The sequence below is a fragment of the Veillonella sp. ICM51a genome (assembly GCF_000524355.1).
Classification (GTDB): Bacteria; Bacillota; Negativicutes; order Veillonellales; family Veillonellaceae; genus Veillonella; species Veillonella atypica.
The window spans coordinates 57,672-110,381 of sequence record NZ_JAPX01000036.1 but is presented as its reverse complement, the minus strand read 5'-3'; the positions used below and the strand labels follow the sequence as shown (position 1 = coordinate 110,381).

The window sequence follows — 52,710 nt, the reverse complement described above, 5'->3', positions numbered from 1 at the left end:
TTTGCAAAAAAATAATGTTGGAAGTGACACCGTAGTGGTGTCACCCCAACATTTATTATAGAGCCTACAAGAAAGGGAGCCTCTCGGGGCTCCCTTTTGATGTATATATTTTTAGTATAATGGAAATATATAATAAGCGAATGTGATAAAGAGTGGCATGGTCACTGCCGATAATATGGTTGTACCCATTACGATTTGCGTAGCGTATTCTGGGTTGTTTTTCATTTCGATAGCGATGAGGGCCATGTTGATAGCCGTTGGTACGCTATAGGTAATGACGATTGTTTGTGCCGCAATTGGATGCATAGGACCATAGAAGGTAATAAATAGTATGGTCATAACAGCGGCTAATAGGGGACTTATGATAAGTCGTAATGCACTGGCTAACATGACGTCAGCTTTAAAGAAATTCAATGGGGTCCGGTTAATTTGTACCCCTAAGGCTATCATGGCTACACCAACGAAGGCGTTAGCAAAGATGTTGAGGGGAGCAAAGAAGAAGAGCCCGTGAAGATCGAATGGCAATAATTGGCATAGTAAGGCTAGTGGAATGGCGTATACCATCGGCATGTGGAATACGACATTTAGTGCATCTTTCGTACTCAATCGACCTGCACCTGCTTGATAGAATCCATAAGTATTGCTCGTAATGGTTTGAATAATCATGATAGATACTACACTCACGAGTCCTAAGTTGGCATAGGGTGTGGCCCCATCGATGACATATGGTACATTAGCAAATACAAAGATGGCAAGGGCAACCCCCATATTACCTACATTATTGAACATGACACAGTTTTTTAATGTTGCGATTTTAGCTACATCGTACCCCCGTATGCGCCCAATAATTTCAGAAATAATAGAGTTTAGTATAAGTACACACAGTGCACAGAAAACAATTTCCAATGTACTTGAAGTGAATTTAGCCTCATACATCGCCCTAAATACGAAGGTGGGCAATAATATATAGAAATTAAGTTTGCTCAGTGTATATAAGTCAAGTTTAAATTTTTTATCTAATACAAATCCAACGCCTATAAGCATAAATATAGGAATCATGGAATTCATGAAGATATGGCCTATTAATGTTAATAAATTCATGGTCTCACCTAGAGTTCTATAATATGTATAATTGTGATTACAATCATGGCATACTTCGGTTATAATCAATATACTATGTTATATATATCATACATTTCATATATAGCTTATACCTGATTTCTTTATAATAGTATCATACCATAGGATGTAGTGTTTAGGTTTATATTTTTAAGCATTTATATGTATTAATTCCGTAGGGAGCAGGAGGTTGTATGAGAAAAATTCTATTAGTTTTAATGAGTATTTGTGTGCTTGCCTTTGTAGTAGGCTGTGGTAATGATGCAAGTAAAACTACGGATAGCGCAAAGCCAAGTACGTCTGAAAAGATTACAATTCAAGCGGCTGCTAGCCTTAAGGGGGCTCTTACTGAATTAGCAGATGCGTATAAGAAAGAGCATAACTTAGCAGATGATCAAATCACAATTAACTTTGCTGGCTCTGGCACATTGCGTCAACAGATTGAACAAGGTGCACCTGCAAGCTTATTCATTTCTGCAGACGAAAAAAATATGAAGATGTTACAAGATAAAGATTTAGTAATAAATGTAAAACCATTTGTAACAAATGAACTCGTTCTTGTAGTTCCTAAAGGACAACCTAAAATTGAGTTAGATCAAATCGCATCTGTAAAACGTATTGTTTTAGGTAATCCAGATACCGTACCCGCTGGTAACTATGGTAAGCAAGTACTAACAAAATTAGGTGTATGGGACCAAGTAGAACCTAATGTGGTATATGCTAAAGATGTTAAAGCTGTAACGGCTTCCATTAGCCAAGCGGCTGGTGATGCGGGCTTTATCTATAAGACGGATGCTATTGCAGCCGGTGATGCAGTTGAAATTGCTGCAGTAACACCTGCAGATTCTCATGATCCTGTTATATACCCTATCGGTATTATTAAGAAATATGATAATGCTTTGGCTCAAGATTTCTATACATACGTAATGAGCCCAGAGGGCCAAAAAGTATTGGAAAAATATGGATTCTCTACGTCTAAATAAGAATTTAACGCTAGCTTTTAGGGCTAGCGTTTTCTTATGATACAATAGAGTTATAATTTATTATCCGGCAGAGATTCGGTAAAGAAAGGAGGCCCGATATGAGTCCATTTTGGTTGTCATTGTGGGTGGCGAGTTTAGCGCTAGTTATTGTTATATTGACTGGCTTAGCTGCTTGTTACTGGATGAATCGATGTAAGTGGAGTGGTATCGCTGTTCTAGATGCCCTAATAACATTGCCGCTCGTGTTGCCTCCAGTAGTAGTTGGCTTTGCTTTGCTTATGGTATTTACACCGGGCTATACATTCGGCGCTTGGTTAGAATCACATGGTTTAGGCGTCGTATTTACTGCAGCAGGTGCCGTTGTGGCATCTTCTGTTATTGCCTTTCCTTTGTTTTATCAAACGGTGCGGTCCGCATTGCAGTCTGTAGACCATAATATGGAGGACGTAGCACGTACATTAGGCGCTTCAGAGCTGCGTATATTTTTTACAATCTCTGTACCATTGGCATGGAAGGGGATTTTAACGGGCAGCATATTGGCATTTTGTCGTGCTATGGGTGAGTTCGGTGCTACCATATTAATCGCAGGTAATATTCCTAAAATTACGCGTACCATGCCACTTGCTATCTATTCCTATGTAGAGGCAGGACAGTACATGGATGCCTTTGAACTCGTTATTTACATTTGTGTGCTTACATTAACGCTATTGAGCGGTATTCACATCCTTACAAAAGGATCCTTGTTCCGTAATTTAGGGCGTAATTAGGAGGGACTATGATTACATTTTCTTTTACCATAGCAAGACCTTCTATGATTGTGAAAGCCGATGGTACTTTAGCTTCAGGAATTACGGTGTTAACCGGTTCATCTGGAAGTGGTAAAAGTACGTTTATTAAATGTATTGCAGGGTTAGTGAAACCTACAACTGGTATCATTCGATGCGATGAACGAACATGGGTTGACCGAGATCAAAATATATGGGTGCCAGCTCAAGAGCGTCAGGTAGGATATATGCCACAAGGCAATATCGTATTTCCTCATTTATCCGTGGAACACAATATTACATATAGTAAACGAGGCACACCTGATATGTGTGATTCTCTATTAAAACGTTTAGGATTAGAAAAATACCGTAACACTAAGGCGGGGCGCTTATCTGGTGGTGAACAACAACGTGTGGCTTTAGGTCGTGCACTCTATTCAAAACCAACTATATTGCTTCTTGATGAACCTTTATCTGCATTAGATTGGAACCTTCGGAAACAAGTGCGTGTGGATCTGGTTTCCATCATTCGTGAATGGGACGTGCCATGTGTATGGGTGACCCATGATGAAAGCGAAGCTGATGCAGTTGGTGATAGACACTGGAACTGTGAAGACGGACAAATTATTATACCTGAATAGTAAAACACCTTCATAAGCATGATTGCTTATGAAGGTGTTTTTGTTTTAGTGTTGTTTTATTTCGACAGATGAGTTTTCTGTATGACTTATGAAGCCAACGATAGCTGTAACGACAAATGCCATTGTAAAGGCTGGTAATGTAGCACCTATTGTGCTTTCACTATGTAACATATAGTGGTATAAACCAACGGATACGGCCCAAATAAGACCTCGTACGAGATAAGCGGATAATGTTTGTACTTGTTGGCGATTGATAAAGTAGTCCGCCAAAAGAATGGCAATCATCGGCGCAAATACAGAGCCGATGAGGTATAGGAAGTCTGTAATATCATCCATTGGATATAGAATGGCAGCGATGGTGCCGACAATAGTTACGATGACGGCGATGCCTTTACTAGATGCACTCTTGTAGATAGTCGTACTAGATACGCCTGCAGAGTAAGCGTCCATAAAGGTTGTAGTTACGGTAGAGAAAATAATAACGATGAGGCCCGCAAGGCCAAGTCCTGCATTCATCATGATAGTAATGATGGAGTCGCCGCCGCCAAAGATAGCGGCACTAAGACCTAAGGTGTACATAACGATACTTGTTACAGTGTAGACTGTAGCACTTGTAAGTGATGCGGAGAAAGGTTTTTTACTTTCACGGGTATAATCACTGATGAGAGGTAGCCAAGATAGTGGCATGGCGATAGATAATTCAAGGGCAGCGATGAAACTCATGTTACCGCTAGTTAGAATGACACCTTCACTAGGCCACTGCGATATCATGTGAGCACCCATGTAAAGGGTGAGGCCTAACAATAGAACGGATACGATAGCTTGAATATAGCCCGTATTGTGGAGGCCAATGAAAAGCCACAAGATGACAAGCGCGCCAATAGCTATCGTCCAAATTATAGGAGATAGAGGTGCTAGTTCTTGTAAGGCTAGCATAGCATCGTAGATCATGATGCTAGTCCAGCCGATAAGTTGAAGCATATTTAAAAAGGCAAAGCCTTTAGCCCCTAGTGGGCCAAAGCTGAAGGCGGTAGTATTCATACTGCCTTGCCGCAAACGTCCACCGATGAGGCCAGCCCCAAAGAGCAGTATGCCGCCGATGATATGTCCTAAGATGATGGCATATAGACCTTGGGTGAGTCCTAAGGGGGCCAGATAGGTTCCTGTCATAATTTCCGCTATAGATAGAGCGGCACCAAACCATATCATGGCGAACTGTGGTTGTGTAATGTGTGTGTCTTTCATACGTCCTCCTTGCCAAGGAGTCATAGAAAAAGCCGAGTTCATAGGAACTCGGCTATTAATCCTCTATGTTCCCTACGTTGGCATTATCCAAATCAGGTTATGGGTTAAAGCATTAGCTTACTCTCAGCCCACTCATGTGAGCACCCCGTTATGGCTTCATTATAGGCTGTTAAGAGAACCCCGTCAATTATTTTCTTGCATAGATTGTATAATGATGTTATAACTAGAGTATAAAAATATATTGCCACTAGGGGTGCTTTTGCTGAGATTGACCATTCAAAACCCTAGACCTGATCCAGATAATACTGGCGTAGGAAAGTGGAGTGCAACATAATACTAAACTATTACGAGACCATTCCATTTGGAGTGGTCTCGTTTTTATATGTTTGGAGGTATTATGAAATTACATACTGCATTGACAATTGCTGGTACTGACCCAAGCGGTGGCGCTGGCATTATGGCTGATTTAAAATCTTTTCAAAGCCGTAACGTATACGGCATGGCCGTGGTTACGTCCGTGGTAGCTCAAAATACAACGGGTGTTCATCACGTAGAACATCTATCCTTAGAGAGTATAGAAAAACAGTTACACGATGTGTACTCAGATATTATGCCCCAAGCTGTTAAGACGGGCATGATTGCCTTGCCGGAGATGATGGATCTCATCTATCCTTATGTGAGTAAGGGAATTCCGTATGTAATGGATCCCGTTATGATTGCCACTAGCGGTGATCGACTCGTATCAGATGAGGCGGTACATTTCTTAAAATCTAAACTGATTCCTACCGCAACGGTTATCACTCCAAATCGCAGTGAGGCAGAGGTCTTAGCCGATATGTCTATCACTTGTGAAAGCGATATCACAACGGCGGCCAATCGTATCTTACAAGACTTAGGTCCTCAAGTGGTCATCATTAAAGGCGGGCACATCGGTGAAGATGCAACGGATTATGCTTTCACTAAAGATGGTAATATTCGTACGTGGACGAGCCCCAAATATGATACGGTGCATACTCATGGTACGGGCTGTACCTTCTCAGCGGTTATTACAGCGGAGCTTGCTAAAGGCCGTGATGTAATGGATGCCATCGGTATTGCCAAGGACTATATTGCTCTTGCTATTAAGTACAATCCAGCGTTAGGCAATGGGTGTGGCCCAGTTAACCACATGGCCTATGGTTTATTGGCGAATGGAACTGAAACAATGGATGAGCTTTTGAAAAACGATGAGAGGAGACTGTAATATGACTCATGAAAATCCATATATGACTGGCCAAACAGGGACAGAACTTAATATATTAGAAACATTGCGTCATCGAAATCCTCTCGTGATTTGTATTACCAATGATGTGGTACGAACCTTTACTGCTAATGGACTACTAGCCATTGGAGCATCGCCCATCATGAGCGAATGTAGTGAAGATTTAAAGGATCTTATTGTGTATGCATCAGCACTGCTCATCAATATTGGGACACTTACACCTGAGAAGGTTGGTTACTATAAAGAGGCTATTAAACTAGCGAAGGAATATGATGTACCAATTATTCTTGATCCTGTGGGCTGTCATGCAGGAGCTTACCGATTGTCGGTGGTCTTAGATTTGATTAAGACTGGTTCTATTTCGTTATTACGAGGCAATCAAAGCGAAGTTAAGGCTGTTTATGATGTACTGAGTTCTGATAATAAGGATGAAAACTCTCCGTTAGGTAAGGGCGTTGATGGGGCACAGGTAGCGGATAGTGCCATTATCGCATATCGTTTAGCGCGTCTTATTAACTGTCCTGTAGTAGCAACGGGCGAAGAGGATTATGTATCTGATGGAACTCGAGTCTTTGCAGTGCCTCATGGTCATTCGATTATGACTGCTGTAACGGGAACAGGCTGTCTCTTAGGGGCCGTATTAGCAGCCTTTTTTGGAATTTATGATTCCTTTAAGGATAGCCTATCTACAGGTGAATTTCTTGCCTATGCATTGGCGTATTATGGTTTAGCTGGTGAAAGTGCTGTTAAGGTAAGTGGAATAAAACCAGGTAGCTTTAGCGTAGCCTTTATAGATGCTTTGTATACGCTAGATGATGAGGTGCTTGTATCTGAAAATCGTGTGCAGTCTGTAGTTGTACCAGATCAATTACAAGTGTATTTCGTGTGTGGTACACAAGATACAGAGCTTAACAAAAAACGGTTGCTCGAAATCGTAGAAGATGCTTGTCGTGGTGGTATAACCTGCTTTCAGTTTAGAGAAAAGGGCGATGGTACATTAGAAGGTCAACAGAAGTTAGAACTAGCACAACAGTTACAACATATCTGTGCCAAGTATCATGTGCTCTATATTATCAATGATGATGTAGAGCTAGCGGTCGCTGTTAATGCGGATGGTGTTCACGTAGGGCAAGACGATATGTGCTTAGAAGATGTGCGTACTATCGTAGGTCATAAGGTAGTGGGGATATCCATCCATTCCATAGAGGAACTCCATAAGACAGATGTACTGTATGCTGATTGTGTAGGCGTAGGTCCTATGTATACAACTAGTAGCAAGCCTGATGCGCAAGAACCATGCGGCCCGGAACGTACAGCTGAACTACAGGCAGAAGGATTAACCTTACCATGCGTTGGAATTGGTGGTATTACCAAAGACAATGCAATGGCAGTACTCCGTGCTGGCGCTTGTGGTGTTGCCGTTATATCTGCCATTGCCCATGCAGAAAAGCCTTATGAAGCGGTTCGACAATTTAAAGAATTAGCATCTAGCCTTTAATAGTAAATAGTATGACTTACGACTCTTAATACATATATAACTAATAGAACACAAAAAAGACGATGACCGAAGTCATCGTCTTTTATATTGAGGTTGTCTGTACATACAGTTAGGAAGAACTGCACTTGCAGTATTACATATCTGTATTTAAAATATTATTTTATCTAAACTTATAGATTAGATGGATTCAACGTGGCGTTGGAAGAAAGCTTGTGGGTGAGCACATACTGGGCAAACTTTAGGAGCTTCTTCACCAACGTGAATGTAACCGCAGTTAGCGCAAATCCATGCAACTGGTTGATCGTTGTGGAACACTTTGTTGCCAGAAACACGAGCTGCTAATGCAAGGTAACGAGCTTCATGGCGAGCTTCGATTTTACCAACTTCGCGCATTTTGAAAGCGATAGCAGTGAAGCCTTCTTTTTCTGCTTCGTCAGCGAAATCTTTGTACATTGTAGTGTGTTCATAGTTTTCACCAGCTGCTGCATCGCGAAGGTTAGCTTCGATATCAGCGGAAATGTCGCCACCATGAAGAGCTTTGAACCAAACTTTAGCATGTGCAGATTCGTTGTGAGCTGTTTCTTCGAAATAATCAGCGATTTCGTTCATGCCAGCTTTACGAGCTGCTGCTGCATAATATGTATATTTTTGGAATGCTTGGGATTCACCAGCAAATGCTGTTTGAAGATTTTTTTCAGTGTTAGAACCTTTTAATTCTGCCATTTTAATACTCCTTTGTACTTACATCAAATTTCAAAATTTTTACCTTAGTTATATATTCATAACCACTTGGTTGTGAATGCAATGGTGGGTAACTCACTTGAGTTTAAGTTAAATAAAAACTTATTTATATACTGATTAGATAGACACTTGTCTATATTTGAAAAAAGCACTTACTTATCTTTTAAATGAGTACTTACCTATAGTTGTAAAGAGGCACTTGCCTATAATTTACACCACAATGTTTTTGATTCGTATACTTAACGAATAATCATTGTTGACTATATTGTAACATACTAAATGAGAAATGCAAGTGTTTTTGTAAAAATTTATTTCGAAAATTTTCTAAATGATAAATGTTATCAATGTAGTAAATAAGCGGTTTTTGAAAGTCTGTTAAGTAATGGATTTATTAAAAATAGAATTACTGATAATGAGAATGAGAGTTACATGGAAAATCATTATTGTTTATAGAACTGTTTGTTTTTGGTAACAATTCTGATTAAGCCGATAGATCTTATTAGTCAAAGTGTACTTTTACCTATATTGGAGAACATATTTTAAGTATAATAATATATATATAATAGAAATAGTATAAGGAGGCGCTATGGCGTTTATTAGATATTATGTGGGCGATATAGTACAAATGAAAAAATCGCATCCCTGTGGCAGTGATGAGTGGGAGGTCAAGCGCATAGGTACAGATTTTCTTATCGTTTGTAAAGGTTGTGGTCATCAGTTGTTGATGCCTCGCCCTAAATTTGAAAAGGCAGCGAAGAAAATAGTATCGCGCTTGCCTGAAAATGAATGAGGTAGGACTATGGTGCGACTCACTGATTATGTTACGAGTGGAGGATGCGCGTGTAAGATTGGTCCTCATATATTAGAACGTGTTTTAAAGGCCGTTACACCTGTTACAAATGAACATGTTCTAGCTGATATGACTGGTGCTGATGATGCAGGGGTATATCAAATTTCTGATCAACTTGCCCTTGTACAAACATTGGATTTTTTCACGCCTGTTGTCAATGACCCTACGTTATTCGGTAAAATTGCAGCGGCTAATGCATTGAGCGATGTATATGCGATGGGGGGGATACCCCTAACGGCGATGAACATCGTTGGATTTCCTGTTCCCTTAGTAGAACAAGGCGTATTGACGGATGTACTCAATGGGGCTGCGTCCATTGTTTCTGAATCTGGTGCAGCTATTGTAGGTGGTCACAGCATCGAAAATAAGGAACCTATTTTTGGCATGTCGATCACAGGTCAAGTTAATCCTAATGAGATTTGGAAGAATAAAGGCGCTCGAGTAGGGGATGTATTGGTGTTAACAAAACGTATCGGCACAGGTATTATGAATAATGCGTTGAAAGCTGATTTATTTCCTACTGGTACTGCACAGGCGGTTGCTAGCATGAGTACGTTGAATCGTGTGGCTGCTGAGGTGGCCCATAATTTTACAATTCATGCGTGTACTGATGTGACGGGCTTTAGTCTTATGGGACATTCTGTAGAAATGGCGAGTGCCTCTAATGTAACAATTCATATCAAGACTTATGACATTCCGCTCTTTGATGATGTCATTGACGCGGCTCGAATGGGCCTTGTACCAGCGGCGTCCTATGGCAATCGTAAGGCTATTACAGATGTACAAGTAGATAAAATATTAGATTCTGTGTGGACAGATATTTTATTTGACCCACAAACATCAGGCGGTCTTTTATTCTCTGTGCCTGCTGCAGAAGGACCGGATTTGGTGAAAGCTTTACATGATGTGGGCGTTGAAGGTGCCACTATAGTTGGTGCCGTTGAAAGCTTTAGTGGCTTAGCGGTACGCGTCACTAAATAAGATATATTACAATTTTGATTTTAATAGTATATAGAGTAGTTGTGCGTTGATGCTTTCACAAAATATATAATAATATTGAGGTAAATAATGAGTAATACAAATGAATTAACTGTAGATGTGCGTGGCAGTTTGTGTCCAAAACCTGTGATTGAAACGAAGAAGGTAAGCGATGCAAATCCAGACGCGATTATTACGACCATTGTAGATAATGAGGTGAGTCGCGATAATGTAGAGAAATTTGGGAAGTCTCGTGGCTATGATGTGGCAATTGGACAAGATGGTATAGATTTTTTCATTAAACTTACGCCGAATGTAGAACCTGCACCGGAAATTGGTTGCAAACCTATGAATTATAGTGACCGCATCATTTTGATGACGAAAGATTATCTTGGTGAAGGTAGTGAAGAACTTGGCCGTAATTTGATGAAAACCTTCTGGGTGTGCATGGTTGAAGCCGACATGAAGCCATCTACAATTTATTTCATCAATAGTAGCGTTAAAATGGTAACCAACGATTCTGTTCATTTAGACAATATTAAAAAGTTAGCTGATCTTGGTGTTGAAATTGCTGCATGTGGCATTTGTCTCGACTATTATGGTCTAAAAGATCAAGTGGGGGTAGGCTCTATTACAAACATGTATGCGATTACAGATGCTATCGTTGGGGAAAATCTTGTTAAACTATAATACTCGTATCTATGTTGTAAATGATTAAGCAATATTAGTGGGGGTGAGGCGTTGAACAATAAAAAGTTGCTTGTCGTTTTTACATCCTATTATTTTGGGGATAAAGCAGATAAGATATTAACAGAACTTTCGGTGCCTCACCAACTGATGGCTACACCGCCAGAATTGAATGATATGTGTGGTTTGTCCATTCAAATAGACTTGAATACTGTAGAACAAGTTCAGACTATCCTAAAAGAACATAAGATTAGTAAATCAGGCTTATTTTGGTATGAAAAAGGGAAACCAGTTTTAGCTTATAAAGATTAAATCGATTTTTTAATATCGAAATTTATCTATATATGATAACATTAATATATAAAAATCTTATTGTATAAGGAGATATACATGGTTGATTTTACCTTGCCTCGCGAATATATAGACGATATGGTCGTCCGTATGGCCCATCATAGTACAGCAATCGAGGGGAATACGTTAACACAAGGGGAAACAAAGAGTATCCTATTAGATAATATGATACCCCGTAAAATGGATTTGCGTGAGTTCTATGAAGTATCTAATTATCGCGACTATTTAGTATTCTTGCTGGAATCATATCAAGAAGTAATTACGATAGATATCATAAAAGACACACAACGATTGTTACTAGCACATATCCGTGATGATAATGGGCAATTTAAGATTGTTCAAAACATGGTTATTGGTGCTGATTTTGAGCCAACAAAACCATATCAAGTACAAGAAGCTTTAAAAAACTGGTGTGATACCTTGCAATATCGATTAGAAATATCCCAAAATGATGAAGAGCGGGTGCGTGCCATTATGGAACAACATTTGCAATTTGAACGTATTCATCCTTTTGCTGATGGTAATGGCCGTACAGGAAGAGCTCTTATTGTACACGCTTGTTTACAACAGAAATTAGCGCCTATTATCATTAACAAAGATGATAGAGGTGAATATATGACTCTGTTAAATGATGGTGATTTAAATGGCTTATATAAGTTAGGTCTTGATTTATTTTATAAGGAAAAAGAACGTATGATTCTATTTGGTCAAAATTTTGGCTAATGAGCATCATATGTTATGTATCTAGGTTAAGTTTTTGGAATAATATAATGAAAGGTTGAATTTCAATGAGCAAATATGAAATAGAAAACGTAAAATTAACAGCCCCTAAATTGGATCGTAACGATTTAGAATATGCTATGACATATCGTTATGCATGCAAAAAATTCGATAGCACTAAAAAGATTTCTGACGATGATTGGAATGCGATTCTGAATGCAGCGCGTTTGTCTCCAACATCTCTTGGCTTCGAGGCGTATCAATTGTTGGTGATTCAAAATCCAGAAATTCGAGAAAAGATGAAAACTTATGGTTGGGGTATCTTAGCAGGGCTTGAAGCTAGTCATGTAGTGGTTTTCTTAGCTCGTAAAAAGGCAGATCTTGAATTCGATTCATCATATATCCGTCATATTCAAGAAGAGGTGAAACAATTACCAGCTGAAATTGATGCGGCATATCGCGAAAAATATGCTCAATTTACAAAAGAAGATTACAAAACATTTGAATCTGAACGTGCGGCCTTTGACTGGGCATCCAAACAAACGTATATTGTTATGGCGAACATGATGACAATGGCTGCTTATGAAGGCTTAGATTCTTGTCCATTAGAAGGCTTCAATCAAGATGATATGACCGCACTCTTAGGTGATGAACTTGGTCTGTTCGATACTAAGCACTTTGGCATTGCTGTAATGGCTGCCTTTGGTTACCGTGATGAAGAACCTCACCGTAATAAAACACGTCGTACAATGGATGAAATTGTAAAGGTCGTTGAATAGAATATATCAAAATATTTACAAGAAGAATGTTAGGACCATAGAACACTACTTTTGCTAAAGTATGCCAACTTTATATATCGCACTTCATTTAACCTTTAAACATGAATGGTACGTTATAAATATACATAATATTTAACATATCTGTATATTTAGATGATTTTTAAGATACATGTATATAAGCGTAAAGGAGTGATTATATGTTATGGTCAATTATTGTTGGTGGTTTTATCGGGTTCCTAGCAGGTGCCATTACTAACAAAGGCGGTGCAATGGGCGTTATCGCTAAAGTTGTTGCTGGTTTAATTGGATCGTCCGTAGGTCAGTCCCTATTTGGTACCTGGGGTCCTAGCTTAGCAGGTATGTCCTTAATTCCATCTGTATTAGGTGCAGTCATTGTTGTTGCTGTAGTCTCATTTTTCTTCGGAAAAAGGGGATAGTAATCTACTTATAAAAGTAGGTCTAATATAGCTAAACGTGATTTTACATGAAAGGAGTCACTATTATGGCATTAGAAGAAAAACTCAACCAAGCTAAAGGTGCACTAAAAGAAAATGTTGGCAAATTAACTGGTGACAAAAAATTGGAATCAGAAGGTGCCGTAGAAAAAACAACTGCTAAAGTTAAAGACGTTGTAGAAGATGTTAAAGATGCTGTAGAAGGCGCACTTGACGGCTTGAAAAACTCTGTTGATAATGATAAAGAATAAACTCGTGTTTATTCAACAACCACATAAAGAAAATCTCATTAAGAGACAACAAAAAACCAGTAAATCGTTCGATTTACTGGTTTTTTATTGCTATTAATTTGTATTATACGTTGAAGCGGAAGTGTGTTACGTCGCCGTCTTTCATAACATATTCTTTGCCTTCTAGGCGTACAAGGCCTTTTTCTTTAGCAGCATTTTGGCTGCCGCAAGCTTGTAAGTCATCGAAGGATACGATTTCAGCGCGGATAAAGCCTTTTTCAATATCGGAGTGAATTTTACCAGCTGCTTGAGGTGCTTTTGTGCCGTTTACAATTGTCCATGCACGAGCTTCCATTTCGCCAGCTGTGAAGTAGTTGATAAGACCTAAGAGTGCATAACTTGCCTTGATAAGCTTAGTTAAGCCAGATTCTTCAAGACCGAGATCTTCTAGGAATGCAGCGGATTCTTCATCGGATAACTCAGCAATTTCGGATTCGATACGAGCGGATACAACAACGATGCCAGCACCTTCGTTCTTCGCGTATTCTTCTACGCGTTTTACGTGTTCGTTAGCGGAGTAATCAGATACTTCATCTTCAGAAATATTAGCAACATAAAGAGATGGTTTTGCTGTAAGTAATGTCAACTCTTTAATCATTTCTAACTCTTCTTCGTCTAGACCTTGGGCACGAACTGGTTTTGCTTCACCGAGACCTTCGATAATGCGTTCTAGCAATGGTAACTCAGCGCGAGCATCTTTATCGCCGGATTTTGCAATTTTTTCAATGCGTTGTTTCCGTTTTTCTACGGATTCAAGGTCTGCAAGGCAGAGCTCGGTGTTGATGATTTCGATGTCTCGGATTGGATCGATAGAACCTGCAACGTGAGTGATATTAGGGTCATCGAAACAACGAATAACTTGTGCAATTGCATCTACTTGACGAATATGGCTAAGGAATTTGTTGCCTAAACCTTCGCCTTTAGATGCACCTTCAACGAGACCTGCAATATCTACAAATCGCATAGCAGCAGGGAGGATGCGTTTGGAACCGAACATTTCCGCTAATACAGCTAGACGACTGTCTGGAACATCAACAACACCTACGTTTGGCTCAATTGTACAGAATGGATAGTTGGCAGCCTCAGCGCCAGCTTTTGTAATAGCGTTGAATAATGTACTTTTACCAACATTTGGAAGGCCTACGATGCCTACTTCTAAATTTGTGCTCATGGTACCACCTTTATTAAAATTAATTTCGTTCTTTGTGAAAGCTTTCATTAGAAATATGGTTTCTTATAAAAGCCTTGTCAAACACATATTATATCATATTCTAATGGATATATACATTTCTATAGAATTGGTCTGGATTATTTATCAAGAAGTGCTATAATATTAGAGAGAAAGTTGAAGTTTCTTATAAAAAATAATGATAAGTAGATGTATTTATGTAATAAAAATATAAGTTTTTCTTATGATTTGTTTTATAGAAAATTTTGATGAGTAGATATGACTATGTCAGTGTGCAGGCGGACGTGTCATTTTGATTGAACGTAAACGTCATGTAACGCTGCTAGGAAAGGAAGTTAAGTATGTTTTCTAAGTTATTTGATAGTTTTTTAGTTCACTATTTAGAACGTTTTAATGATCACTGCTTTAGTGTAAAAGTGGGTGGCAATGAATATACCATTGGCGAAGGTACACCTGAGTTTACCATTCGTGTAAACCGCGATATCCCTAAGAAAGATTTGCTCGTTTCTGCTGAACTTGCACTTGGCGAAGCGTATATGCGTAAGGATATTGAAATAGAAGGCGATTTATTCAAAGCTCTTTGTGTTGTACTAGGTCATGTTAATAAGGATTCTATCAATAAAAAGGTACTTAGTTCTCTCTTTAATGTAGGTCTTAAAAAGAAAGATCAAAAACAACAAGTGTCTTCTCACTACGACCTTGGCAATGATTTTTATAGCTTATGGCTTGATAAGACAATGAGCTATTCTTGTGCGTACTTTAAACATGAAGGTGATAGCTTAGAAGATGCACAATACCAAAAGGTTCATCATATTCTCGATAAATTATATTTAAAAGAAGGTATGACATTACTCGATATCGGTTGTGGTTGGGGATTCCTTTTAATTGAAGCAGCCCGTAAATATGGCGTTAAAGGCTATGGTTGTACATTGTCTGAAGAACAATGGAAGAAAGGCCAAGAACGGATTAAAGAATTCGGACTTGAAGGTCAAGTCGAAATCGAACTCATTGATTATCGTGATGTAGCTGCATCTGGTCGTACATTCGATCGTATCGTCAGCGTTGGTATGTTGGAACATGTAGGTCGTCCTAATTTCCCATTGTATATGGAGGATGCATCCACTATGTTAAATGATGGTGGTTTATTCTTGCTCCATTATATCAGTGATCCATCAGAAAAAGAATCTAGTGCATGGATTCGTAAATATATCTTCCCAGGTGGATGCTTACCGTCTCTTCGTGAAATTGTTTCCATTGCTTATGACTATGATTTTAATGTTATCGATGTTGAAAGCTTGCGCTTGCACTACTATAAAACATTGATGCATTGGTACAATAATTTCCAAGGTGTACGTGACCAAGTAGAAAAGGCTCGCGGTACTGAATTCGTTCGCATGTGGGACTTATACCTCTGTGGTTGTGCAGCAGGTTTCTATATTGGCAATATGGATTTGCATCAAATCCTTATGACAAAAGATGTTAACAATGAATTGCCATTAACGCGTTGGTATTAATAGATAGATTTTAATATGAAAAAGGACCGTCTTAAGGCGGTCCTTTTTGTGTGTCGTCATACGCTATTGTTAAATGTAAAAAGAGGATAACCGAAGTTATCCTCTTAATGTGCGTATAGAATTATAGAGAGTGAGCTCGCAATTCTTCAGCAGAATGTGTGGAAATCCAAGCTGGTGGAATATCGAATACTGTGTAGCAACCAGTGCCGCCGTGTTTAGCGAGACGGTAGATACCACGAGCGTATGCAACAAGCGCAGAGCCTGTGAATTCAGGGTTAGAATCAAGTTTTAAAGAGTATTCAATAACATGACGAGTGCCGTCAGTGCTTTCACCAGAACGAAGAACGAAGCCACCATGTGGAATACCCTTGTGGTCGCGATCAAGTTCTTCTTGGGAAATGAAGTTGACTACAGTTTCGTAACCTACGAAGTAGTTTTCCATAGTTTTGATTTCGTTTTCAATTTTTGCTTTGTCTGCATCAGGAGCAGCTACTACATAGCATTCACGAAGGTGACCTTTGTAGCCATCAACGTCTGGAGTTTCACCATTACGGATAGCTTCAAGGTATTGTTCTTTAGGAACAGTGTATTGACGAGCATCAAGAACACCATCAATACGACGGATAGCATCGGAGTGACCTTGGGAAACGCCGCGGCCCCAGAATGTGTAAGATTTGCCGTGAGGCAAGATGCTTTCAGCGTAAACACGTTGTAAAGAGAACATGCCTGGGTCCCAACCGCAAGAAATCAATGTAGCAGTCTTAGCTTCTTTAGCTACTTTGTCTACATTAGCAAAATGCTCAGGGATACGTGCATGTGTATCGAAGGAATCGATACAGTTGAAGTATTTTGTTACCATTGGAGTTTGTTCGATAAGGTCTGTTGCGGAACCGCCACAAAGAACCATAACATCGATCTTACCTTTGAAGTTTGGTAGATCTTCCATAGTGTATGTAGGAACACCAGACACTGTTTCTAAGCCTTTACGACGAGAAAATACGCCTACGAGTTCCATATCTGGTTGCAATTTAACAGATGCTTCTACGCCACGGCCTAAGTTGCCATAGCCTACGATACCAATACGAATTTTGCTCATATTAGCCTCCTATATAATTATAAAATGTAGTGTAATAACTAATATACTTATTATAACATAGAAATTTCTCTTTTTATAATATTCTATAGAGTTATACAGCATATATTATGTGGAGAGAATAATTCGTTTGTTATTATTCATCATTATATCGATACATTGCGTATGGGAATATACATAAAAGAAAACATCATATGTACAAAAATTGACACATATACCCCTACTATATATACAATGAATATATGCATATTATTGTGTATAGTTTGAGGAGGTTATGAGATGAGAAGAACGATAAACCTTGCTGTTATTGCTGCTTTAATTATTACCGGTGCTAGTGCAGAGGTCATGGTGTCGGCCACTACAGTTGAAAGCCATACGGATGGAAAATCCATTGGGTTGAATTTGTGGGGTGAAAATAAACACTATACCGATGATTTGACCGTCAATGTATCTGGCCTTGGTGTAAATGGAAATAAATACCATAATAACGTTACCGGTATTTATGCTCTTGATGGATCACAGGTTGCCATAGATAAAAATGTAAATGTAACGGTTGTAAATCCAGCACCTGCGGAAAGTGGAGAGAAGCGCAGACCAGACTTAGCACACTATTACATGAGTGGTATATATGCTGGTTATGGTGGGGTTACAAATGATGGTAATAATGATGATACTCGTATTACCGTACAAGGTAATGCCAAAGTAGATGCCATTGGCGTAGGTTTGCAAGCTAATAAGGATGGATACATTCGGATTCTAGGTGGGGCAGATGTAAAGACACATCCTTTAACGACATCTGATACATATTCTGCACTTTCAGAAGAAGGATTTGTCTATGTGAATACTGGCATGGATGGATTGAAACCAGGTGCTAAGGACGTCAATATGTATGGCAATATTGGTTTTATCAATAAAAACTATGGTATTGATAAAAATCCACACAATCATGAATCAGAAATTTCATTGGGATTAACGACACCAAATTCTAAATTAGTGGGTGGTGTACTCAATGAATTTGATGAAAGTAACAATAATCCTCATCATGGCGGTTTGAGATTATATTTACAAAATGGTGCTACATGGCGTAATGAATGGTTAGGAGCTGAACGTGAATACCCTACACAAGGCCGACCAGATACTGCAAATTATCTCTATACAGGTAGTAAGGTAGAGCATCTTATAGGTGGTGCCACAGAAGGTAGCCGCGGCATTATCCAAGCCGTAGATGCACGGCCTATTACGATTAATAATTATGCTGGTCATATAGCTATTGATTATGAAAAAGGTGCACCTGCTGCAGAAAACGGTAAAGGTGAAATTGTAATTAATCATGCTGACCCTGGCTCTTCTGTTACATTGCGTAGCTCCGTAGATGCTTTGAAAGAACATGCTAATGCCGAGATTCCAGGATTAGCAGAAAATCAATTTGTGAAGAAAATAGTCTACACTGGATATACGAAGGGTGAGCGAAACCTTGGTGTTAATGTGCATTTAGAAACAGGTGTGATTAGTCCTACATTAAATGCTAAACTTAGCCCGGATGATTTTGATGCAGCTGGACGTGCTATGGTGTCTAATAAAACCGTATTATCCACTAGTGAAAGTGAAATTGTATCCGGTGCTAAGAGTGCATTAGCATCTTCTGTTATGCAAATGCGAGCTGATACCAATGATTTACAACGCCGCTTAGGTGATGTGCGTCTTAACTCCGATAATCAAGGCGTATGGGGCAAATATATTGGTGGTAAATCTAAAATTACAGACTCTGCCTATGTAAATCAAAATTATAATATGGCGCAATTGGGCTATGATACGAAACGAGGAAACTGGATTGTAGGCGGTGCCTTCTTGTATGGTACAAACAACAGTGATTATGCACTAGGTTCAGGTTCTGGTAAAACTGCGGGGCTAGCAATCTATGGGGCTAAACAATTTAATGATGGCCGTTACTTAGATATTATTGCTAAAGGCAATCATTTGAAAAATGATTTTACCGTACATAACAGCTTAGGAACGTCGTTGAGTGGTGACTACCGTAATACGGGTGCATCTTTGAGCCTTGAATATGGTAAACGCATCAAGAGAAATAATGGTTTCTATATTGACCCTAGCGCAGAATTGATTCTTAGCCGCTTATCTGGTGAAAGCTTCGATGCTCGTACGAATACTGGTAGCACCGTTCATATTAATTCTGATGCGGTTAATTCCGCTATAGGGCGCTTAGGAATTGGCATTGGTAAGGAAGCTAAGAATAGTAATGTTTTCCTTAAAGCTGCATTGGCGCATGAATTCTCTGGCAAGATGAAAGCAACCTATAGCATGGCCGGTGAACCAACGACTAATAGCGTAGTAGATTTGAAGGATACTTGGCTTGATCTTGAACTCGGTGGTTCATGGAGTTTCCGCCCAAATACATATGTATATGGAACATTTACTAAAAACTTTGGTAGTACTGTTGATACATCCTATCGTGTAGATGCGGGTATTCGTCATAACTTTTAATTAGTATCTAGATTTTAAAATAAAAACGGTTGTGAAACATTCGGAGAGAAGGTTTCACAACCGTTTTGTATTACATATTTTTAGTTATAAATGTATTAGAATTGTAAAGTTTTGATGCGTTCTACGGCACGGATTGTATTTTCGCGGCTGCCGAATGCAGTTAAACGAAGGTAACCTTCGCCATGTGGACCGAAACCAGAGCCTGGTGTAGACACGATTTGTACCTTTTCAAGAAGCAGATCGAATAATTCCCAGCTTGTCATGTTGCCAGGTGTTTTTAACCAAATATAAGGTGCATCAGTACCACCATATACAGTAAGGCCGATGGATTCGAGGCCTTCTTTGATGATGCGTGCATTTTCTTTGTAGTAAGCGATGTTTGCGCGAGTTTGTTCGCGGCCTTCTTTGGAATATACTGCTTCAGCACCACGTTGAACGATGTAAGGTACGCCGTTAAATTTAGTGCATTGACGACGGTTCCACATAGGATTCAAAGGTTGACGTTCACCAGATTTAGTTTTGCCTGTTACTTCTTTTGGAACGACTGCGTAGGCACAACGTGTACCTGTAAAGCCAGCAGTTTTAGAGAAGGAACGGAATTCAATAGCTACTTCGCGTGCACCTTCGATTTCATAGATAGATTTAACAGTGTCTTCTGTGCTGATGAAAGCTTCGTAAGCAGAGTCGAACATTAAGATAGCGTCGTTTTCTTTACACCATTTAATCCATTCAGCTAAGCGTGCACGACTGAGTACTGTGCCTGTAGGATTGTTTGGAGAGCAAAGATATACGATATCTACACGTTCAGCAGGAAATTCTGGAGAGAAATTATTTTCTGCAAATGTAGGAAGATATACAACCTTTTCGAACATACCATCAACAGCTTGACCTGTACGACCGCCCATAACGTTGGAATCAAGGTATACAGGGTATACAGGGTCAGTGATAGCGATGATATTATCTTCGCTGAATAATTCTTGGATATTACCAACGTCGGATTTTGCGCCGTCAGAAACGAATACTTCGTCCATACCAATTTCGATGCCATATGGTTTGTAATCGCCTTCGATGATTGCTTTACGAAGGAAATCATAACCTTGTTCAGGACCATAACCGCGGAATGTTTCAGCTTTGCCCATTTCTTGAACAGCCTTAGTCATAGCATCTACGATAGCAGGTACTAAAGGCAATGTTACATCACCGATACCAAGACGAATAATGTCAGCATCTGGATGAGCTGCTTGGTAATCCGCTACTTTTTTAGCAATGTTAGCAAATAAATAAGAACCTTGTAGGTTTAAATAGTTTTCATTAATATTAGCCATGATGACTCCTTTTATAATTTAGAATTCTCTCTATATAGTAAAGTATATAAGAAAATGGTGCAAGAGGTTTCTATAGAATGTCGAAGTTATTTTTTGTCTAATTATTTTATAGTGTATTCCTATAGTAAATAATGTTTAATGGGAAAATTATTACTCGTTTTATGGCGTATAATGAAAGTATCAAATAGTTATAATTTCTTTATAATAGATAGGGCTCTTCATTGTTTACTCATAAAATGTCTGTTGATATAATGAATTTATATTTAAAAACATTATTTGTATGTAGGAGTTTTTTAGTGATTATGTGTAGTGTAGTAAATTATTATTATGGGGAGGGAAATGATAATGATAGATAATAAGAAGTCAATTGATGAGCTCTTTCTTTGTATTAAGAGGGAGGATAAATTAAAGGAATTTAAAAAAGCCTTTGGTTTGAAGCATGTTAATACAGAAGAATATTTATTAAAATTTGTAGCAAACTTTTATAAGGCTCCTATTGTAAATTACAAAGGTTATATAAACGGATCTAAGAATCTTTATAGTGAGATTATAGCGAAAACTCTTGTATCAGAGGATCTCATTAAAGAATGGGACAAATTGAAACCTGTAAGACCTAATCATTTTGATACAGACCATACGCCTACTCAAAATGAGTTATCAATCACCAATCGAAAAGAAGAAATTTTAGCAAAATTATTATTCTATCAAGGTGAGGTTAAGGATTTAGGTTATATTTTTGATTACCAAACACCATTAAAAAAAGCTCGAAGCGACTCTTATGGAAAAATAGATTTATTAGGTTATAACACGGATGATAAATACTACTCTGTTATTGAATTGAAATATCGTCCATCTGGTAGTGATGAAACTTTACTACGATGTGTTTTAGAAGCTTATACATATTATAAATTACTTGATTTAGATCAGATTGTATCTACTGATAGTCATGAAGGTATAAGTGTTTTAAGAAATTTAAAGGGGTATAAGCATACCAAGAACGCTGAATTAGTTATTTTATTTGATGAGAAGGCTTGTACTGAAAACGATGGCGGATATAAAACAAATTTAATGTTACGCCTAAATCCGAAGGATATTGCTAACGCGGTTTATCCATCCAAAACAGTTGAAAGCCAACAACATAAAGAGTGCCAAGAGTTACTTACAACTGATAAACGTGATTCTTTGCGAATCTTGTGTGAAACAATCTTAAAGCAAGAGCCTCATTTAAAACAAATTCGTTTTGCTGTATTACGTGTGGAGACGGTCGATGAATCCCATAACATAGAGCGTTCATACCGAGCAGAAACATTGCTAACAATTTCTAGAAAAGGTTAAGTATGAATATAATTATCCATCGTGGCACTCATCAGATTGGCGGTAGTGCCATAGAAATTAGTACAGCATCTACCCGCATTATACTGGATTTTGGTAATGAATTAAGTTTAGATGAAAAGTACACACCTATAAATTTAGATATAGACGGTGTTACAAAAGGGATACTAGATTGTGATGGTATTGTGATTTCACATTATCATATGGATCACTTAGGACAACTAACCTCTGCATTACCAGAAATACCATTATATATGGGGGAACTGAGTAAGGAAGTGGCTATGATAGCTACTCAACATCAAGATAAAGATTTATATTTACGTTTGTTAGATGCAAATACATTTCGTGGAGGCGAAGCCTTCACTATAGGAAATATACATATTAGACCTTTGGTTATCGACCATAGTGCTGTGGATAGTTATATGTTTGTTATTGAAGCAGAAGGTAAACGTGTCTTATATACAGGTGATTTTAGAATGCATGGGGTACGAGGTCATGTATTAGAAAAGCTAATTAGGACGTATATAGGTAACGTTGATGTATTAATTACAGAAGGCACCTCATTATCTCGAAATGCTCATGATGGGATATCTGAAAGAGAAGTGCTAGACGATATTTCTTCATATATTCAAGATGGAAAATATGTCTTTGTTATGTGTTCCTCTACGAATATTGACCGTATTATGGGGATTTGGCATAATATGCCGACTGATAAGGTATTAATTTGTGACGCGTATCAGAAAAGAATATTAGATACGGTGATTGATAATGTGTACTATAATAGTTCATTGTATCGTAGACCTGATAGTCCACTAGTTCTTGATATAGGGGCATATCCTAAATATTATATGGATAATGGATTTGTTTCCTTAGTAAGAGGAACAGAAAATTATATTTCTCAAATTAAAAAATTCCCTAAAGATGATGTACGTATTATATATTCTATGTGGACAGGATATATTGAGGAAAATCTGGCGTTAAAAGATTTGCTAGATACGTATCCATCTTATATATGCCATGCAAGTGGTCATGTATGTAAGGCTGATTTAGTTAAGTTTATCGATATGGTCAATCCTGATGTTATTATTCCTGTTCATACTGATAGTCCTGAGAACTTAGAGAAAATAGCATCTCATAGGAGTATTTATGTAGTTGATGATAATGAGCCGTTTATTATATAGGACCCACTTGCTTTCATTTTACTTATAGGTTATAATAGTAGAGCTTATTAATGGTAAGCACTTCCTACCCCTATGTGTCGATAGGGGCATTAGTCCGAAAGAGGAGGTGATTTTGTATGAACAAATACGAAGTCATGGTTATTGTGAAACCAGCTGAAGAAGAAGCAACTAACGCTGTCATTGAAAAAGTGGAAGCTTTAATTGCTCGTGTAGGCGGCACAGTAGAAAAGGTAGATCGTTGGGGCAAGCGTCGTCTTGCTTACGCAGTGAAAAAATTCACTGACGGTTTCTACGTATTGGTTAATTTCGAAGCTGATCCAGCTGAAATTAAAGAAATCGACCGTGTGTTGAAAATCAACGATGATGTCTTAAGACACCTGATTGTTAAACACGATGCATAATTAAAGCCTGGAGGAGAAAAGATGAACTCTGTACAAATTCTAGGTAATTTAGCTCGTGATCCTGAAGTACGTTTTACTAAAACTGGTAGAGCAGTGGCGACTTTCACAGTAGCTGCTACGAATACTTATATTGACTCTACAACCAATGAAACGAAAGAACAAACTGCTTTCATTAATTGCGTTGCATGGGGCAAACTTGGTGAAGCGGCAGGTAATCTTCGTAAGGGCAGTCGCTGCTTTGTAGAAGGTCGCTTGCAAACTCGTTCCTACGAGACTCAGGATGGTCAAAAACGTTACGTTACTGAAGTGGTAGCGAACTTTGTGGGCCAATCCCTTGATATGAATACTAATTCTTTCGATGGTGGGTCCAATTTTGATAGTTTCAGTACAGGCGGCGATGACGAACACATCCCGTTCTAGTGTCCGAGACTCCTACTAATTCGAAAAGGAGGATTCGCAATGAGAAGAGATAGAGGCAGAAAGCCAAGAAGAAAAGTATGCGTTTTCTGTGCAGACCATATCGATCAAATCGACTATAAAGATGTTGCAAAACTTCGTCGTTTCACGACTGAACGCGGCAAAATCTTACCTCGTCGTATTTCCGGTACTTGCGCAAAACATCAACGCAAATTGACTACATCTATCAAACGTGCACGTGCAATCGCTTTATTGCCATTCACTGCAGAATAATTGATGAATCAAGGCGGTATAACCATTTGGTTGTACCGCCTTTTTGCTACATAAAGAGCTGGTTCTGTATGGACTGGCTCTTTTTCTTAGATTGTGGTATATTTTGCAGGGAAACGGTGTTTCTGTAGAACAAATTGTAGCTGATGTAAAAGCATTGCTAAGTTAAAATCGCTACAGAATATAACTTATATAAATATTGTTTATGAATGAATTGAAAAGTAGTAGTACTTTCTAATTAGCATAGAAACTACTACTTTTTGAATATATGAATATGAGTTATAAATAGTATTTATAAATAAAATATTTTATAGTTTTTTATCAATATGACTATAAATAATAGATGAAGTAGTATATAATAAAAATAGACTGACCCATTTGGATGTATGATACAGTTTTACTAATTTATAAATCTGTATTGGTTAGTATATGAACGTAAACGTGCTTTTGTTGGTGTGTAAAGGGAGATTTGGAAACATTGAAAAAGGTTTTAACTTTGGCCGTGGCTTTGGCTGTAGTCAGCAGTGGTTATCTGTGTGAGGTAAATGGTGCCGCAGAACCGATAACCAAAAAAGCGCCTTCCATCTCAGAATTTAATATATATGTGCCAAAAGAGCTCAATGAACGTCAAAAAGATCTTGTTGAAATCGGACGTTATACAGCTAGCGGAGATCTTGGCTCCTTGAGAGAAACGATTATTTCTGCTATTGAACGCGGTACTTTGACACCTCAAGAGGTAAGTATTGCCATTCGTCAGTTGTACTCTGCAGCGGGTTTAAAGCAAATGAATGCGGCTCTTGCTACATTTGAGCAACTTCGCGAAGAACGCCCTGAGTTTGGTGTAGATTATGATAAACTTGTGCCAAAGCGAGTGGGCTTAAGTGCTCTACTAGGTAATGGCTCAAATAGTACAAATATGGCTGCCAAAATTAAAGCTGATGAAGCATCAACAGCTGTAAAATATAATACATTCCGTATTAAAAAGCCAAAACCACAAAATAGAAACAGATCACGTCTAGGCAAACTTGATCGTGAACTCGTAGCAGCAGCGGCATTAGGTACTCGTGTTGGTAAATCAAATGCGGTGTTTGCTACATCTAAGAAAAGTTTAACAGAGCTTGGCTTGAGCCCACAACAAATTGAATACTTAGAAAATATGCTATCTAATTAATGATGAGCCCTTGTCTTTTCATAATGACAGGGGCTTTTTTATATTACTAATTGACGTAAAGTAAAGCATTTTTCTATAATAATAAGGATAGGTAACAATTAGTTATGTAATATAGTACTTTCAGAATAGACATATAAGGAGTAACGATGCGTCTTCGTAGAAAACCGTGGATTGATGAGGCTATCCGCGAGTATGATTCACACATTATTTTATCAGGACAAGAGGCTTATAAAGGCAGATGGAGAGAGGCTTTTTCGCATCCAGAAAGACCATTATACATGGAACTAGGCACTGGTAAGGGACGATTCATTGCGGGTATGTCTGAAGCATATCCAGATGCAAATTTTGTTGGTTTTGAGGTTCAAATCGGTGTAATTTACTATGCAGCACAAAAGATTTTCGAAGCTCAACGAGACAATGCAAAAGTATCTTTATTTGATATTGCAGGAATTGAAGAAATTGTGGCCCCTGGAGAAGTAGATCGATTTTATATCAATTTCTGTGATCCATGGCCTAAGGCTAAACATGCTAAGCGTCGCTTAACATATCATACATTCCTTGACCGCTATGCACGTTTGTTAAAAGATAATGGCGAAGTACACTTTAAAACCGATAATGAAGACTTGTTTATGTTCTCTCTAGAGGAGTTCAAAAATTGTGGGTGGGAACTCAAGAATGTCACCTATGATTTACATAGTACAGATTTACCGAATGTAAAAACGGAATATGAAGAGAAGTTTAGCGCAAAGGGACAACCTATTTTCCGATTAGAAGCAGTGAAACCGACTGTTACTAAGGAGGCATAATATGGTGCAAAAAGGGGAAAAGAAGGGGCACTTTTGGGAGAAAGTGTTTAAGAACGACCTACAAGGCATGTTATTGCCTATAGCGCTTATGGCCTTGATTGGTAGCATTAATATCTTTAGTGCCACCTATGTTGGGTCGATTACAACAGATACTGGATTGTTGGGCTATGCACCGAGACATTTAGGTTATTTATTGGCTTCTGCTATTTTGGGTGTCCTTTTGTATCGATTTGATTATCGTCGATTACAAAATGCTAAATTACTGACTTGGATAATGGGATTGACCGCAGTATCCTTAGTGGCTATATATTTGGTCGGTGTAGAGGTCAATGGTGCGCGCCGGTGGATTTCTCTTGGCCTATTCTCGTTCCAGCCATCAGAGTTTGCTAAATTGGCTGCACTCATGTGGACAGCAGCTAAATTGGCGGATAAACCGTGGGTAAAACCCAGATTTACATCTATGATTAAACCTAAGAAGGGTTTATCTCAAAAAGAGGTAGCATTAGGTTATATTTTTGAACGCGTAAGATATATGTGCTATATGTTGCTTTGGCCGATCATATTTGCTTTGCTCACTATTAAACAGCCGGATATGGGGACTGCCGTATTGATTATAGGTTTCTCATACCTGTTAATATTCTTATCTGGCTTTGAGAAAAGTATATTTGGCTTATCTTTGATGGGGGCTATTGTCGTAGGTATTTATGCTGCTCGTAGTAGTTCGTATCGGTGGGAACGCGTTGTATCTTGGTTTGATCCCTGGTCCTATGCACAGGATAAAGGCTATCAAACTGTACAAGGTTTGTTAGCCGTAGGCTCAGGTGGGTTCTTTGGACAAGGCCTTCTGAATGGTACGTCAAAGTATTTCTATCTACCTGAAGCACATACGGACTTTGCCTTCGCTGTTTGGGCACAGGAAATGGGCTTTTTAGGCGGTATTCTGGTCGTATTCTTAATGGCTATGTTTACGTATTTTGGATTCCGTATTGCTAATAGAGCACGCGATGCTTTTGGTAGATGGTTAGCCATTGGGATTACGATTCTCATCAGTGGTCAAGCATTCTTCAATATCGCCATGGTTTGTGGTATGTTGCCTGTAACAGGTGTGCCATTGCCATTCGTTAGCTATGGTGGTTCTTCTCTAATGATGAATTGTTTAGCTATCGGTATTTTAGCAAGTATTGCGAGACGTGGCGTAGAAGGTGTTAAACCAGTAGGTAATAAGGAAACGTTGCCGTCGTTGCGCGAGGAAACGCAGAGTCGGTTTAGACCGAATAGAACGGTTGAATCTAAATTACCGGGACGTTTTGTACCACCAAATAAACGATAATATATGTGTTGTGTATGAGGGAAAATTATGAACGATTTTATTGATATTCAAGAACGCCCATCATTGGGTAAATTATTGCCACTTAGCTTTCAACATTTATTTGCTATGTTTGGCTCTACCGTACTTGTACCGTATTTGTTGAAAGTCGATCCAGCAACGGCATTATTTATGAATGGTATTGGTACATTGCTGTACTTATTTGTATGTAAAGGCAAGATTCCAGCCTATTTAGGCTCTAGTTTTGCTTTTATTGCTCCTGTCAGTGCGGTATTGGCTGCAGGCTTGGGTTATGAGGCCGCTAAAGGTGCCTTTGTTGTATTTGGCTTATCCTTTGTTATTTTATCGTTCTTAGTTCGCTATATTGGTATCGGTTGGATTGATAAATTATTCCCACCAGCTGCGATGGGGGCTATCGTTGCTATCATCGGTCTTGAACTAGCTCCAGTCGCTATGGGTATGGCTGGACTTATCGGTGATCAAAATCTTGGCATGTCTCATGAGCAGGCTATCATAGTATCTATGTTCTCCTTGATTGTGACCTTGTTAGGAACCGTCGTATTCCGAGGATTCCTTGCTGTAATTCCTGTGCTTATCGGCGTAGTGGCAGGTTATATCTTATCTGCTATCATGGGCGTTGTCGATTTCTCCGCTGTTGAAGCGGCACCATGGTTCTCGCTACCACAGTTTTATGGTATGCCTGAATTTGATATCAATGCCATCGTCATGATTATGCCAGCATTATTTGTAGTATTTGCGGAACACGTGGGTCACCTTGTTGTTACAAGTAACATCGTATCAAAAGATCTTATGAAAGAACCTGGCTTAGAACGTTCTTTATTAGGTGATGGCCTTGCCAATATTCTTTCTGGTTTCTTTGGGGCTACACCAAATACAACGTATGGTGAAAATATTGGAGTACTAGCAATTACACGGTGCTTTAGCGTTTGGGTTATCGGCGGTGCATCTATATTGGCTATGATTATTTCCTTCGTGGGCAAGGTAGCCGCTCTTATTCATGCCATTCCAATCCCTGTTATGGGTGGTGTATCGATTCTATTGTTCGGTATCATCGCGGCTTCTGGCTTGCGTATGCTCGTAGAACGCAAGGTAGACTATACAAATCCTGTTAACATGATTCTTACATCTGTTATTCTTGTTGTAGGCCTTAGTGGTGCACAGCTCGTAATTGGTCCTGTTGTTTTAAAAGGAATGGGCTTGGCCACTGTTGTAGGTATGGGGATGAGCATTGTACTTCTTATCCTACAAAAAACAGGTATTGGTAATGATCAATTAAAGAAAACGGATGTATAATTGATTATACATTTAACTATATAGCAAGACTTATAATTAACGCGTAGCTTTTCGGCTACGCGTTTTTGTATAGTGGGCATTTATATATATCATAGAAGCGTGTCTATTGGAAAAATATAAATGTCTATTGTATAATATATTGTATGAAATGATTTGTGAAAGGAGGTTTATATGGATTATATTTTTTGGCTTATTATAGGTCTCGTATTGATGGCTATTGAACTAGTTATACCTGGTGGTATTGCGGGTCTTATCGGGTACTGTTTGTTTATGTGGGGCGTATTTATCGGCCTTGGTGGTACAGATATAGCCTTATATGCGGTGCTCGGTATCACGATTGTATTAGTCGTGGTATTATTAACCTTCTTTAATCACTTTTCAAAAACCTGGATTGGCAAGCTCTTTACCTTAGGGCAACGATCTACCACAAAAGCTGGATATGTGTCTAATGATGTATTAAAGGATCTAGCTGGCAAGGAGGGAGTAGCGCATACAACATTACGCCCTGCAGGTATTGCTAAAATTGATGGTAATTTGGTAGATGTTGTAACCGAAGGGGACTTCATCGATGCCGGTTCACCCATTGTGGTGCTTCGTGTTGTAGGCGGCCGCAATATTGTTAGAAAGCGCGACTAAGCTTTCACCACATCGTCGTATATAATGGAGGTTACTATGGATGTAGGTATTTTAATTTTGATTCCCATTCTATTGATTGGGATTATGGTATTCTTGTATGTTGTGCCATTAGGCCTTTGGGTATCCGCATTGGCAGCCGGTGTTAACGTAGGCATTTTTACATTAGTTGGTATGCGTTTACGTCGTGTAAATCCATCTCAAATCGTAATGCCTTTGATTAAGGCGAATAAAGCGGGCCTTGAGGTTAATGTAAATCAATTGGAAGCACATTACCTTGCTGGTGGTGACGTTGACCGCGTTGTAGATGCATTAATCGCTGCTGAACGTGCATCTATTCCGTTGACATTTGAACGTTCTGCTGCTATCGACCTCGCTGGTCGTGATGTATTGGAAGCGGTTCAAATGTCTGTTAATCCTAAGGTGATTGAAACACCAATCATTTCTGCAGTGGCAAAAAATGGTATTGAACTTAAGGTTCGTGCTCGCGTAACGGTACGTGCTAATATTGATCGCCTCGTTGGTGGTGCTGGTGAAGCTACAATTATCGCCCGTGTTGGTGAAGGTATCGTAACAACGGTAGGTTCTTCTGAAGAGCATACAGATGTATTGGAAAATCCAGATCACATTTCTCGTACTGTATTGGGTAAAGGCCTTGATGCGGGTACTGCATTCGAAATCTTATCCATTGATATCGCTGACGTAGACGTAGGACGTAACATTGGTGCTCAATTGCAAACAGACCAAGCGGAAGCAGATAAAAAAATCGCACAAGCTCGTGCCGAAGAACGCCGTGCTATGGCAGTTGCTACAGAACAAGAAATGCGTGCTAAAACACAAGATATGCAAGCTAAGGTAGTGGAAGCACAAGCTGAAGTTCCTAAAGCATTGGCAGAAGCTTTCAGAAACGGTAATCTTGGCGTTATGGATTACTACAATATGAATAATATTATTGCAGACACTAAGATGCGTGAGAATTTAGCAGATGGTGAATAGGAGTAGCTATGGACTCTATTTTGTCTACAATACTATCGGCCTTTACGCATAATCCTATATTTGTTCTAGCTATAATTGCTTATATCGTGTTCTCCTTTTTGAAAAGCTCAAAGACTGAAGATGCTGATGAGTATGAAACCTCAGGTGCTGAAAAGACTTGGGAGGATATGGAGCGTGAATACGGTATTTCTATTGAACGTAAAATAGAAGAACCTCCGGTTAATGCTACATCTAATGATGCTGGCTATCAGTCGTCTAATACTCAGATTTCTTATAATCAATCTGCAGAACAATCTAAAAAAGAGCAACCTAAACAACGAGAAGGACATAAAGTATCTACTAGTAAAACGGTTGCAGTTTCTACATTGACTGAGCGCCTAGCAGAATTTAAGCGCCAAAAAGCAATGGAAGAAGTAAAGATTCCTCTTGTTGATGTAGAGACTCATACGAAGCCTGTAACGAAGAAGGCTCGCAAGTCGTGTCATGATATTAAAGAAGGTATGAAATGGGCTTTTATATTAGAAAAGCCGAAGGCATTGCGTCATAGGGCTCGATAATGTATATCTGTTCCTGATAAAGGCAGGGTTCCCAATGGTCACCGGGGTGACTATTGGGAACCCTTTTTCTATTGCTAAGACTATAATTAGCCTTTCATAATAAGTGTAATAGGTGTGTGAATATAGTTCGCCTAAATTATGTGAAAGGAGCGATTATATGTATCGCAGCGTACGAAATATTCCAAAACAATTATTAGAGAATCTATATGTTAAAGAGAAATGGACCTTACGAGATATTGCCGATTATATTGGGTGTAGTGTAGATACAATTGTAAGGCGTATGCAGATGTATAAGATTGCGCGACGTGAAACGCGTAAAGATATCAATCGCGCAACCTTGGTAAATTTATATGAAGTGAGTCATACTAGTATTGAAGCCTTGGCCCGTCGTTTTAATGTATCCACTGCGACCATATCTAATCGATTACATGAGTATGGACTGCTGTGTACTCATGACCATTCTATACATAGTGTAGAACCAGATCGTATTAAAAAGGCTTATGAAAGTGGTAATAGTACAACTCGTATTGCCCATATGATGGGGCTTTCACGATGGAAGGTATTACATATCTTACATCACATGGGGGTCAATATACGCGGTGGGCGGCGTAAGGTGATGCCTATCGATGAAATGAGCTATTTGTATAGCTATCATGGGTTGAGTACAAAGGATATAGGTATTGCCTATCAACTGCAAGCTAATACGGTTGCCTTATATTTACGAGAATCTGGTGTTGCTTTGCGTGGTAAACGGTTAGAGGTAGATACGAATGAGATTAGTAGATTACGGATGGAAGGATTATCCATTGCAGCTATCGCACGACAACTCGAATGTTCCCCGTCTGTTATAAGAAACCGATTAAAGCAGCAACAAACTTAGTAAAGACGTAGTATTGTATGGTGTCGTATGGTAAATCTGTATAAACCTCAACTCATTCGGTATAGAAATTTGTAGTTAATTACTATATACTTAGATTTATATGATGATGGGAGGTTTATTATGTTCGAATATTTAACATTATTATTACCATTTTTACTGCTAGGGTTCATCGCCGCCGGCCTATCTAGAATATCTGGTGTGGCGTTATCCATGATTATCGTACCAACCTTGTTGATTTGGGGGGCTACACCACTAGATGTGGTTGCGTTTATGCTCCTCTTTGTAGTGTATAATAATTTCACATCTGAAACACAAGATGTACGCCTTGATTACAAGGATCTCGTATTATTTCCTAAATGGCGCTTGTTAATTCCTTTAGTTTTGACGGTAGTTGGTATCTTCATTAATCCAGCTATTGGTATTGCTGTCTTTATGGCTTGCTTTGTATTGGAATTGCTAGCAACCGTGTTCAAACGCATTCCTGAATCGGAACGTCCTGCTGTTCATCGTGTTATTGTACTTTCCGTTCTCAGTGCTATTGTAACCGCTATTGGCGCCTATGTAGGTCCTACTATTAGTGGGGATTACTATTTTGGCTTAGTTGGTTTAGCCATCTTGGCCATTACTGCCTTTGCTTGGTATGCAGGCCGTAATCGAAATGCATTTAAAGGCATTTGGGAATTTATCTGGGTTGATTTCGGCATTTTGCTTGGTTTATTCGGTATTGAAAGCTCCAACTATCCATCTGGGTTGACTCGAGACTATAAGAGTTCTATGGATCGTATGCTACCAATGATTACTGTAGTAGGCGGTTATGCGGGATTGATGGTTATCTTTGGCGTATATGGCATGTTCTCATTGCCATCCTTTATTACTGCCATTGGTGCGGCCATTGGTATACGCTTGTTCGGCTTGTACGAGTTCCCTAAACGCGGCACCTTCTCTTACCTAGCAATTGGATTTGCTATAGCTGCCGTTGTATGTTTATATCTCGTATCTCCTGTACCAACAGGATTTGATGCGGTCAATACGATTATGACCCAACCTATGGTTCAATAAAAGGTGAGTTTTATCATAGTATCAATCATCTAAACTTGTTAATGTGAGAGTAGATAGTTAACATAAACAATAAGGAGATGTGTATCGTGAAAGATAATACTACTGTTGAAGTACACTCTAATGAAGTTGTAGAGACGAGACCATTTCCGCCATTCTTGCCGAAGAATGCAACGGTTATGATGATGGGAACATTTCCACCAACATCTGAAAAGCGAGCCATGGAATTTCATTATCCGAATTTTCAAAATGATATGTGGCGTGTTTTCGGTTTGGTGTTCTTTGATGATAAAGAACATTTTAGAAAAGGGGAAGAAAAAGCATTTGATGCGGAAAAGATTAAAGCTTTTTTATCTCAAATTGGTATAGCTTCTTGTCCAACGGTATTGAAAGCTATTCGTGAGCATGGTAATGCATCTGATGCGTTTTTAAAGGTAGTTGAGCCCGTTCCTCTCGCTGACGTATTAGCACAAATACCAGATTGTACTCATATTGGTACAACAGGTGGCAAGGCTACAGAAATCTTACTTAGTTTATTACCTGAAAAGGTAAAACTACCTAAAACAGGAGAAACGACTCCTTTTGTTTATGAAGGTCGAGAACTTTCTTTGACGCGTTTGCCATCTACCTCTAGAGCCTATCCGTTGAGTCTTGTGAAGAAGGCGGAGGCTTATAAAGCATTTTTTAAAGCTTGTGGATTAGAAACAAAATAATTGAATAATAGTAGGATACCTTTGATGGTCTATTCTAACTGGTAAATTAGAGTAGAACCTATCAAAGGTGTTTTTATTATTAAAAATTTACGTAAATAGGTGATATGGTAATTTGCTTATTATATATAAATCTATGAGATTAGTCATAATTAAAAGTGATAACAAAAATAACTATTTAATTCTTGTTTTTTATGATGAGAGGTCTATAATTAACCAATGTCATTATATGGTTGACAAATATTTTAGAAATAGGAGTTGATACTATGGATAAGGCTAAGGAGGCCTTATGGACAAGATCGTTTGTCCTCGATACTTTGATTAATTTCTTAGTATTTTTGATTTATTATTTATTAATTGTTATTATTGCCGTAGTGGCAAAAGATAACCTTCACGCCACAGCCAGTCAAGCAGGCTTAGCTGTTGGTATATATATTATCGGTACCGTCGTGGCACGATTGTTAGCGGGACGCTTTATTAGTGTCTTAGGTTGCCGAAAGATGCTGTACTTAGGTTTGTTTATTTATTTGGCTTCAACAGCCATGTACTTCTATACACCTAACTTGTTAATGCTCGATAGCGTTCGATTCATAAATGGTTTTGCTTACGGTATTACATCAACTGCAACAAGTACGATTATTGCTGCTATTATACCTCAATCTCGTCGTGGCGAAGGGATTAACTACTACGGTTTATCTACTTCTCTTGCTGCTGCAGTAGGTCCATTCTTAGGTATTTTAATGCTTCACAGTCTTGGCTATGATTTTATCATCGCATTCTGTGTTGCACTTATCGTTATTTGTGGCATTGGCGCCGTAATTATGAAGTTTAAGGAGCCTAAGCTTGATATCGATTCTGAAGCTCATAAGGGCATTAAGATTTCCGATTATATTGAACCTCGTATGAATTCTATTAGCCTTGTTTCAGTGCTTGTAGGCTTTGCATACTCTGGTGTTATCGGCTTTATGGCAGCCTATACAAAAGACTTAGATCTTATTATGGCAGGTACATTCTTCTTCGTTGTCTATGCCGTAGTGATCACTATTACAAGACCTTTACTTGGTATTCTATTTGATATGAAAGGAGAAAACTTCGTTTTATATCCTTGCTTCGTATCTTTAGCTCTTGGTATTTTCTTACTATCCATTGCTCACTCTACATGGCTTGTACTTTTATCCGCCGTGTTCGTAGGTCTTGGATATGGTACATTCATGTCTAATGGTCAAGCGGTAACAGTTAAAATTGTACCAATTCACCGCATTGGTGTTGCCACATCAACATACTTTATCGCCTTGGATGTGGGCCTTGGCTTTGGTCCATATATCTTAGGTGCCATTAAAGAAGTTGTAGGTTATACAAGCATGTTCCATGTAACTGTAGTAGTTGCCCTTGTAGCTTTAGTTGCATATTACTTATTCTACGGCCGATATGTAGGAACCGACAAAGACCTTTCCTTGAAAGCACGTGCTGAAGAAGAACAAATTAGAAATCGTAAACGTAATGGTAAACTTGCGTAGAACAATGTTTTACATTGGATATATAATTTCATAGAGTAATAAAAAATGACTATTCGAGCAGTTGCTCGGATAGTCATTTTGCTATCTTATAGTATTATTTTTCGATATTTACAATGTTGATGATAACTTCAACAGCTTTTTTCATATCGTCGATACATGCAAATTCATGACGACCATGGAGATTTTCTACACCAGTAAAAATATTAGGTGTTGGAATGCCCATAAAAGAAATTTTAGAGCCATCGGTACCGCCACGAATAGGATCGCAGATAGGTGTGATACCTGCTTTTTCCATGGCTGCTTTGGCTACGTTTACACATTCCATATTGTCTTTGATGATATCGTACATATTGTAATATTGATCTTTTACGGAGACTTCGCAAACTTCACGGCCATAGATTTCATTTAATGTTTGACCTGCTTGTAGGAAAAATGCTTTTTTCGCTTCGAACAATTCTTTGTCATGGTCGCGGATGATGTAGTTCATCTTACCAGTATCTACTTGTGTTTCCATGCTCATGAGCATAAAGAAACCTTGACGACCACAAGTGTGTTCAGGAACGGCCGCCCCAGGTAATAACGCGTCAAATTGCATAGCCAGTTTAGCACAGTTAATCATGATACCCTTTGCTGTACCCGTGTGAACCGATACGCCTTTGAGCGTTACAGTACCGCCAGCCGCATTGAATGTTTCATACTCGAGTTGACCTAGGCTTTCACCATCAATCGTATAGGCAAAGTCCACAGGGAATTGTTTCACATCAAAGTGATCTGCGCCAGTACCAATTTCTTCATCAGGGCCAAAGGCACACATGATTTTACCGTGTTTGATTTCTGGGTGAGCCACGAGATAGGAGAGGGCTTCCATAATTTCGCAGATGCCAGCCTTGTCGTCACCGCCGAGTAGTGTGAGACCATCTGTTACGACCAAGGACTTACCAATATAGTTCTTTAAATTAGGAAAATCTGTACGACGTGTGAAAATCTGATGTTCTTCGTTGAGGCAAATATCGTTGCCATCATAGTTTTCAATGATGCGTGGCTTAATATTTTCTGCGTTATAGTCGGCCGTATCCATATGGGCGATAAAACCAATGGAAGGGGCCTTTGCATCTGTGTTAGCATTTAATGTACCGATGACAAATCCGTTTTCTCGATTGTAGATGACCTCATCAAGACCAATTGCTTTCAAATCAGGAACAAGTACATTGGTAGCAAAATCGACTTGCGTTTGCGTACTGGGAATCGTTGTACTTTCCTCGTTAGACCGTGTATTTATGCTTGTATAGCGTACAAAACGTTCAACCATTGGTTCCATAATAAGCCTCCTTGAGAGAATATATAATTAGTTGATACCATAGTTAGACTTAATTAGTCCTATATATTTTAATTGTAGACTAGTAGTACATAAAATGCAAAGTCTATCGATGCATAATGTGTAAAAATATTCGTATTATGCATATAAAGCAATTGAATCGTATATAATGCCGTGTTAGTATAAAGGTGGATAGATATACGTTTGTGTTTTTTATGAGGAGGTTTTACTATGTCGGACGAAACTCGTTCTATTCCGCCCGTAGAACCGGTACTTGATCCTAAAAAGGACTACGAAGAAATTAATTCATACGTAGTATTTTGGGGCCTGTTCTATGCAGCAATCTTTACACTGGCTGTTGGCTATCTATGTTTGAAAATCGGTCAAACAGTAGATGCCTTTGCTCCAGTATCTGTACTTGCCATGGGTACAGCAGTTATTTTGAAACGGAAAAATGCGTTTGCTGAAACTGTACACATTCAAGCAATCGCCAGCTCTAGTACAAACACATTAGCTGGGGCTATGTTCTTCTTGCCAGCCCTTTACATTTGGGGTGTAACAGATGTAACCTTTACACAAATGGCAATTCCAATTATTCTCGGTGGCGTACTTGGTGTTCTATTATGCGTTATGTTCCGTCGCTATTTTGTAGAAGAAATGCACTATGTGTATCCATTCCCAAGCGGTCGCGCTGCAGCTGAAGTATTGATGAGTAATGAAGGTAGTAAAGCTAAATTGATGTTAGGTTCTGGCCTTATTGCTCTCGTATATGACTTTATTCTAAACAGCCTTGGCTGGTGGGAAGAGGTCATTCGTACAGCTACGTTTAAATGGGGCGCTGCCTTAGCAGACCAAACTAAATTGACGGCTGCCGTAGACACTGATGCAGCGTTGCTCGGTCTTGGTTACTTTACAGGCCTTCGCTATGCAGCGATTATTGCAGCGGGCTCCTTCTTCTCTTGGTTCGTATGTATTCCAATTGTATACTTCTTAGCACCAGAACATGTGATGCACATCAATGGTCAATCTGTATTTTTAGCGGATGCTCCAATTCGTAAGGTATTCCTTGATTATGTGCGTCATATTGGTATCGGTATGCTTGCTATGGCCGGCATCATTGGTCTTTTGAGCATGTCTAAGGTGGTTGGCAGCGTTGTTAAAAAAGCAGTTTTAGATATATTCACATCCAAAACTACAGAAGTTAACTTGCTCCGTACGCAACGTGATGTTCCTACATCTTGGATTGGTGCAGGTATCTTGTTATGTACCGTTTTATTTGCCGTATACTTCCACTTTATGTATTCTGAAAGCCTAGCGCAAACAGGCGTAGCATTCTTAATCGTTCTAATTATGTCCTTCTTACTTGCTGTAGTAGGTATTAGCTCCATTGCCTATACTGGTACAGAACCGGTATCCGGTATGACAATCTTTATGATTATCATTTCTGCTGTATGCTTAACAGCTGCTGGTATGACTGGTAAAGTCGGCATGATTGCAGTCCTCATGATGGCATCCTTTATCGGTACAACCATCGGTATGGCCGGTAACTTTATGTCCGAACTTAAGGTAGCGCACATGACAGGTGCTACACCTAAAAAAATGGAACAATGGCAAATCGTTGGTACCATTCTCTGTGCTGTACTTTCTGTAGGTGTCATGATCTTATTAAATGGTGCCTATGGTTTCGTAGGGGACCATGCATTGAATGCTCCTCAAGCGAATGCAATGGCTGCCATCATTGAACCAATGATGACTGGTGGTAGTGCACAATGGCCTTTATACATGGCAGGCGCATTGTTTGCAATCATCTTATGGATGGTGAAAGTTCCACCGTTGGCATTTGCATTAGGTACATATCTACCTATGGAAATCAACACCCCATTACTAGTTGGTGGTTTGATTGCATACTTTGTACAAAATAGTACAAACGATAAAGCGTTGGCAGACCTTCGATTCTCCAAAGGTAGTACAATTGCATCCGGTCTTGTAGCCGGTGGTGCTATTGGTTCCTTGTTCAGTGCTGTACTTCGTATTGCAGGTATTGATGTATTTGCTCAAGAATGGGTAGAAACACCAGAAGCAACATACCTCAGTATTGTAATGTACTTGTTACTCTGTGCATTCTTGTACAAGGTAGCCATGTACATTAAAGATAAAAAAACAGCTAAATAATATGAATCTCATCTAATGGGATTGCGAATAACGCTCTCTATGAATATAATTCGTAGAGAGCGTTTTCTATATGGAGATGATTGGGGGATTGTCTTTGATATATAGATATAATCTATACCAAATAAAACATATTTATATAGTAGGAATTATTGACCTAGGATATATAGGGTGATATGATATGTTTATGTTATTTTAGAGTAAATCTATAGTTGTTAGATTATGTAGAAATTTTAGTTAGTAATAGGTATGAGATTGCTAGCAAAATTCCAAATGCGGATGTACGACAATTTAATATTATTGTTGATGCCTTTTTGGAATTAGAGAATAAAGGCGTAGATGTAGTTATTAACGATACGCCAGTAAATGAGTATTATGTAAATAATAAAGGCCGTGGCATTGCTAAAGTAACCGGTGAGGACTATGATGCGGCACCCCTTGGTATTGCTGTGAAAAAAGGTAATACGGAGTTACTTGGTAAAATAAATGATGGATTAGCAAAAATTAAGGCTAATGGTAAATATGCAGAGATTTATAAAAAGTGGTTTGGTAAAGAACCACCTGCAGAAGATTTGAAATAGGTGATAGAATGGCTAAACGAAAAGCATTTTTGAAGATTGTAAAGGAAAATGGACCTCTTGTACTAGATGGTGCATTCGGTACAGAATTAGAGCGTCATGGATGTAATATTCATGATGAGTTGTGGTCGTCTAAGATGCTTATTGAAAATCCAGAAATCATCAAAAAAGTGCACATTTCCTATTTGGCGGCCGGAGCAGATATTATTGAAAGTTCTGGTTATCAAGCAACTGTAGCCGGGTTTAAAGCTCATGGGTATGGTACAGAAGAAGCACTAGATTTGGTGAAGTTATCCGTTCGTTTAGCCGTGCAAGCACGTAATGAATTTTTAGAAGCTAAAGCGAATGATGCGCTTACATTGCGTGGCATTACATTAGGTGAACAATTGCCAGATGGCAGTGTCCGTTACTTCTCTGAAGGGGCCTTACCAAAACCATTGGTTGCCGCCTCTGTTGGCCCATATGGTGCTTTCTTGGCAGATGGCTCTGAATATCGTGGTGATTATGGTGTACAAACCGAATATTTGGAAGTATTCCATATTCCTCGTATAGCATTATTTTGCGAAGAAAATCCCGATGTGTTAGCCTGTGAAACGGTGCCGTGCTATGATGAGGCTATTGCCATTGCCCGTACCTTGTGTGATCCACTTACGACAAAAGGCATTCCTGCATGGATTTCTTTCTCTTGCAAAGATGAACATCATATCTCAAGCGGAGAGACCATCATTAAATGCGCTGAAATGATCGATAAGGTGCGTCAAGTGACGGGGATAGGGATTAACTGTACAGCGCCGGAATATGTAGAATCGGGTTATAGGACAAAAAGTGTTGCTATTTTAGTCCCAAAGATTGGTAAATAGGCGATCATAATTATGCAAATCACTCCAAACAATAGCATCACCCCAAGTCGGAATAGAAGCTTCTAACCTAGATTGTTCATGTATGGTATGATATATATCAGAAATACTCTTGTTGGTCGGCATAACCTTAAGTATTTCTGCATTAGAAAGCGGGTTTGGTGAGTGCATATAGCACCACCAGAACACCGCTTTTATTCGTCTTTCAATAGACATTCCTCTATGATTACGTAACATAGTGCGTAACTGAGCATTTACACCACCTTCTATACGATTATTAGTAGCTGGGCAGGCACATGTTAACGATGCATCTAAGTAAGTAAATAAACATCTTTTGTTAATCAATTTAACTAAGGAATTTTCTGCTTTTATAAGTCGTTCATGTTTAGGTCGTATCGTACCATTTTCATCAACTGTTATTTCTGATAGGAATACTCTATGTCGTACTTTCCATGACATAACGTTTTGTACCCACTTTATAGCATGATCTTGCGTGTGTATTGTTAATAAATCCCTTGCAATTCCATATAACTCACAACCAGCAATCGTTTTAGGACGTATTGTTGTATAGCGTTTTACTTGTTGAAATGCATGAAATAAGCATCTTTGTAGTTTGGCTTTCGGCCAAACTTTTTTTAATGCCTTTTGAAAGCCGGTACCACCATCGGATATAACTACTATAGGTGATGAAATACGTCGTAATAAAGCCTCCCAAGCCTTAGAATGCTCATATCTACAAACATACCAGCCTAAGACATGCGTCTCATTACAACAGATTAAAATACAAGCATTTCTAGCTAAATAAATACCATCAACAAATACCACACTACTTGATGATTCAACTTTTGGTGGTAATGGCCAAAGCTCCCAAAACTGTGATGTTTTTCTACGAAATGAACGTCCATCGCCAGCCATATCTAACTGTGTGTGTTTACCAAATAACCAATCCAAAAATATCTGTAAATTATTGTTAGTTTTATTCACTTTATTTGTGAATGAGTAAGAACATTGATTACAATACCAACGTTGAGAACCCGCATTTGTTTTACCATTTCTCTTACAGACGAAACCACAATTAGGGCATCTGACTAGTTTCATAATTATACTCCTTCTAAAAAATATATCTCTTTAGAAAGATAAAACCTCATTTGAGTCAGTAAAATCAAGGAGTTTCAGACTTTTTAGCAACACTTTTTGTCCTATATGTAAAAGTTACTCAAAAAGATAAAATGCCGATGGAGCTAGTATTTAACTAGTTCCATCGGCATTAATAGCAACACTTTTTGTCCTATAACCCGTAGAATCCTTAATCAAAGATATACGGTCTGTTACAAATAAGCCAATTGCTGTATATCCAAATCTTGGTGAAACCTATGATGGAGAAACCAAAACATGGTCAGGTGGACAACAAAGCTTTATTGACTATGTTGATGTATGGCGCAAGGCCGGGGCTAATATAATCGGTGGGTGTTGTCGAACAAATCCTGATATCATTCAAGAAGTAGCAAAACAAATACATGTAAAATAAATGAGAGGGACTGTATAAGTACAGTCCCTTTTTGCTTGTATATAGAAAAAGAAGGTCATCCATCGGATAACCTTCTTATATGTGGCGGAGAGACAGGGATTTGAACCCTGGGTACGGTATAACCGCACACATGATTTCCAATCATGCTCCTTCAGCCGCTCGGACACCTCTCCATGTATTCTGTTGTGTAACAGGTACTTGTATAGTATATGAAAAAGTTAGATTTATGTCAAGAACAAAATAGTAGAATTATTATAGTTTCATAAGAGTTTTAAAAAGCCGCCCCGAAGGACGGCTTTTAGTATGTATATTATAATACTTCTTTGATTTCTTGTGCATCGATGGATGCTTTGATATCGTCTGCCATTTTTTCGATTAATGGAATATCTTCTTCTTTCAAAGAGGATTTGATATCAAGAGGTTGGGATACGATTTCAATATCTTTGAAGTCGTTTTCGAAATGAGCAACCATTGTTTTCATTGCAGCGGAAGCCCAGGAATGGTTTCCGATGATGGATACCTTATGATTTTGGAAGTTAAGCGCTTTTAACTCGTGAATGAAGTTTTCCATAGTAAGGTATAGGTTCAAGTTATAAGTTGGTGCAATTGTTACCAAGTTTGTATATTTCCAAGCATCAGCGATGATGTAGGAAGGATTAGTTTTGGAAACGTCGTAGATTTTAATATCTGTAACACCCCGTTTAGACAATTGTTTAGCCAATTGTTGAGCGATGTCACGAGTGTTGCCATACATGGAACCGAAGGCGATAACAACACCTTTTTTCTCAGCTGTGTAGCTGGACCAGTGTAAGTATTTGTGCAAGATATATTCAATCGTTTCAGGTGTACGCCAGATTGGACCATGAAGTGGAGCAATGCGTTTGATTTCAAGACCGGAAACCTTGCGAATTGCATTTTGTACTTGAGGACCGTATTTACCAACGATGTTTGTGTAGTAACGACGAGCTTCATCTTCATAGGTTGCTACGAAATCAGTTTGGTCAGCAAAGATGTTGCCATTGATTGTACCAAATGTACCGAATGCATCAGCAGAGAACAATGTACCTGTAGATTTTTCATAGGTACAAGTTACTTCTGGCCAGTGAACCATAGGCATTGTGTAGGATACAAGAGTATGTTTACCTAAGCAAATTTCGTCGCCTTCTTTTACTGTGTAATATTGATCAGGCTTTGGTGTGCGGTAGAATTGTTCGAACATGCGGAATGTTGTTGCGTTACCAACCATTTTACAATTTGGATAGCGTTCCAATGTTTCTAACAATGTTTGACAGTGGTCAGGTTCCATATGGTTTACGATGATGTAATCAAGATCACGACCATTTAAAAGGTGGGATAAGTTGTCAAAGTATTCTTCGCGAATTTCTGCATCAACAGAGTCTACAACGCAAGTTTTTTCATCATCGATGAAATAGCTATTGTAGCTTACACCATTTGGAATAGGGAATAAGTTTTCAAAACGTTCAGTTGTCCAGTCATTACTACCAATCCAGTAGATATTATGGGTCATTTTTTGAGCACAATGCATAGTAATATCCTTTCCTTACACATATGTATATACATAACTAACCTCATCCATGTGATGACGGTTTAATTAATTATATTGACATCTTATAATACAGTTTTTTTCGAAAAAAATCAATATATCGATATATGTCAATGTGTTATAACTGTGTTAACTTTCACATATTAGAATGTGAAAGTTTGTAAATATAGCCCATTCCGAAGAATGGGCCATATAGATTATTTAAAGTATTTTACGCCGGATGTGAAGATTGGCATTTCTAAGTTGCCTGGAATATTTTTATTAATATCTGCACCACAGCGTTCGGAGTGCGCCATTTTACCAAATACGCGGCCATCAGGGCTATAAATACCTTCGATAGCAGCCACGGATTGGTTAGGATTAAATTGTCCATCCATGGATGCTATACCGTCAAAGTCGACATATTGTGTAGCGATTTGACCAGTTTTATTGAATTCCAATACCTGTTGTGGGGAGGCAATAAAGCGACCTTCACCATGAGATATAGGAACCGTATAAATTTCGCCAGCTTTAGCTTCACACATCCAAGGAGATTTTGTAGAAATAACCTTAGTGTTGGCCATACGGGATACGTGGCGTCCAATGGTATTGTATGTCAAGGTAGGGTGATCTGCCGTTAATGTTTCAATATGGCCACCAGGCAATAGACCTAATTTAATCAACGCTTGGAAACCGTTACAGATACCGAGAACTAGACCATCTTGTTTATAAAGTAGGTTTTCGAGGCCTTCTGCAAGATATGGGTTGCGGAATAGGGTAGCCATGAATTTACCAGACCCATCTGGTTCATCGCCACCGCTAAATCCACCAGGGAACATAAGAATTTGAGACTCTGCTAATTTAGCTTTGATTACGTCAATAGATTCTTTTAATTGTTCTGGCGTTTGATTGCGAATCAGTACGATGTCTGCAATAGCACCAGCTCGTTCAAAAGCACGAGCGGAATCGAATTCACAGTTAGTGCCAGGGAATACAGGGATAAGTACCTTTGGTTTAGCACCTAAGGAGGTACTGCGAGGTTTTGCGTGCTGATCGTGAATGTAAGCTACCGCTTCACCAGTACCGGATTTTGCTTCCAATGGGAATATATCGGATAATGGTTTTTCGTATGCTTTTTCGATTTCATCAAGTGTTACAGATTGGCCATTCCATTCGATGACAGGTTTGTCTTGGGTAACTGCAATAACGCGAACGTCGGACAATTCAAGTAAATGGTTAACCGCTGTAATATCTACTTCTACGATGAAAGAACCTATAGCTGGTTGGAAAATAGCTCGTTCTGCATATTTGTCGAACTTAGCGCCAATTTTATTGCCGAGAGCCATTTTGGAAACTGCTTCAGGGATGCCACCTTGGTCTACTACATAGGCAGAGTATACGCGACCTTTTTCAATTTCCTCTTGTAAGATATCACAATTTTCTTTGAAGTGATCCCAGTCAGGTGTATCGTTGTACGTACGAGGTACATCAAAGTATACGAGACGATGGTCAGGTCCTTTTAAATCTTGGCTTACAATATTTTTAACAGGAGCTGTTACCGCTGCGAAGGATACGAGGGTAGGAGGTACCGTTAAATCCATAAATGTACCACTCATAGAATCTTTGCCGCCAATGGCACCAATCTCAAGTTCTTTTTGCGCTTTGTACGCACCTAGAAGTGCTGATACCGGTTTACCCCAAGATTCTTTGGAGTGTAAACGTTCAAAGTATTCTTGTAAAGTAAGGTATGCATCTTGACGACGACCACCGAGTGCCACAAGTTTTGCAACGGATAAAAGCACGGCATATTGTGCGCCATGGTATGGACTCCAAGCGGACAATTCAGGTACAAAGCCATGTGTCATAATACTAGCAGTTGTTGTTTCACCGTGAAGAACTGGTAATTTTGCCACCATACCTTGGGTAGGTGTTTTTTGATATTTACCACCAAATGGCATGAGCACTGTATTGGCCCCAACTGTGCTATCAAAGCGTTCAACAAGGCCTTGTTGAGAAGCAGTATTTAATGTAGATATTGCTTCGAGCCATTGATCTTTGAAATTGTCGGCACTTGCAGAACCACGACGGAAATAAGATTTTTCAGTAGGAGCTGTCACTACAGCTTCTTGTTGTTGACTCGCTCCATTTGTATTTAAGAAATCACGACTGATATCGACAATTGTTTCTCCGCGCCATGTCATGATGAGGCGATTTGTATCGGTTACATCGGCAACGATTGTGCATTCAAGATTTTCTTCATCGCAATATTTCATAAATGCATCAACATCGGCTGGTGCAATGACACAAGCCATACGTTCTTGGGATTCGGAAATAGCGAGTTCTGTACCATCGAGACCGTCGTATTTTTTAGGTACTAAGTCAAGGTTGATGGTAACGCCATCTGTTAGTTCACCGATGGCTACGGAGACACCACCAGCACCAAAGTCATTACAACGTTTGATGAGTGTTGTTACCTCAGGGCGACGGAATAAGCGTTGAATTTTACGTTCTGTAAGGGCATTCCCTTTTTGAACCTCTGCACCACAAGTAGCGAGGGATTCTAATGTATGTTCCTTAGAAGAACCTGTAGCCCCACCGCAGCCATCACGACCTGTTTTACCACCGAGTAGTACGATGATATCACCTGGTGTTGGTACTTCACGTCGCACTTGATTGCGCGGAGCAGCACCGATAACAGCACCGATTTCCATGCGTTTTGCCACATAACCTGGATGATAGTATTCTTTAACTTCGCCAGTAGCAAGGCCGATTTGGTTACCATAGGAGGAATAGCCACGTGCGGCTTCAACAGTAATTTTCTTTTGTGGTAGCTTGCCTTCTAGTGTATTGGCTAGCGGTGTACGAGGGTCTCCGCTACCAGTGATGCGCATAGCTTGATATACATAAGAACGGCCACTTAGAGGATCGCGGATACAACCGCCAAGACATGTGGCAGCACCACCAAAAGGTTCGATTTCAGTTGGGTGATTGTGAGTTTCGTTTTTGAATAGCAAGAGCCATTCCTCTTCTTTGCCATCTACATCAACGGGAACGATGATAGTGCATGCATTGATTTCTTCGGATTCATCAAGGTTAGTAAGACCGCCTGCATGACGCAATTCTTTTACAGCTAATGTGGCCATATCCATGAGAGAACGAGCTTTCACCTTAGTTGTATATAACAAATTGCGACCTTCCGTATATTCTTCTAGTGCCTCCTTGATTGGTTCTGTGAAACGACTCTCTTCGATAGTAATATCCGTTAACTCTGTCATAAATGTAGTATGGCGGCAATGGTCAGACCAATATGTATCGAATAAGCGAATTTCTGTAATAGTTGGATTGCGTTTTTCTACATTCTTGTATTGCTTTTGAATTAATTTGATATCTGCCAATGTCATAGCGAGTCCATATTCGCTAATCATATTTTGTAGTGCATCCTCTGACATTTCTGTAAAACCGTCGATGATAGCTACATCTTCTGGCTCTTCTAGTTTAAGTGCCAAGGTATCAGGTAACTCGAGACTTGCTTCTCTAGAATCAACAGGATTGATGTAATATTGTTTGATTGATTCTTTTTCTTCGTCTGTAAAAGTACCTTCTATGACAAATACTCTTGCACAACGAACGGTATGACCTGTTGTCAGTGTGAGCATAGAAATACATTGCTCTGCACTGTCTGCACGTTGATCGTATTGTCCTGGTACATATTCGATAGCAAAGACAAAAGCATTTGCTGGAATATCTAATGTTTCTGCTACTAAATCAACAGGTGGTTCAGAAAAAATCAAATGTTTAGCCTTTTGTAATGCGTCATCGCTAAGATTTTCTACATCATAACGTTCATAGATTTGCACGGCTGTAGCTGGTACATGTAATTCTTGCTGTAATGTAGCTAATACATGTGCTGCTTCATTAGCGAAAGCATCACGTTTTCTTACAAATAGTCGTTGAATAGCCATATAGCCTCCTGTAATATGCAGAATAAATGAGTTCTGGTGTTGACAAGATTAGTATAGTCGGTCTAGACTTATAAGTAAAGATAATCTTACTTATATAAAGATTAACGCTACTTATAAATATGAAATTTTCATGAAGGTCATAAGACCAAAATTTCATAAACCGTAACAATAGCATCTTGTTTTGAGTAAAAAGTAGAATATTAATAATGTATTACTATACTATTAGTATATAACAGAGGAGGATAAAATGGCAGTATCAGCAGATCTATATAGATCATTTTTAGGAGTTGGGTTGTATTTGTCATTTTCTCGCGCTGCAAAAGAGCTAGGTGTTTCGCAGTCCGCAATTAGTCAAAGTATCAAACAATTAGAAGGCGAATTAAAAATGCCTTTATTTGTGCGCACTACTAAATCGGTAGCATTTACGCCAGAAGGCAAGGAATTATTCGATACAGTAGCCAAAGCATTTTCCATTCTAGATAATGGGATTACGCAATTACAAGAACGGGTGAATCAAGCTTACGAAAGCTTGAATATTGCCGCTACAGATACACTATGTCGTCATTTCTTGTTGCCCTACTTTCATAAATGGCAATTGCAAGAAAATCAAATTGGCTTGCATATCATAAACAGACCGTCCCCAGATTGTGTGGAAATGGTCATTAATAAAGAAGTGCAGTTAGCTGTAGTTAATGACTACGAAGGTTTGCGTAGCAATACACAATTAGAAGTTACTACCTTGGCGAGCATCCAAGATATCTTTGTGGGCGGTCATGAATATAAAGGAGCAGGCTTCTTTGACCAAGGCCGCTTGCTCAGTGAGCCTATGTTGTTACTACAAAAGGGAACAGCTAGCCGTACTTTCTTTGATGAAGTAACGCATGGTGCTTGTAGTAAACCGCGTTTTGAATTGAGTAGTGTAGACGTTCTCCTCGATCTTGTGGAAATTAACATGGGAATCGCTATGTTGCCAAGTAATGTGGTGCAAGAAAAAATGCAAGAAGGTACTGTCGTAAAAATTGATACAGATATTCCTGTGCCAACGCGAGATATCGTACTTGTTCGGTCGCGTCTCGTTCCACAATCCGAAGGCGCTGCTAGATTTACAAATTTATTGACTAATCGTGAAGATAAACGAGACAAAGTTTTATAAATATGAATTACAAACACACTTTATTCTTTTTTTCAATAAAGTGTGTTTTTTTGTTGACCCTAAGCGTTGATTTACGTTAAAATTTAAAGATAGTTATGCGGAGGTAAAACGAAATGGAATTATTAAAACAACGCATTCGTGAAGAAGGTATTGTCTTAAACAATCGTGTATTAAAAGTTGATGGTTTTTTAAATCATCAAATCGATCCACATTTATTTAAAGCTATTGGTAAAGAAATTGCTGACCGCTATCGTGATGCTGGTGTTCAACGTATTGTTACCATTGAAGCATCTGGTATTGCCTTGGCATTGATGGCTGCTCTTGAACTAGATGTGCCATTAGTATTTGCTCGTAAGAAAAAATCTATTCTTATGGTCGATGATGTATATCATTCTGTTGTATATTCTTATACAAAAGAAGAAAATTATGACATTACAATTTCTAAAAAATTCTTGCCAGCAGGCGAAAAAGTTTTAATTATTGATGACTTCTTGGCCTCTGGTGAAGCAGCTATGGGGCTTGCTAAACTTGTAAAAGATGCAGGCGATGAAGTGGTTGGTATGGCAATTGCTATTGAAAAGTCTTTCCAACCAGGTCGTGAACGCTTAGAAAATGCTGGTTTCCGTGTTGAATCCTTAGTGCGCATCAAAGAATTTAAAGATAATAAATGTGTTTTTATAGAGGACTAGTCCTATAGTTTTTTGCGGAGAGAGGTAGAATAATGAACGTAAAAGCTGAGAAATTTGATGTACTAGTAGCGGACATTGAAAAATCTGGTAATACATGGTTTACAAAGGATGTTATTGAAGGCGATGAATACAATACGGTTGTATACCATGGTCGTTTAGAAATTCATGGTAATTCTTTACCTGTTTTTATCGTGTTGGATGATTCTGTATTCTCCTATATTCGTGTTGCAGTTACAACAACGAGCATTACAGATGCAGCCATTAAAAAAGTATTGCCTAAATTGAATGAGCTTAACCAACAATTTAAAGTGACAAAATACTATGTAAATGATGAAGACAGCAATATTTACACTGATATTTCTGTGCCATCTACAGCTGAAACATTTGAACCAGCAGTATTGGTTAATCTTATGTTAGAGGTTATTAAACCGCATTTAGATGAAGTTCATCCAGAAATTTTGAAAATTGTAGGACAAGTAAAATAAGAGGTTAGTATGAATCCTAAAGCATTAGCCTTTGATAAATTTATGAAGGCAGAAGAAGTAACGGCTTTTGAGCGCAAAGATTTTGATGATGAAGATGGTACAGTTGTATATCGATCTTATATTAAATCACCGCTTTGGGATATGCCGATGTTCGTGATCTTAGATAATAGTATTTACAGTGTTATCCGTTTAGTGCTTGGTCCTGAAAAGGTAACAGCGCAGAATATGGCGGCCATTAATGCATTGATTAATCGTGAGAATGCAATGTATAAAAACTATAAATTCTATATTGATGAACAAGATTCTACATTGTATTTAGATTGCGTCTACATGTGTGCTAATGATGAGTTTATACCAGAGTTGATGTATGCTTTAATGACGTCGATTGTGGATTATATTCCTGAGGCCGTTGGCGATTTAAAAGCTGCTTTTGAAATCAATGTACAATAAAATATGATATTCCTTATAAGATAGTATATCGTGTGAATAGGGAATAGAATACAAGGGACTTCCATACCTATGTGTGGAAGTCTTTTTTTATCAATGTACATTCGTATATAATAATTATTATTCGTATCATACTGTGTAATTTTTAACATAAGCACTATATAGTTCGGAATATAACGAACAATTATAAAAACTAATATAATTATTATTCGAAAAATGATTGACCGATACAAATTGGTCTGATACAATTTAGATACAGATAAGGAGGCGTTATCATGAAGAGACATATGAACCTAACATCCGTTACTATTATGACTATTTCTGCTAACGCTATCAGTGCGTAAACTCGGCCTTTTTAGGTCGAGTTTTTTTATTAAGGAGGAACAATGAAGGTTGGCATTATCATGGGCAGTAAATCTGACCTAGACACGATGAAAAAAGCATCTGCTATATTAGATGAATTCAATATTCCTTATGAAATGGTGATTGCTTCTGCGCATCGTACACCAGAGGCTGTTAAGTCTTTTGTGGAACGCCTTGAAGCAGAAGGAGCAATCGCTTTTATCGCAGGTGCAGGCGCTGCAGCCCATCTACCTGGAGTGGTGGCAAGTTTTACAACCGTACCTGTTATCGGTATTCCTCTTAATGCAACCGCATTAAAGGGCATTGATTCCCTCTTGGCAATCGTACAAATGCCGTCTGGTATGCCAGTAGCAACAATGGCCGTAGATGGTGCTAAAAATGCAGCACTATTTGCAGTACAAATCGGTGCTACTTTCAACAAGGAACTAAAAGAAAAATATGTTGCCTATCGCAAAGATATGGCTGACAAGGTTTTAGCAGATAATGCTGCATTACAAGCAGAATTAAATAAATAATTATTACATAGGAGGATTACTATCATGGCTAATATCGATTTGGAAAAATTAACACTTTTATACGAAGGCAAAGCAAAACAAGTGTATCAAACAGATGACAAGGAAACATATATTGTTCACTACAAAGATGATGCCACTGCATTTAATGGTGAAAAACATGATACTATCCTTGGTAAAGGCGTATTGAATAATAAAATTTCCTCATTCTTCTTTGAATTATTGAAAAAAGAAGGCGTTCCAACACATTTCGTTCGTCGTGAAGATGACCGTAACCAAACAGTATTGACGTTGAACATTGTTCCTCTAGAAGTTATCGTTCGTAATATTGCTGCTGGTTCTATGGCTAAACGTTTTGGCATTGAAGAAGGTACGCCTCTTAAACATCCAATTCTTGAATTCTGCTACAAAAATGATGAACTTGGCGATCCATTTGCCAACGAATCTCAAATCACAGCTCTTGGCTGGGCTACGCAAGAACAATTGGATAGAATTTCCGAAATTACTATGAAGGTTAACGATATCCTTAAAAACTTCTTGGCTACTAAGAATGTAACATTAGTCGATTTTAAACTTGAATTTGGTACACATAATGGAGAAGTATTGCTTGGTGACGAAATTTCTCCTGATACATGCCGTTTCTGGGATGCAACAACAGGTGAAAAACTCGACAAAGACCGTTTCCGTCGCGACCTTGGCAATATCGAAGAAGCTTATAAAGAAATGTTATTCCGCTTAACGGGCGAACGTGCATAACCTGGGGGTTATTGATGAACTACGATCCAATTTTTGACAAATGGCATGAAGAATGTGGCGTCTTTGGTGTGTTTGACCGCACTGTTGACGTTGCACGATATGTATACTGGGGATTGTTTGCCCTTCAACACCGCGGTCAAGAAAGTGCAGGTATCGCTATTACCGATGGTAATGAAGTGGCTCTAAAAAAAGGTATGGGTTTATTGACTGAGGCTATCAAGGAATTACCAACATTAAAAAGCCATATGGGGACTGGTCATGTTCGGTATTCTACAACAGGCTCTAATAATCCACGTAATATTCAACCTCTTGTAATCCATTATCAAGGTGGCCAAATTGCAGTAGCCCATAATGGCAATTTGACGAATGCTCTAGGCATCCGTCGTCAACTTGAAGCAGATGGTTCCATTTTTCAAACAACTATGGATTCAGAGGTTATCGTTAACTTAATTGCTCGTTCTAAGGCTGATACGCAAGAGGAACGCATTGCTGATGCGGCACGTCAAATTGAAGGGGCCTTTTCCTTGGTTATTACAACTAATGACTCTCTCGTTGGGGTTCGCGATCCTCAAGGCTTTAGACCTCTTTGCTTAGGTAAGACTGAACATGGCTATGTGTTATCTAGTGAAAGCTGTGCTTTTGATGCTATAAAGGCTGAATTTATTCGCGATATTGACCCAGGTGAGATGGTTATCATCGATGATCGTGGTGTGCGCAGCACAATCTATGCAGAACCTCAAAAAATTGATAAAAAACTTTGTGTCTTTGAATATATTTATTTTGCGCGCTCCGATAGTAAA

The 52,710-nt window shown here is 38.8% G+C and carries 50 protein-coding genes, 1 tRNA gene, 2 pseudogenes and 2 riboswitches (1 of these 55 cut by a window edge); of the genes and pseudogenes, 42 read left to right on the top strand and 11 right to left on the bottom strand.

Annotated elements, in window-relative coordinates; translation table 11 throughout:
- Positions 1-111: 111 nt before the first annotated feature.
- Positions 112-1,101: an AEC family transporter gene (locus HMPREF1504_RS06685; RefSeq protein ID WP_038124558.1), complete on the bottom strand. Its 990-nt coding sequence runs from the start codon at positions 1,099-1,101 to the stop codon at positions 112-114.
- A 212-nt stretch (positions 1,102-1,313) separates the two neighbouring features.
- On the opposite strand from HMPREF1504_RS06685, the gene modA reads away from it, so the two are divergent.
- From modA to HMPREF1504_RS06670, 3 genes are all read left to right on the top strand, one after another.
- Complete coding sequence (modA, locus tag HMPREF1504_RS06680) at positions 1,314-2,102, top strand: molybdate ABC transporter substrate-binding protein (RefSeq protein ID WP_038124556.1); 789 nt, start codon at positions 1,314-1,316, stop codon at positions 2,100-2,102.
- A gap of 98 nt (positions 2,103-2,200) precedes the next feature.
- Positions 2,201-2,869, top strand: coding sequence for a molybdate ABC transporter permease subunit (gene modB, locus HMPREF1504_RS06675; RefSeq protein ID WP_038124555.1), 669 nt, complete (start codon positions 2,201-2,203; stop codon positions 2,867-2,869).
- Between the two features lie 8 nt (positions 2,870-2,877).
- Complete coding sequence (locus HMPREF1504_RS06670; RefSeq protein ID WP_038124552.1) at positions 2,878-3,507, top strand: ATP-binding cassette domain-containing protein; 630 nt, start codon at positions 2,878-2,880, stop codon at positions 3,505-3,507.
- A gap of 45 nt (positions 3,508-3,552) precedes the next feature.
- Here HMPREF1504_RS06670 and cytX read toward each other — a convergent pair whose 3' ends face one another.
- On the bottom strand, positions 3,553-4,752 hold the full coding sequence (gene cytX, locus HMPREF1504_RS06665; RefSeq protein ID WP_038124549.1) for a putative hydroxymethylpyrimidine transporter CytX: 1,200 nt from the start codon (positions 4,750-4,752) through the stop codon (positions 3,553-3,555).
- A gap of 52 nt (positions 4,753-4,804) precedes the next feature.
- A riboswitch (TPP riboswitch) is annotated at positions 4,805-4,910 on the bottom strand.
- A gap of 81 nt (positions 4,911-4,991) precedes the next feature.
- Positions 4,992-5,086: riboswitch (TPP riboswitch) on the top strand.
- 63 nt (positions 5,087-5,149) lie between these two features.
- On the opposite strand from cytX, the gene thiD reads away from it, so the two are divergent.
- A complete protein-coding gene (thiD, locus tag HMPREF1504_RS06660; protein WP_038124547.1) occupies positions 5,150-5,995 on the top strand; it encodes a bifunctional hydroxymethylpyrimidine kinase/phosphomethylpyrimidine kinase in 846 nt (281 codons plus the stop codon).
- 1 nt (position 5,996) lies between these two features.
- Positions 5,997-7,511, top strand: coding sequence for a hydroxyethylthiazole kinase (thiM, locus tag HMPREF1504_RS06655; RefSeq protein ID WP_038124544.1), 1,515 nt, complete (start codon positions 5,997-5,999; stop codon positions 7,509-7,511).
- Between the two features lie 177 nt (positions 7,512-7,688).
- Here thiM and rbr read toward each other — a convergent pair whose 3' ends face one another.
- Positions 7,689-8,234, bottom strand: coding sequence for a rubrerythrin (gene rbr / locus HMPREF1504_RS06650; RefSeq protein ID WP_005379557.1), 546 nt, complete (start codon positions 8,232-8,234; stop codon positions 7,689-7,691).
- A 604-nt stretch (positions 8,235-8,838) separates the two neighbouring features.
- Between rbr and HMPREF1504_RS06645 the strand changes: the two genes are divergently transcribed.
- The 8 genes from HMPREF1504_RS06645 to HMPREF1504_RS06610 all read left to right on the top strand — a co-directional run bounded on the left by HMPREF1504_RS06645 (position 8,839) and on the right by HMPREF1504_RS06610 (position 13,323).
- Positions 8,839-9,042: a DUF951 domain-containing protein gene (locus HMPREF1504_RS06645; protein WP_005379561.1), complete on the top strand. Its 204-nt coding sequence runs from the start codon at positions 8,839-8,841 to the stop codon at positions 9,040-9,042.
- A 9-nt stretch (positions 9,043-9,051) separates the two neighbouring features.
- Positions 9,052-10,083: a selenide, water dikinase SelD gene (gene selD / locus HMPREF1504_RS06640; protein ID WP_038124541.1), complete on the top strand. Its 1,032-nt coding sequence runs from the start codon at positions 9,052-9,054 to the stop codon at positions 10,081-10,083.
- An 87-nt stretch (positions 10,084-10,170) separates the two neighbouring features.
- The gene (gene yedF / locus HMPREF1504_RS06635; protein WP_038124539.1) at positions 10,171-10,770 is read left to right on the top strand and encodes a sulfurtransferase-like selenium metabolism protein YedF; all 600 of its coding nucleotides are present in this window, start codon (positions 10,171-10,173) and stop codon (positions 10,768-10,770) included.
- A gap of 51 nt (positions 10,771-10,821) precedes the next feature.
- The gene (locus HMPREF1504_RS06630) at positions 10,822-11,079 is read left to right on the top strand and encodes a DUF3343 domain-containing protein (RefSeq protein ID WP_016475998.1); all 258 of its coding nucleotides are present in this window, start codon (positions 10,822-10,824) and stop codon (positions 11,077-11,079) included.
- Positions 11,080-11,157: 78 nt separating this feature from the next.
- Positions 11,158-11,841, top strand: coding sequence for a Fic family protein (locus HMPREF1504_RS06625; protein ID WP_038124537.1), 684 nt, complete (start codon positions 11,158-11,160; stop codon positions 11,839-11,841).
- A 65-nt stretch (positions 11,842-11,906) separates the two neighbouring features.
- The gene (locus tag HMPREF1504_RS06620; protein WP_038124534.1) at positions 11,907-12,617 is read left to right on the top strand and encodes an NAD(P)H-dependent oxidoreductase; all 711 of its coding nucleotides are present in this window, start codon (positions 11,907-11,909) and stop codon (positions 12,615-12,617) included.
- A 197-nt stretch (positions 12,618-12,814) separates the two neighbouring features.
- Positions 12,815-13,054, top strand: a complete 240-nt coding sequence (locus HMPREF1504_RS06615; RefSeq protein ID WP_009661862.1) for a GlsB/YeaQ/YmgE family stress response membrane protein — start codon at positions 12,815-12,817, stop codon at positions 13,052-13,054.
- A 65-nt stretch (positions 13,055-13,119) separates the two neighbouring features.
- Positions 13,120-13,323: a CsbD family protein gene (locus HMPREF1504_RS06610; RefSeq protein WP_005379485.1), complete on the top strand. Its 204-nt coding sequence runs from the start codon at positions 13,120-13,122 to the stop codon at positions 13,321-13,323.
- Positions 13,324-13,426: 103 nt separating this feature from the next.
- Here HMPREF1504_RS06610 and ychF read toward each other — a convergent pair whose 3' ends face one another.
- Positions 13,427-14,533 carry a redox-regulated ATPase YchF gene (gene ychF / locus HMPREF1504_RS06605; RefSeq protein ID WP_038124532.1) on the bottom strand — a complete coding sequence of 369 codons (1,107 nt, stop codon included), beginning with the start codon at positions 14,531-14,533 and terminating at the stop codon, positions 13,427-13,429.
- 359 nt (positions 14,534-14,892) lie between these two features.
- Here ychF and HMPREF1504_RS06600 point away from each other — a divergent pair, with 359 nt between their 5' ends.
- Complete coding sequence (locus HMPREF1504_RS06600; RefSeq protein WP_038124529.1) at positions 14,893-16,065, top strand: cyclopropane-fatty-acyl-phospholipid synthase family protein; 1,173 nt, start codon at positions 14,893-14,895, stop codon at positions 16,063-16,065.
- 121 nt (positions 16,066-16,186) lie between these two features.
- Here HMPREF1504_RS06600 and HMPREF1504_RS06595 read toward each other — a convergent pair whose 3' ends face one another.
- The gene (locus tag HMPREF1504_RS06595) at positions 16,187-17,161 is read right to left on the bottom strand and encodes a diaminopimelate dehydrogenase (protein WP_038124526.1); all 975 of its coding nucleotides are present in this window, start codon (positions 17,159-17,161) and stop codon (positions 16,187-16,189) included.
- Positions 17,162-17,437: 276 nt separating this feature from the next.
- Between HMPREF1504_RS06595 and HMPREF1504_RS06590 the strand changes: the two genes are divergently transcribed.
- Positions 17,438-19,660 carry an autotransporter outer membrane beta-barrel domain-containing protein gene (locus tag HMPREF1504_RS06590; protein WP_038124523.1) on the top strand — a complete coding sequence of 741 codons (2,223 nt, stop codon included), beginning with the start codon at positions 17,438-17,440 and terminating at the stop codon, positions 19,658-19,660.
- Positions 19,661-19,755: 95 nt separating this feature from the next.
- On the opposite strand, the gene HMPREF1504_RS06585 is transcribed toward HMPREF1504_RS06590, so the two are convergent.
- Entirely contained in the window at positions 19,756-20,985 is a 1,230-nt protein-coding gene (locus HMPREF1504_RS06585) for an LL-diaminopimelate aminotransferase (RefSeq protein ID WP_016475994.1), read from the bottom strand.
- Between the two features lie 345 nt (positions 20,986-21,330).
- On the opposite strand from HMPREF1504_RS06585, the gene HMPREF1504_RS06580 reads away from it, so the two are divergent.
- From HMPREF1504_RS06580 to HMPREF1504_RS06505, 16 genes are all read left to right on the top strand, one after another.
- Positions 21,331-22,320: a hypothetical protein gene (locus HMPREF1504_RS06580; protein WP_005377218.1), complete on the top strand. Its 990-nt coding sequence runs from the start codon at positions 21,331-21,333 to the stop codon at positions 22,318-22,320.
- Positions 22,321-22,322: 2 nt separating this feature from the next.
- On the top strand, positions 22,323-23,498 hold the full coding sequence (locus tag HMPREF1504_RS06575; RefSeq protein WP_038124520.1) for an MBL fold metallo-hydrolase: 1,176 nt from the start codon (positions 22,323-22,325) through the stop codon (positions 23,496-23,498).
- 116 nt (positions 23,499-23,614) lie between these two features.
- A complete protein-coding gene (gene rpsF, locus HMPREF1504_RS06570; protein ID WP_005377647.1) occupies positions 23,615-23,899 on the top strand; it encodes a 30S ribosomal protein S6 in 285 nt (94 codons plus the stop codon).
- 21 nt (positions 23,900-23,920) lie between these two features.
- Positions 23,921-24,319, top strand: a complete 399-nt coding sequence (locus HMPREF1504_RS06565) for a single-stranded DNA-binding protein (RefSeq protein WP_005377640.1) — start codon at positions 23,921-23,923, stop codon at positions 24,317-24,319.
- Positions 24,320-24,358: 39 nt separating this feature from the next.
- On the top strand, positions 24,359-24,589 hold the full coding sequence (rpsR, locus tag HMPREF1504_RS06560) for a 30S ribosomal protein S18 (RefSeq protein ID WP_004693795.1): 231 nt from the start codon (positions 24,359-24,361) through the stop codon (positions 24,587-24,589).
- A 475-nt stretch (positions 24,590-25,064) separates the two neighbouring features.
- Positions 25,065-25,757, top strand: a complete 693-nt coding sequence (locus HMPREF1504_RS06555; protein WP_005377675.1) for a hypothetical protein — start codon at positions 25,065-25,067, stop codon at positions 25,755-25,757.
- Between the two features lie 146 nt (positions 25,758-25,903).
- Positions 25,904-26,563 (top strand): tRNA (guanosine(46)-N7)-methyltransferase TrmB, encoded by a 660-nt coding sequence (gene trmB, locus HMPREF1504_RS06550; protein ID WP_038124516.1) that lies wholly within the window; start codon positions 25,904-25,906, stop codon positions 26,561-26,563.
- A gap of 1 nt (position 26,564) precedes the next feature.
- Positions 26,565-27,893: an FtsW/RodA/SpoVE family cell cycle protein gene (locus tag HMPREF1504_RS06545; RefSeq protein ID WP_005377720.1), complete on the top strand. Its 1,329-nt coding sequence runs from the start codon at positions 26,565-26,567 to the stop codon at positions 27,891-27,893.
- A 27-nt stretch (positions 27,894-27,920) separates the two neighbouring features.
- Positions 27,921-29,204 carry a uracil permease gene (gene uraA, locus HMPREF1504_RS06540; protein WP_038124512.1) on the top strand — a complete coding sequence of 428 codons (1,284 nt, stop codon included), beginning with the start codon at positions 27,921-27,923 and terminating at the stop codon, positions 29,202-29,204.
- 171 nt (positions 29,205-29,375) lie between these two features.
- Positions 29,376-29,840 carry an NfeD family protein gene (locus HMPREF1504_RS06535; protein WP_005377650.1) on the top strand — a complete coding sequence of 155 codons (465 nt, stop codon included), beginning with the start codon at positions 29,376-29,378 and terminating at the stop codon, positions 29,838-29,840.
- Between the two features lie 36 nt (positions 29,841-29,876).
- Positions 29,877-30,833, top strand: coding sequence for a flotillin-like protein FloA (gene floA, locus HMPREF1504_RS06530; protein ID WP_005377705.1), 957 nt, complete (start codon positions 29,877-29,879; stop codon positions 30,831-30,833).
- An 8-nt stretch (positions 30,834-30,841) separates the two neighbouring features.
- Entirely contained in the window at positions 30,842-31,390 is a 549-nt protein-coding gene (locus HMPREF1504_RS06525) for a hypothetical protein (protein ID WP_038124507.1), read from the top strand.
- Positions 31,391-31,547: 157 nt separating this feature from the next.
- Entirely contained in the window at positions 31,548-32,270 is a 723-nt protein-coding gene (locus tag HMPREF1504_RS06520) for a helix-turn-helix domain-containing protein (RefSeq protein WP_005380182.1), read from the top strand.
- 120 nt (positions 32,271-32,390) lie between these two features.
- On the top strand, positions 32,391-33,329 hold the full coding sequence (locus HMPREF1504_RS06515; protein ID WP_038124504.1) for a hypothetical protein: 939 nt from the start codon (positions 32,391-32,393) through the stop codon (positions 33,327-33,329).
- A gap of 77 nt (positions 33,330-33,406) precedes the next feature.
- Entirely contained in the window at positions 33,407-34,039 is a 633-nt protein-coding gene (locus tag HMPREF1504_RS06510) for a DNA glycosylase (RefSeq protein WP_051411688.1), read from the top strand.
- A gap of 263 nt (positions 34,040-34,302) precedes the next feature.
- Entirely contained in the window at positions 34,303-35,553 is a 1,251-nt protein-coding gene (locus HMPREF1504_RS06505; protein WP_038124498.1) for an MFS transporter, read from the top strand.
- Between the two features lie 94 nt (positions 35,554-35,647).
- Here HMPREF1504_RS06505 and pepT read toward each other — a convergent pair whose 3' ends face one another.
- Positions 35,648-36,871 (bottom strand): peptidase T, encoded by a 1,224-nt coding sequence (pepT, locus tag HMPREF1504_RS06500; protein ID WP_038124495.1) that lies wholly within the window; start codon positions 36,869-36,871, stop codon positions 35,648-35,650.
- Between the two features lie 228 nt (positions 36,872-37,099).
- Between pepT and HMPREF1504_RS06495 the strand changes: the two genes are divergently transcribed.
- The 3 genes and pseudogenes from HMPREF1504_RS06495 (at position 37,100) to mmuM (ending at position 40,475) form a co-directional block, all read left to right on the top strand.
- Positions 37,100-39,040, top strand: coding sequence for an OPT family oligopeptide transporter (locus HMPREF1504_RS06495; RefSeq protein ID WP_016475982.1), 1,941 nt, complete (start codon positions 37,100-37,102; stop codon positions 39,038-39,040).
- Positions 39,041-39,288: 248 nt separating this feature from the next.
- Positions 39,289-39,618 (top strand): annotated as a pseudogene (locus HMPREF1504_RS06490) (transporter substrate-binding domain-containing protein); the annotation flags it as partial.
- 8 nt (positions 39,619-39,626) lie between these two features.
- Positions 39,627-40,475 carry a homocysteine S-methyltransferase gene (mmuM, locus tag HMPREF1504_RS06485; RefSeq protein WP_232203330.1) on the top strand — a complete coding sequence of 283 codons (849 nt, stop codon included), beginning with the start codon at positions 39,627-39,629 and terminating at the stop codon, positions 40,473-40,475.
- Here mmuM and HMPREF1504_RS06480 read toward each other — a convergent pair.
- A complete protein-coding gene (locus tag HMPREF1504_RS06480; RefSeq protein WP_038124491.1) occupies positions 40,452-41,570 on the bottom strand; it encodes an IS256-like element ISVesp1 family transposase in 1,119 nt (372 codons plus the stop codon). The two genes, mmuM and HMPREF1504_RS06480, sit on opposite strands and share 24 nt — an antisense overlap.
- A 199-nt stretch (positions 41,571-41,769) precedes the next feature.
- Between HMPREF1504_RS06480 and HMPREF1504_RS10230 the strand changes: the two are divergent.
- Positions 41,770-42,000, top strand: a pseudogene (locus HMPREF1504_RS10230) (homocysteine S-methyltransferase family protein); the annotation flags it as partial.
- 82 nt (positions 42,001-42,082) lie between these two features.
- On the opposite strand, the gene HMPREF1504_RS06475 reads toward HMPREF1504_RS10230, so the two are convergent.
- From HMPREF1504_RS06475 to HMPREF1504_RS06465, 3 genes are all read right to left on the bottom strand, one after another.
- Positions 42,083-42,173 (bottom strand) — tRNA-Ser (locus tag HMPREF1504_RS06475).
- A gap of 137 nt (positions 42,174-42,310) precedes the next feature.
- On the bottom strand, positions 42,311-43,546 hold the full coding sequence (locus tag HMPREF1504_RS06470) for an FprA family A-type flavoprotein (protein WP_005382151.1): 1,236 nt from the start codon (positions 43,544-43,546) through the stop codon (positions 42,311-42,313).
- 215 nt (positions 43,547-43,761) lie between these two features.
- Positions 43,762-47,505 carry a phosphoribosylformylglycinamidine synthase gene (locus tag HMPREF1504_RS06465; RefSeq protein ID WP_038124488.1) on the bottom strand — a complete coding sequence of 1,248 codons (3,744 nt, stop codon included), beginning with the start codon at positions 47,503-47,505 and terminating at the stop codon, positions 43,762-43,764.
- Between the two features lie 247 nt (positions 47,506-47,752).
- On the opposite strand from HMPREF1504_RS06465, the gene HMPREF1504_RS06460 reads away from it, so the two are divergent.
- The 7 genes from HMPREF1504_RS06460 to purF form a co-directional block, all read left to right on the top strand.
- Positions 47,753-48,658 carry a LysR family transcriptional regulator gene (locus HMPREF1504_RS06460; protein ID WP_005377632.1) on the top strand — a complete coding sequence of 302 codons (906 nt, stop codon included), beginning with the start codon at positions 47,753-47,755 and terminating at the stop codon, positions 48,656-48,658.
- 113 nt (positions 48,659-48,771) lie between these two features.
- Positions 48,772-49,347: a xanthine phosphoribosyltransferase gene (locus HMPREF1504_RS06455; protein WP_005380212.1), complete on the top strand. Its 576-nt coding sequence runs from the start codon at positions 48,772-48,774 to the stop codon at positions 49,345-49,347.
- 32 nt (positions 49,348-49,379) lie between these two features.
- Positions 49,380-49,832, top strand: coding sequence for a hypothetical protein (locus HMPREF1504_RS06450; RefSeq protein ID WP_038124485.1), 453 nt, complete (start codon positions 49,380-49,382; stop codon positions 49,830-49,832).
- 9 nt (positions 49,833-49,841) lie between these two features.
- Entirely contained in the window at positions 49,842-50,282 is a 441-nt protein-coding gene (locus HMPREF1504_RS06445; protein WP_038124482.1) for a hypothetical protein, read from the top strand.
- Between the two features lie 383 nt (positions 50,283-50,665).
- Positions 50,666-51,157 (top strand): 5-(carboxyamino)imidazole ribonucleotide mutase, encoded by a 492-nt coding sequence (purE, locus tag HMPREF1504_RS06440; RefSeq protein ID WP_005377732.1) that lies wholly within the window; start codon positions 50,666-50,668, stop codon positions 51,155-51,157.
- Positions 51,158-51,181: 24 nt separating this feature from the next.
- A complete protein-coding gene (gene purC / locus HMPREF1504_RS06435; RefSeq protein WP_005377738.1) occupies positions 51,182-51,910 on the top strand; it encodes a phosphoribosylaminoimidazolesuccinocarboxamide synthase in 729 nt (242 codons plus the stop codon).
- Between the two features lie 14 nt (positions 51,911-51,924).
- On the top strand, positions 51,925-52,710 hold the 5' portion of the coding sequence (purF, locus tag HMPREF1504_RS06430; RefSeq protein ID WP_038124479.1) for an amidophosphoribosyltransferase. 633 nt of this gene lie beyond the right edge of the window; 786 of the gene's 1,419 nt are visible here — the first part of the coding sequence; it begins with the start codon at positions 51,925-51,927; the stop codon falls past the right edge of the window.

Bases quoted from the DNA above. Each gene is read 5' to 3' on its own strand.
- HMPREF1504_RS06685 (WP_038124558.1), bottom strand. From the start codon at position 1,101: ATGAATTTATTAACATTAATAGGCCATATCTTCATGAATTCCATGATT.
- modA (WP_038124556.1), top strand. From the start codon at position 1,314: ATGAGAAAAATTCTATTAGTTTTAATGAGTATTTGTGTGCTTGCCTTT.
- modB (WP_038124555.1), top strand. From the start codon at position 2,201: ATGAGTCCATTTTGGTTGTCATTGTGGGTGGCGAGTTTAGCGCTAGTT.
- HMPREF1504_RS06670 (WP_038124552.1), top strand. From the start codon at position 2,878: ATGATTACATTTTCTTTTACCATAGCAAGACCTTCTATGATTGTGAAA.
- cytX (WP_038124549.1), bottom strand. From the start codon at position 4,752: ATGAAAGACACACACATTACACAACCACAGTTCGCCATGATATGGTTT.
- thiD (WP_038124547.1), top strand. From the start codon at position 5,150: ATGAAATTACATACTGCATTGACAATTGCTGGTACTGACCCAAGCGGT.
- thiM (WP_038124544.1), top strand. From the start codon at position 5,997: ATGACTCATGAAAATCCATATATGACTGGCCAAACAGGGACAGAACTT.
- rbr (WP_005379557.1), bottom strand. From the start codon at position 8,234: ATGGCAGAATTAAAAGGTTCTAACACTGAAAAAAATCTTCAAACAGCA.
- HMPREF1504_RS06645 (WP_005379561.1), top strand. From the start codon at position 8,839: ATGGCGTTTATTAGATATTATGTGGGCGATATAGTACAAATGAAAAAA.
- selD (WP_038124541.1), top strand. From the start codon at position 9,052: ATGGTGCGACTCACTGATTATGTTACGAGTGGAGGATGCGCGTGTAAG.
- yedF (WP_038124539.1), top strand. From the start codon at position 10,171: ATGAGTAATACAAATGAATTAACTGTAGATGTGCGTGGCAGTTTGTGT.
- HMPREF1504_RS06625 (WP_038124537.1), top strand. From the start codon at position 11,158: ATGGTTGATTTTACCTTGCCTCGCGAATATATAGACGATATGGTCGTC.
- HMPREF1504_RS06620 (WP_038124534.1), top strand. From the start codon at position 11,907: ATGAGCAAATATGAAATAGAAAACGTAAAATTAACAGCCCCTAAATTG.
- HMPREF1504_RS06615 (WP_009661862.1), top strand. From the start codon at position 12,815: ATGTTATGGTCAATTATTGTTGGTGGTTTTATCGGGTTCCTAGCAGGT.
- HMPREF1504_RS06610 (WP_005379485.1), top strand. From the start codon at position 13,120: ATGGCATTAGAAGAAAAACTCAACCAAGCTAAAGGTGCACTAAAAGAA.
- ychF (WP_038124532.1), bottom strand. From the start codon at position 14,533: ATGAGCACAAATTTAGAAGTAGGCATCGTAGGCCTTCCAAATGTTGGT.
- HMPREF1504_RS06600 (WP_038124529.1), top strand. From the start codon at position 14,893: ATGTTTTCTAAGTTATTTGATAGTTTTTTAGTTCACTATTTAGAACGT.
- HMPREF1504_RS06595 (WP_038124526.1), bottom strand. From the start codon at position 17,161: ATGAGCAAAATTCGTATTGGTATCGTAGGCTATGGCAACTTAGGCCGT.
- HMPREF1504_RS06590 (WP_038124523.1), top strand. From the start codon at position 17,438: ATGAGAAGAACGATAAACCTTGCTGTTATTGCTGCTTTAATTATTACC.
- HMPREF1504_RS06585 (WP_016475994.1), bottom strand. From the start codon at position 20,985: ATGGCTAATATTAATGAAAACTATTTAAACCTACAAGGTTCTTATTTA.
- HMPREF1504_RS06580 (WP_005377218.1), top strand. From the start codon at position 21,331: ATGATAGATAATAAGAAGTCAATTGATGAGCTCTTTCTTTGTATTAAG.
- HMPREF1504_RS06575 (WP_038124520.1), top strand. From the start codon at position 22,323: ATGAATATAATTATCCATCGTGGCACTCATCAGATTGGCGGTAGTGCC.
- rpsF (WP_005377647.1), top strand. From the start codon at position 23,615: ATGAACAAATACGAAGTCATGGTTATTGTGAAACCAGCTGAAGAAGAA.
- HMPREF1504_RS06565 (WP_005377640.1), top strand. From the start codon at position 23,921: ATGAACTCTGTACAAATTCTAGGTAATTTAGCTCGTGATCCTGAAGTA.
- rpsR (WP_004693795.1), top strand. From the start codon at position 24,359: ATGAGAAGAGATAGAGGCAGAAAGCCAAGAAGAAAAGTATGCGTTTTC.
- trmB (WP_038124516.1), top strand. From the start codon at position 25,904: ATGCGTCTTCGTAGAAAACCGTGGATTGATGAGGCTATCCGCGAGTAT.
- HMPREF1504_RS06545 (WP_005377720.1), top strand. From the start codon at position 26,565: ATGGTGCAAAAAGGGGAAAAGAAGGGGCACTTTTGGGAGAAAGTGTTT.
- uraA (WP_038124512.1), top strand. From the start codon at position 27,921: ATGAACGATTTTATTGATATTCAAGAACGCCCATCATTGGGTAAATTA.
- HMPREF1504_RS06535 (WP_005377650.1), top strand. From the start codon at position 29,376: ATGGATTATATTTTTTGGCTTATTATAGGTCTCGTATTGATGGCTATT.
- floA (WP_005377705.1), top strand. From the start codon at position 29,877: ATGGATGTAGGTATTTTAATTTTGATTCCCATTCTATTGATTGGGATT.
- HMPREF1504_RS06525 (WP_038124507.1), top strand. From the start codon at position 30,842: ATGGACTCTATTTTGTCTACAATACTATCGGCCTTTACGCATAATCCT.
- HMPREF1504_RS06520 (WP_005380182.1), top strand. From the start codon at position 31,548: ATGTATCGCAGCGTACGAAATATTCCAAAACAATTATTAGAGAATCTA.
- HMPREF1504_RS06515 (WP_038124504.1), top strand. From the start codon at position 32,391: ATGTTCGAATATTTAACATTATTATTACCATTTTTACTGCTAGGGTTC.
- HMPREF1504_RS06510 (WP_051411688.1), top strand. From the start codon at position 33,407: ATGTGTATCGTGAAAGATAATACTACTGTTGAAGTACACTCTAATGAA.
- HMPREF1504_RS06505 (WP_038124498.1), top strand. From the start codon at position 34,303: ATGGATAAGGCTAAGGAGGCCTTATGGACAAGATCGTTTGTCCTCGAT.
- pepT (WP_038124495.1), bottom strand. From the start codon at position 36,871: ATGGAACCAATGGTTGAACGTTTTGTACGCTATACAAGCATAAATACA.
- HMPREF1504_RS06495 (WP_016475982.1), top strand. From the start codon at position 37,100: ATGTCGGACGAAACTCGTTCTATTCCGCCCGTAGAACCGGTACTTGAT.
- mmuM (WP_232203330.1), top strand. From the start codon at position 39,627: ATGGCTAAACGAAAAGCATTTTTGAAGATTGTAAAGGAAAATGGACCT.
- HMPREF1504_RS06480 (WP_038124491.1), bottom strand. From the start codon at position 41,570: ATGAAACTAGTCAGATGCCCTAATTGTGGTTTCGTCTGTAAGAGAAAT.
- HMPREF1504_RS06470 (WP_005382151.1), bottom strand. From the start codon at position 43,546: ATGCATTGTGCTCAAAAAATGACCCATAATATCTACTGGATTGGTAGT.
- HMPREF1504_RS06465 (WP_038124488.1), bottom strand. From the start codon at position 47,505: ATGGCTATTCAACGACTATTTGTAAGAAAACGTGATGCTTTCGCTAAT.
- HMPREF1504_RS06460 (WP_005377632.1), top strand. From the start codon at position 47,753: ATGGCAGTATCAGCAGATCTATATAGATCATTTTTAGGAGTTGGGTTG.
- HMPREF1504_RS06455 (WP_005380212.1), top strand. From the start codon at position 48,772: ATGGAATTATTAAAACAACGCATTCGTGAAGAAGGTATTGTCTTAAAC.
- HMPREF1504_RS06450 (WP_038124485.1), top strand. From the start codon at position 49,380: ATGAACGTAAAAGCTGAGAAATTTGATGTACTAGTAGCGGACATTGAA.
- HMPREF1504_RS06445 (WP_038124482.1), top strand. From the start codon at position 49,842: ATGAATCCTAAAGCATTAGCCTTTGATAAATTTATGAAGGCAGAAGAA.
- purE (WP_005377732.1), top strand. From the start codon at position 50,666: ATGAAGGTTGGCATTATCATGGGCAGTAAATCTGACCTAGACACGATG.
- purC (WP_005377738.1), top strand. From the start codon at position 51,182: ATGGCTAATATCGATTTGGAAAAATTAACACTTTTATACGAAGGCAAA.